The organism is Halorubrum sp. C191 (assembly GCF_002727095.1).
Taxonomy (GTDB): Archaea; Halobacteriota; Halobacteria; order Halobacteriales; family Haloferacaceae; genus Halorubrum; species Halorubrum ezzemoulense.
The window spans coordinates 1-42,433 of the sequence record NZ_NHNZ01000125.1 but is presented as its reverse complement, the minus strand read 5'-3'; the positions used below and the strand labels follow the sequence as shown (position 1 = coordinate 42,433).

39 protein-coding genes and 3 pseudogenes are annotated in these 42,433 nt (G+C 56.2%); 16 read left to right on the top strand and 26 right to left on the bottom strand.

What is annotated here, in order from left to right:
* Positions 1-120, bottom strand: a pseudogene (locus Z052_RS12680) (IS1595 family transposase); the annotation flags it as partial.
* A 125-nt stretch (positions 121-245) separates the two neighbouring features.
* On the opposite strand from Z052_RS12680, the gene Z052_RS12675 reads away from it, so the two are divergent.
* The gene (locus tag Z052_RS12675; RefSeq protein ID WP_099289094.1) at positions 246-1,346 is read left to right on the top strand and encodes a glycosyltransferase; all 1,101 of its coding nucleotides are present in this window, start codon (positions 246-248) and stop codon (positions 1,344-1,346) included.
* Here the strand turns inward: Z052_RS12675 and Z052_RS12670 are convergent.
* The 3 genes from Z052_RS12670 to Z052_RS12660 form a co-directional block, all read right to left on the bottom strand.
* The gene (locus Z052_RS12670) at positions 1,340-2,803 is read right to left on the bottom strand and encodes a sulfatase-like hydrolase/transferase (protein WP_099289096.1); all 1,464 of its coding nucleotides are present in this window, start codon (positions 2,801-2,803) and stop codon (positions 1,340-1,342) included. The genes Z052_RS12675 and Z052_RS12670 overlap by 7 nt on opposite strands.
* A 94-nt stretch (positions 2,804-2,897) precedes the next feature.
* Entirely contained in the window at positions 2,898-4,064 is a 1,167-nt protein-coding gene (locus tag Z052_RS19790) for a hypothetical protein (protein ID WP_144050024.1), read from the bottom strand.
* Between the two features lie 61 nt (positions 4,065-4,125).
* Positions 4,126-5,238 carry a glycosyltransferase gene (locus tag Z052_RS12660; RefSeq protein ID WP_099289092.1) on the bottom strand — a complete coding sequence of 371 codons (1,113 nt, stop codon included), beginning with the start codon at positions 5,236-5,238 and terminating at the stop codon, positions 4,126-4,128.
* Positions 5,239-5,305: 67 nt separating this feature from the next.
* On the opposite strand from Z052_RS12660, the gene Z052_RS12655 reads away from it, so the two are divergent.
* Entirely contained in the window at positions 5,306-6,226 is a 921-nt protein-coding gene (locus Z052_RS12655; RefSeq protein WP_099289091.1) for a hypothetical protein, read from the top strand.
* Positions 6,227-6,296: 70 nt separating this feature from the next.
* On the opposite strand, the gene Z052_RS12650 is transcribed toward Z052_RS12655, so the two are convergent.
* The 6 genes and pseudogenes from Z052_RS12650 to Z052_RS12625 all read right to left on the bottom strand — a co-directional run bounded on the left by Z052_RS12650 (position 6,297) and on the right by Z052_RS12625 (position 13,246).
* Complete coding sequence (locus Z052_RS12650) at positions 6,297-7,370, bottom strand: glycosyltransferase family 4 protein (RefSeq protein ID WP_158228689.1); 1,074 nt, start codon at positions 7,368-7,370, stop codon at positions 6,297-6,299.
* A 206-nt stretch (positions 7,371-7,576) separates the two neighbouring features.
* Complete coding sequence (locus tag Z052_RS12645; RefSeq protein WP_099289089.1) at positions 7,577-8,305, bottom strand: FkbM family methyltransferase; 729 nt, start codon at positions 8,303-8,305, stop codon at positions 7,577-7,579.
* A gap of 135 nt (positions 8,306-8,440) precedes the next feature.
* Positions 8,441-9,832, bottom strand: coding sequence for a sulfatase (locus tag Z052_RS12640; RefSeq protein ID WP_099289088.1), 1,392 nt, complete (start codon positions 9,830-9,832; stop codon positions 8,441-8,443).
* Between the two features lie 104 nt (positions 9,833-9,936).
* Complete coding sequence (locus Z052_RS12635; RefSeq protein WP_099289087.1) at positions 9,937-11,742, bottom strand: ABC transporter ATP-binding protein; 1,806 nt, start codon at positions 11,740-11,742, stop codon at positions 9,937-9,939.
* 229 nt (positions 11,743-11,971) lie between these two features.
* Positions 11,972-12,859, bottom strand: a pseudogene (locus Z052_RS12630) (cell division control protein Cdc6); the annotation flags it as partial.
* Between the two features lie 48 nt (positions 12,860-12,907).
* Positions 12,908-13,246 (bottom strand): hypothetical protein, encoded by a 339-nt coding sequence (locus Z052_RS12625; protein ID WP_199058276.1) that lies wholly within the window; start codon positions 13,244-13,246, stop codon positions 12,908-12,910.
* 93 nt (positions 13,247-13,339) lie between these two features.
* Here Z052_RS12625 and Z052_RS12620 point away from each other — a divergent pair, with 93 nt between their 5' ends.
* The 3 genes from Z052_RS12620 (at position 13,340) to Z052_RS12610 (ending at position 16,085) form a co-directional block, all read left to right on the top strand.
* Positions 13,340-13,654, top strand: coding sequence for a hypothetical protein (locus Z052_RS12620; RefSeq protein ID WP_099289086.1), 315 nt, complete (start codon positions 13,340-13,342; stop codon positions 13,652-13,654).
* 598 nt (positions 13,655-14,252) lie between these two features.
* Positions 14,253-15,551: an RNA-guided endonuclease TnpB family protein gene (locus Z052_RS12615; RefSeq protein WP_099289085.1), complete on the top strand. Its 1,299-nt coding sequence runs from the start codon at positions 14,253-14,255 to the stop codon at positions 15,549-15,551.
* 249 nt (positions 15,552-15,800) lie between these two features.
* Positions 15,801-16,085, top strand: coding sequence for a hypothetical protein (locus Z052_RS12610; RefSeq protein WP_241897943.1), 285 nt, complete (start codon positions 15,801-15,803; stop codon positions 16,083-16,085).
* 595 nt (positions 16,086-16,680) lie between these two features.
* On the opposite strand, the gene Z052_RS12600 is transcribed toward Z052_RS12610, so the two are convergent.
* The gene (locus Z052_RS12600) at positions 16,681-16,824 is read right to left on the bottom strand and encodes a hypothetical protein (protein WP_241897942.1); all 144 of its coding nucleotides are present in this window, start codon (positions 16,822-16,824) and stop codon (positions 16,681-16,683) included.
* 109 nt (positions 16,825-16,933) lie between these two features.
* Between Z052_RS12600 and Z052_RS12595 the strand changes: the two genes are divergently transcribed.
* On the top strand, positions 16,934-17,284 hold the full coding sequence (locus Z052_RS12595; protein WP_241897941.1) for a winged helix-turn-helix domain-containing protein: 351 nt from the start codon (positions 16,934-16,936) through the stop codon (positions 17,282-17,284).
* Between the two features lies 1 nt (position 17,285).
* On the top strand, positions 17,286-17,606 hold the full coding sequence (locus Z052_RS12590; protein ID WP_099289084.1) for a hypothetical protein: 321 nt from the start codon (positions 17,286-17,288) through the stop codon (positions 17,604-17,606).
* Between the two features lie 31 nt (positions 17,607-17,637).
* On the opposite strand, the gene Z052_RS12585 is transcribed toward Z052_RS12590, so the two are convergent.
* From Z052_RS12585 to Z052_RS21310, 4 genes are all read right to left on the bottom strand, one after another.
* Positions 17,638-18,252, bottom strand: a complete 615-nt coding sequence (locus tag Z052_RS12585) for a hypothetical protein (protein ID WP_099289083.1) — start codon at positions 18,250-18,252, stop codon at positions 17,638-17,640.
* The gene (locus Z052_RS12580) at positions 18,242-18,568 is read right to left on the bottom strand and encodes a hypothetical protein (protein WP_094521382.1); all 327 of its coding nucleotides are present in this window, start codon (positions 18,566-18,568) and stop codon (positions 18,242-18,244) included. Before Z052_RS12580 ends, Z052_RS12585 begins: the two co-directional genes overlap by 11 nt.
* A 145-nt stretch (positions 18,569-18,713) precedes the next feature.
* Positions 18,714-19,442 carry an HNH endonuclease signature motif containing protein gene (locus Z052_RS20240; RefSeq protein ID WP_158228688.1) on the bottom strand — a complete coding sequence of 243 codons (729 nt, stop codon included), beginning with the start codon at positions 19,440-19,442 and terminating at the stop codon, positions 18,714-18,716.
* A gap of 345 nt (positions 19,443-19,787) precedes the next feature.
* Positions 19,788-20,018 (bottom strand): Fic family protein, encoded by a 231-nt coding sequence (locus Z052_RS21310; RefSeq protein ID WP_241897940.1) that lies wholly within the window; start codon positions 20,016-20,018, stop codon positions 19,788-19,790.
* A 246-nt stretch (positions 20,019-20,264) separates the two neighbouring features.
* Here Z052_RS21310 and Z052_RS12565 point away from each other — a divergent pair, with 246 nt between their 5' ends.
* Positions 20,265-21,149 (top strand): IS1595 family transposase, encoded by an 885-nt coding sequence (locus tag Z052_RS12565; RefSeq protein WP_099289082.1) that lies wholly within the window; start codon positions 20,265-20,267, stop codon positions 21,147-21,149.
* 112 nt (positions 21,150-21,261) lie between these two features.
* Here the strand turns inward: Z052_RS12565 and Z052_RS12560 are convergent, their stop codons facing one another.
* From Z052_RS12560 to Z052_RS12540, 4 genes are all read right to left on the bottom strand, one after another.
* Positions 21,262-22,461 carry an orc1/cdc6 family replication initiation protein gene (locus Z052_RS12560; RefSeq protein ID WP_099289081.1) on the bottom strand — a complete coding sequence of 400 codons (1,200 nt, stop codon included), beginning with the start codon at positions 22,459-22,461 and terminating at the stop codon, positions 21,262-21,264.
* A gap of 746 nt (positions 22,462-23,207) precedes the next feature.
* A complete protein-coding gene (locus Z052_RS12550; RefSeq protein ID WP_099289080.1) occupies positions 23,208-25,400 on the bottom strand; it encodes a hypothetical protein in 2,193 nt (730 codons plus the stop codon).
* A 242-nt stretch (positions 25,401-25,642) separates the two neighbouring features.
* The gene (locus tag Z052_RS12545; RefSeq protein WP_129452324.1) at positions 25,643-26,308 is read right to left on the bottom strand and encodes a hypothetical protein; all 666 of its coding nucleotides are present in this window, start codon (positions 26,306-26,308) and stop codon (positions 25,643-25,645) included.
* A gap of 3,279 nt (positions 26,309-29,587) precedes the next feature.
* Complete coding sequence (locus tag Z052_RS12540; RefSeq protein WP_158228687.1) at positions 29,588-30,142, bottom strand: helix-turn-helix domain-containing protein; 555 nt, start codon at positions 30,140-30,142, stop codon at positions 29,588-29,590.
* Between the two features lie 604 nt (positions 30,143-30,746).
* On the opposite strand from Z052_RS12540, the gene Z052_RS20555 reads away from it, so the two are divergent.
* Both Z052_RS20555 and Z052_RS12530 read left to right on the top strand, forming a co-directional pair.
* A complete protein-coding gene (locus Z052_RS20555) occupies positions 30,747-30,959 on the top strand; it encodes a hypothetical protein (RefSeq protein WP_176450632.1) in 213 nt (70 codons plus the stop codon).
* Positions 30,960-31,207: 248 nt separating this feature from the next.
* On the top strand, positions 31,208-31,915 hold the full coding sequence (locus Z052_RS12530) for a helix-turn-helix domain-containing protein (protein WP_099289077.1): 708 nt from the start codon (positions 31,208-31,210) through the stop codon (positions 31,913-31,915).
* 158 nt (positions 31,916-32,073) lie between these two features.
* On the opposite strand, the gene Z052_RS12525 is transcribed toward Z052_RS12530, so the two are convergent.
* The gene (locus tag Z052_RS12525) at positions 32,074-33,300 is read right to left on the bottom strand and encodes an RNA-guided endonuclease TnpB family protein (RefSeq protein WP_099289076.1); all 1,227 of its coding nucleotides are present in this window, start codon (positions 33,298-33,300) and stop codon (positions 32,074-32,076) included.
* A gap of 102 nt (positions 33,301-33,402) precedes the next feature.
* On the opposite strand from Z052_RS12525, the pseudogene Z052_RS12520 reads away from it, so the two are divergent.
* A pseudogene (locus Z052_RS12520) lies at positions 33,403-33,798 on the top strand (hypothetical protein); the annotation flags it as partial.
* 179 nt (positions 33,799-33,977) lie between these two features.
* Here Z052_RS12520 and Z052_RS21400 read toward each other — a convergent pair.
* Both Z052_RS21400 and Z052_RS12510 read right to left on the bottom strand, forming a co-directional pair.
* Entirely contained in the window at positions 33,978-34,424 is a 447-nt protein-coding gene (locus Z052_RS21400) for a hypothetical protein (protein WP_094519818.1), read from the bottom strand.
* On the bottom strand, positions 34,421-34,990 hold the full coding sequence (locus Z052_RS12510) for a hypothetical protein (protein ID WP_099289075.1): 570 nt from the start codon (positions 34,988-34,990) through the stop codon (positions 34,421-34,423). The genes Z052_RS21400 and Z052_RS12510 overlap by 4 nt, the downstream gene beginning before the upstream one ends.
* A 397-nt stretch (positions 34,991-35,387) precedes the next feature.
* Between Z052_RS12510 and Z052_RS12500 the strand changes: the two genes are divergently transcribed.
* On the top strand, positions 35,388-35,684 hold the full coding sequence (locus Z052_RS12500; RefSeq protein ID WP_094520510.1) for a UPF0175 family protein: 297 nt from the start codon (positions 35,388-35,390) through the stop codon (positions 35,682-35,684).
* 153 nt (positions 35,685-35,837) lie between these two features.
* Entirely contained in the window at positions 35,838-37,244 is a 1,407-nt protein-coding gene (locus Z052_RS12495) for an ATP-binding protein (protein WP_099289074.1), read from the top strand.
* Here Z052_RS12495 and Z052_RS12490 read toward each other — a convergent pair.
* Complete coding sequence (locus tag Z052_RS12490; protein ID WP_241897937.1) at positions 37,207-37,452, bottom strand: NTP transferase domain-containing protein; 246 nt, start codon at positions 37,450-37,452, stop codon at positions 37,207-37,209. The genes Z052_RS12495 and Z052_RS12490 overlap by 38 nt on opposite strands.
* A gap of 158 nt (positions 37,453-37,610) precedes the next feature.
* On the opposite strand from Z052_RS12490, the gene Z052_RS12485 reads away from it, so the two are divergent.
* Entirely contained in the window at positions 37,611-38,051 is a 441-nt protein-coding gene (locus Z052_RS12485; protein ID WP_099289073.1) for a nucleotidyltransferase family protein, read from the top strand.
* Complete coding sequence (locus Z052_RS12480) at positions 38,052-38,453, top strand: transcriptional regulator (RefSeq protein ID WP_099289072.1); 402 nt, start codon at positions 38,052-38,054, stop codon at positions 38,451-38,453.
* 53 nt (positions 38,454-38,506) lie between these two features.
* Here the strand turns inward: Z052_RS12480 and Z052_RS12475 are convergent, their stop codons facing one another.
* Positions 38,507-39,889 carry an ATP-binding protein gene (locus Z052_RS12475; RefSeq protein ID WP_099289071.1) on the bottom strand — a complete coding sequence of 461 codons (1,383 nt, stop codon included), beginning with the start codon at positions 39,887-39,889 and terminating at the stop codon, positions 38,507-38,509.
* Between the two features lie 292 nt (positions 39,890-40,181).
* Here Z052_RS12475 and Z052_RS12470 point away from each other — a divergent pair, with 292 nt between their 5' ends.
* On the top strand, positions 40,182-40,706 hold the full coding sequence (locus Z052_RS12470) for a hypothetical protein (protein WP_099289070.1): 525 nt from the start codon (positions 40,182-40,184) through the stop codon (positions 40,704-40,706).
* Positions 40,707-40,731: 25 nt separating this feature from the next.
* Here the strand turns inward: Z052_RS12470 and Z052_RS12465 are convergent, their stop codons facing one another.
* Entirely contained in the window at positions 40,732-41,718 is a 987-nt protein-coding gene (locus Z052_RS12465) for a GDP-mannose 4,6-dehydratase (RefSeq protein WP_099289069.1), read from the bottom strand.
* 300 nt (positions 41,719-42,018) lie between these two features.
* Positions 42,019-42,192, bottom strand: a complete 174-nt coding sequence (locus tag Z052_RS12460) for a hypothetical protein (protein WP_241897936.1) — start codon at positions 42,190-42,192, stop codon at positions 42,019-42,021.
* Between the last annotated feature and the right edge of the window lie 241 nt (positions 42,193-42,433).

Sequence of the window (42,433 nt, the reverse complement as noted above, 5' to 3'; positions counted from 1 at the left end):
CTAGAACTGCTTGAGTCGCCGCTCGATGCGGGCATCGAGCGGCTCGGTGTTGATCTCTATGACTCCTAGCTCGATCAGCTGCCGAAACATCCCGCCGAACGCTGACTCAGTGGAAGACATATCGCCAGATTAGAACTGTCTGAGTGTAATTATACGGGCTTTCCGCGTTTCTACATAAGAGCGACAAGACGCGTGACTAACCCGAACCGGTACGTTTGTACGCGGGCGTCGGGTACGACAGTGTAATGCGAATTCTCCGTGTCGCGCCGTGGATCTATCCCGACACGAAGGGCGGCGGGGATTATCACGTGCACGCGATGTCGCGAGACCAGGCCGCGATGGGCCACGATGTAACGGTGCTCACGACGCGGGAGGACGAGTCACTGCCGCGAGTCGAGGAGACGCACGGATACACCATTTTGCGCGTCTCCCCGGGCGTGACGCTGCTCGGCAACGACGTCTCGCCCGCGGTGGCGCGGTACCTCTGGCACGCAGATAGCGAGGACTTCGACGTCATCCACGCGCACTCGCACTGCTACTTCGTGACGAATCTCGCGGCGTTGAAACGGCGGCTCGGCGACATTCCGCTGGCGATCACGAACCACGGCCTGTACAGTCAGAACGCGCCGGAGCGCCTGTTCTCGCTGTATCTGAAGACGCTCGGGCGGTGGACGTTCAATCAGGCGGACGTGGTGTTCTGTTACACTGATGTGGACAAACAGCGCGTGCGAGACCTAGGCGTGAGTTCCTCGATCGAGGTCGTTCCCAACGGCATCGACACAGAGCGATTCACGCCGGAGGGCCCAGAGAGCGATCTAATCGACGCGGAGGGGCCGGTCGTGTTGTTTGTCGGGCGGTTCGCGGAGGGGAAGCGGCCGTGGCTCGCAGTCGAGGCGTTCGCGGAGGTGCTCGCGGAGTATCCGGACGCGGAGCTGTACTTGTGTGGGGATGGGTCGCTCCGTGAGGATCTGGAGACGCAGGTGGCCGAGTTGGGGATCGAAGAGGCGGTGACGTTCCTCGGGCACATGCCCTACGACGAGATGCCGAAGGTGTACCGGAGCGGGGACGTGTTGGTGTTGCCGAGTCGAGCAGAGGGGGTGCCGCGGACGGTGTTGGAGGCGATGGCGAGCGGGACTGCCATTGTCACCAGCCAGCTTGAACAGATCGAGGACATCGTGAATTCCGCCGGTCGGACCGTTGAGGACATGTCGGCCGAATCCCTTTCCAACTCGCTTTTGGACTTACTCGGAGCGGGCGGCGAGAGCGAGGAACAAGCGGTTGCGAACCACCAGTGGCGATCGACGGTCGAAGACACAACGGCACACTTGGGATCGATCAGTCACTGAAGGTAGCCGAGATCCTCCAGCCGATCCTTCGTCGCATCGCTCATGTCCGCACCTCCTGTCGCGTCAGCGTGTTCGAAGGAGTCGAGCCACGCGTCGAGTTCGCTTTCGAGTTCCGAGACCTTCTTCGGACGCTCCGACGCAAGATTCTTGAGTTCGCCGGGGTCCTCGGCGACGTGGTAGAGTTCGATAGAACCGTCGGAACCGCGGATGAGCTTCCAGTTGTGGCTCCGGATCGCTCGAAGGGATCGGTCGTATTCATACACCTTCTCGGGCAGATCGCCGACACGTTTCTCAAGTGCTTCCATAGAGGGCTGCGGTGCCAGATACTCAGCGAATGCGTAGTCACGTTTTTCATCTCTATCGGGATGGAACGATCTCCCCTGAAACTGTTCGCGTGCTTCGGGAGCATCAATATCGAGTACGTCGAGAATAGTTGCTGGGATATCGATGAGTTGAACGAGATCGTCGATTTTACGATTATCGAAAGGGCCCCCGTTGACGAAAAGTGGGACGTGGATGAGTGTGTCATAGAGCGCGTATTGGTGGTCCATCAGGCCATGATCACCGATGTTCTCCCCATGATCGCCCGTGACGATGAATAACGTATCTTCCCACTCGTCTTCAGCTTTGAGCATCTCGATGACGGACTCGATTTGTTCATGTATATAGGATATCTCCGCACGGTAGAGGGCTTGGAGTATCTCCCAATCTCGGTTGGACATATTGACTTCTCCAGCAATATATCCCCATGCATCCTGTGAGACCGCCATCGCCTGGTCGTAGTCGACTCCCTCAGGCAGATACTGGTTTGTGTGTCTTTCTATTGGGCGATATTCGAGATGCGGTTCGAGGTAGTTGACGAAAAGAAAGAACGGCTGCGATTCATCTCTCTCGGTGAGCCAATTATTGATCCATTCGTTTGTCTGGGCAGCGCCGTCATCTTCGTTCTTTCGTAGAAACTGACCGTAGATCGCGTTCGCGAGGTTTGTAACCGGATTGCCGTCAAATAGTGCGCGTGTTACTTTTGTGAACTTTTTAAACCCTTCCTCCTGTCTGGCTATCTTACCAAGGTCGTTGTCGGACTGGATGTACTGCCAGGCCTTATAAAACGTCTCGAACCCTTGATTGAACCCAAACTCCTCGCTGATCCAAGTGTTATTGGAGGCTGCGACTGTCTCGTACCCGTTGTCTGCGAGTACCTCGGGAAGCGTAATCTGGGTATCGTCGAGGTGTTTGTGTCCGGCATGTGCCCCGTGATACGACGGTGTCGTACCAGTAAATAGTGATGCGTGAGAGGGAAGCGTCCAAGGGGCTGATGCGAATATCTGCGTATAGTGACTGCTTGTTGAGCTGAGTGTTTCCCCATCGAAAGTTTTGGCTGGCTCGTCAAAAATCTCAAAGCTTTCGCTGGCTCTCGCCGTGTCCATAACGAGTAGGACGACGTTTGAAGCAGTCATATCTCCCGCAAACAAGTGCCCAGTCTGTAGTTCGTCGGCTGTCGTAGCCGCTTGGACCATTGGAATGAGTTGAGAATGTGTATATGAGAGCACATTATTGTGTGTTTGAAGGACTCTGAACTCTCTGTTCTGTCTCGTCTTCTGTGCCAAGGATAAATCTCATTTTCTCCGTGATTCCTACGCCTCCTAATATGAATATCACCCAGATGAGCATCTGTCGGTGACGCACTGCCGTGCCCACGTTTGCGGTTCCGAGACCGTACAGCACCGCTGTAAGAACGACACCGACGGAGAGGACTACCCCAACGGTGAGATTATGCTTACTGATTGTCCGAGCACCCCAGATGCCGAACGCGGCAAATACGAGGTTTCCGAGCGCCTCAATGAATACAATCATGTCTGAAATTTGTTCAACCATCCACGGAAACGGAGTGAATAGAAAGTAGACAGCTCCGATCCAGCTAAACGCGGTCGCTGAGACGACAGTCTCAGCAAACGTGTGTTCCAGATAGACTGTTCGACCTTCTGCTCTGTTTCTGCGTGTCTCAGCCAAGGATCTGATGATTTCTGTAATTCGTGGATATGCGAGGACTGTCCCTATCATAGCTGGCAGCAAAGCAACATACGGTATCCACCAGCGAATGAACACCTGGTGATAATTAAGCACAACTGCCAAAATAAGTAGTGCCCCAATTACGGGCAGGTTGTCTGGTCGAAGTACGACAGAAAGCCAAAGGAAGATACCAGCAATACCGTAATTCACAAGTATAGGCAGGCGACGAGACGGAACTGCGAGAAAGCGAGCCCCAGCAGTCAGTCCCAATAGTACCGCTACCTCTCGGAGGACTGTAGTCTGTACGAAAATCACGCTTGGGTAGAATATTAGCGGCACAACGGCAACAACAGCGGCCTGTTGTGACCCATATTTCCGGGCAATGATATAGGTATTATACACCGCAAGCGCTCCAAGAAGTGCCATCCCGAGGCGCGCGTAGACCCGACTTGGTCCCGGAAGTAACCAAAATGGAGCGAGGAACGTTCCCCACGTATCGTACGTATTGGTTAAGCTCGGCGGGGGAGTGTATGCGCCGTTTTGTAGTCCGTCTGCAATATATGCTGCTGCACGCGAGAAGCCGTTGGCATCGGCTTGTGAATAGGTGTTCAAATTTGTCGCAGTGGTCACAGCGACGCCAAACACCCGCATCGCTAGGGCAGCAGCAAAAACCAACACCGTTGGTCGGCAGTCATCCAACGAGGCCATTCAATCAAATGGTCTAACAGGGAGGCAAAGATTCTGTCGGAATTGCAGCTTCGCTGAGGTTCTACTCATCAAGTAGCTCCCGATATAGGGTGAGATGCGTTTGGACTGTCTGATCGATACTGAACTGTTCATGAACGCGACGTAGGCTCGTTTCACCCCACTGTTGTCGTGATTCCGACGCTCGCACATCTAGCATCGCACGAGCTAACTTTTCGGGGCGTTCAGGCGGCACTAGGAGACCATTCTCACCCTCTCCGACCACTTCGTTGACCCCTGGAATGTCAGTCGCAACGACTGGGAGTCCCGCGGCCATCGCCTCCAGATGTGCGATCGGCATCCCCTCGAACACTGATGACGAGACGAAAACATCTGCAAGTGCGTAATACTCGTGGACTGTTGGAACTTTTCCGGTTACTGTGACTAGATCCGTCAGTTCGCGATCAAAAACCTCCTGTTTCAATTGTTGTTCAAGCTCTCCCCAGCCGATGATGAAGAGGTGAACATCCTTGTGTGCGACTTCGTCCATCGCGGTAATGAGATCTATCTGTGATTTAGCGTCGACGTATCGAGAAATATTGAGATAGACGAAATCAGCACTGACATCCCATCGATCCCGGACCATCTCTGGATCTGCTTGATCCACCTTTCGATTGAACGACTCGACGTCGATACCGTTGTAGATTGTACACCACTGGCGATCCTGTCCGCTTTCGTATCTGGCACTATCTCCGGTAAAGGCCCGTTCAACACCCTCGGAGACCGCGACCGTCTTTGCATCGATGGGCCGGGTGATCCGTTCAAATGTCCTCGTAATCGGGTGATAGTTCTCCGGGACGTTGTGCTGGGTACTGACGATGGTTCCACATCCACCGAGGCTGCCTAAGAGGCGCCCGAGGGTTTGGGAATAGGGTAGATGTGCGTGAAGAACATCGAAATCGTTTCTTCGAAAGAACCGAGCCATTCTCAAGATTGCTCGCGGGTCAAATTTGAATGACGCGTCGAAGTCGACAACGGTCGCACCGGCGTCTTCGAACTCCTTGACGAGACTTCTATCGCCTTCGATAACGCAGACAGTGTACGTGACCTGAGGGTCATTAGTCTGTTTAACGATGTCAAGCAGGAGCGTTGGCGCTCCACCGGGAGCAACTTGATTGATGAGGAAACAGACATTCATGTACGGTAGTCTTGCCCAAGTGAATCATTTGGAAGGATATAAACCCCAAAGATACTTCGCGTTAGCCATGTACTCACTCTCACAATTACAACGAGGATTGAAAAGCCCGAATCTGTTTTTTCGCGAACTAAACCGGCTGTATCATCGGCGTTTCAACCGCCGGTCTTTCAATACCAATGGTGTGGACATCTTCGCAGAAGACTGGGACAATTTTGTCGTCCTTGACGCCTGTCGATACGATATGTTCGCGGAGCAGCACACGCTTGAGGGAAGGCTTGAACGCCGAATATCACGAGCCTCTAGCACTCAGGAGTGGTTACATGCGAACTTCAAAAATCAGGACCTTCGAGACACGGTCTACGTCACCGCGAATCCACAGTATTACCGCCATCAAGACGACCTCGAAACGACATTTCACGCCGTCAAAAATGTCTGGAAAGAAGAAGGTTGGGACACGAAATTAAAAACCGTATTGCCCGAGGTCACGACAAAACATGCAATAGATGCCGCAAAACAGTACCCCAACAAGCGATTGCTTGTCCACTATATTCAGCCCCACTATCCGTTCCTGACCGAGGACGGCCAACCGTTCGACAATGACCAAGCCTTTCTTAAACCAGACGAACCGGGTAGTTGGAATCAGGTGATGTCAGGAGAACTCAACACGGACCGTGAAATAATCTGGTCGAAGTATCGCGAAACCCTCGACAGAACGCTTCCATCGGTCAAAGAACTCCTCGATGCGATTGAGGGGAAATCCATCGTGAGTGCTGACCACGGTAACATGGTCGGTGAGCGTGCCCGCCCGTTTCCCATTCGTGAATGGGGTCATCCACGAGGAATCTATACGCCGGAGCTGGTGGCAGTCCCATGGTTCGTAGTACAAGGTGACCGACGAGAAATTATTGCGGACGAACCTGTAGACACGCAAGACAGCATGGCAGACGAAGTTGTTGAGGAGCGGCTTGAAGATCTCGGATACAGGTAACTCACCCGTTAATGATATCTCCCCAGTTGGTTCTGGACGATCTCCTTACTAGTTAACAACAAATCGGATACTATTGCGAGTTAATCTCACGATAGAGGCTGGCAAGTTGCTCTATCGTAACCTTCGCATTGTATCGATGCACGTTATCTAGTGCTGATTCCGTGAGCTGGACTATGTTTTGCGCCGCCTGTTCAATAGCGTTGGCTATCGCTTCTGGCTCTCGAGTAGGAAAATACACGACGGAATCTGACTCTGCGTATTCGTTCATTCCGGGCACGTCAGTAAGTACAACTGGTGTTCCACAGGCTAACGCTTCGATCTGAATATTTGGACCCGCTGTTTCGTCTATTGTCGGTATCACGACTACATCAGCAGAATTGTACTCTTGCGGGAGCAATTCTCTGGGAACGAACCCTTGTATATCCACTCGATCTTCAAGATCTAGTGATCGAATCAGGTCTAGTTGCGGATTACCACCTCCGATTACTTTTGCCTCCACATTGTCAACCTTCTCCAGTGCTCTCAAAAATACATTATAACCTTTGTATTCTGTCTTAGGGCCTACGTATAATAGCTTGAGAGTCTCTTTCTCCCTTGATTTACGCTCAATTTCGCTTAAGATTGTCTGAGTACCTTGATTCGGTGAGAATATTGAATGGACCCCTGGTTTTAGTACTGTGATATTTTCCTTGGATAGTCCTGTACACTCCAACATATCTGCGTGGTAGTGACTGAACGCAACAAACTGATGATCAGACGTAGCCTTTAGATATTGTTTCCGTATCTGATATTTTAACTTGTGTTTGAGCTCTTGTTTCGTATCCTTTAGCCATAATTTGTCAACTCGATTAGGAAACCAGCCACCAATGTTCGGTCCAAAAATCACGCGTCCATCAAAATCGATTCTCTTTAGCAACAATAATGAGGCAAAATTTATCTGAATAAAATGAAGAACATCTGGATCTTGATTGCCGATATCTTCTGCCATTCGCTTAAAATTCGCAATAAATTCAAGCTTGCTTTTTCTCGTTGACCAGAGGTCATCTCCATCACCGAAGAGTTCCTTTGGAGTAGAGTAGAGTGTTTTGTCAGGTGATGACTGCGTAAATGTATGGACATTAAATTCGAATGGCGTTGAATCCATCTCACGGAGAGTGTGTATCCAATCATGGAAGCGACCTAGTCGGCCTTCACAATTCCTGTTATAAAAACTTGTAATGAATGCAATATCCATGTTTATTTATTTGTCTTGAGTTTGTAGCTATGACTTCTTAATATTTTTATAAAAACATAGATAATGTGCTGGATGTGCGTATAACCAATATGGGCTAATTGGCCTACTACACAATTTTATTTTCCCCTTAATAAATACGTTCCGTTTTCGTCATTTCGATCTACTGGTACCCAAACTGATTCTTTATTTCTGTGATTTGAGGTATCCAGCTCATATTCCATCTGCTCGAGGAGTTCGATTATCTCATTTGACGAACGTCCAAATCCATCTAATTTGTTAGGATGTATCTCTATGTATAATAATGGCTTTTTATCACTCAATGTTTCTTTCATCCCATCCAATATGTCTGCTTCTGCTCCCTCTACGTCTATTTTTATCACGTCTGGTGGATCATTACTATGTGTATAATCATCTATAGATAGTGATCCATCATTTCCTTTCCCGACCCAATCGTGGATTAAATGCGCCCTCTCACTGTATTGCTGGTCAAGTATTCGATAGTGGAAGTACTCTGCTTCGAACCCGTGTATTTGATTGGTTTCTAATCCCTCCCTCAGAGCAAGCTCTATAAAAAAGCCAAACTGACTTCCTATATCATAAAATACAGAATCCTCTGTGAGATTATCTGTAAGGTCTGAGGCTAATATCGGTTCATGGCCTTCAGAATACCACTCGCGGGCATACTCTGGTACGACAAGTGAAATATTCCCCCCAGCTGTTTCAACTTTTATCTCAGAAAACGATTCAAGTCGTAATTTCAAATCATCATATATTCTATCTATCTCTGTGCCTCGAAAAAAATTTGTTATTTTATTTGGTAATAATTTAGGAAGCCTTGTCAGCATACTCAATATTAGCTGTCGAGTGATAATTAATACTTTGGAAAAATTGTGCCATAACACAGCACAATGGTGCAGGTATTAAATAAGAAGTCTCCGGCCTACACTTCATGATTATGAATATCTCAATAGATTTGTCTATCAAATATACCCTAGTCGCTCTAATCGCTTTTTAGTCTTTGTATCTAGATCTGTAGTTTCTCTTTCTTCGGATACAGCCTGTCCTTTACCGGAGAAGAATTCTGTGCCCCGTTCTCGAAACCACTCAATTGTCTCTAGATGCTCTTCAGAGATGTCCGTTACACCATCAGGTGCTGCCACAAGTCGCTCGTGGTTCGGTGCTGTCTCGTATTTGAATTCATCCGTCCGAAATACAGTAACGTCACCACTTGGAACCCCACTCGTATCGAAGTCCGGGTTCATCTTTCGGAGCGTTTCTATCGTCTTCTGTGCTCGTTCACCGGCCCGCTGAACGATACTAACGTCTCGGCTGTCATCTCGCAGGTCGATCCCCTGTAAAGAATCGGTCTCTGCTCCCAGTTCAGCCAACAGTGTCGACATGACATCGATATGCTGTACTCGTTCTGGCTCGTGTTCAACCACCTCTGTAGGCCCTGCGACGAGTAGGGGGACGTGGGAGACGGCACTATGCGTCGACAAGCGATGAGCGAGCATGTTGTCTTCGCCGAATAATTCCCCGTGATCACCGGTAATGACAACTATTGTGTCTCGGTCCATCGACTGGATGTCCTCGTATAACTCCTGTATCTGAGACTCGACGTACCTCACGCTGGCACGGTGTAGCTCACGGAGCAGCTGGAGATCATCTGTAGGAATATCACATCCGTGCGCGGAGTGTTCGAGGAAGTTCTGGTTGTGATCGAGCGCAACAGCGAACGCTTCGCTTGGCGTGTACCCGTTTCGAGACGCGACCGAGTCAAAGTACGGTTTTGGCGGTGTGTAGGGGTGGTGAGGATCGTTAAAGTGAGAGTACAGGAACAGCGGTTCGTCCGCTTTTTCGCTCGCTGCCAGGTGACGCTTGGCCACGTCGGCCATCATGTACGACGTTGAGTGCTTCGTTGTGTTTGTCGTGAAGCCACCGCCATGAGTTCTGAGATTCAGAACGTATTTCGCAAGCGTCCTGAATGGGACCTCGCTCAACAACGAGTCTCGTGAGAACTGGATCATTTGGTCGAATCCGCGATCGAGGCCACTCGTCTCATCAACGTGTGCCCCATTCATTAAGCAGATCGTTCGATACCCTACCTCCTTCAGTAACTCTGGTACTGTTGGAATCTCGTCAGGAAGAACATCTGAAATATTCTCTCCGACGCGGTGGTGGGATGGATACGTTCCGGTGAGGATGGAGGCGGACGATGCCCGAGTCCAGATTCCGTGGGCATGAGAGCTAGAGAAACTTCGCACATCATCTTGTTCTATCAGTTCCTGTAAGGGTCCGTTTTTACCCCCACCTACTGATGTTGCATCGAAACGGGCACTCTCAATAGTGATCCAAACGATATTTGGCAGCATTATATTTGGCTCTTCCTCAAGTAGCGTTTATTTCGCTTTTATTTATTCGTGTTGACTGCTATACCCTGCTCGAACACTGATACTTGATTTTGAATCCAGATAAACTAACGCTTTGATTGGATTCCGTATAGCTCTGCGTACTTCCCGTCTTCCTCAATGAGTTTGCTGTGTTCTCCGGTCTCTGTAACTCGTCCGTCCTCAATCGTGTAGATCCGACCGGCGTTCTTCACTGTAGAGAGCCGATGAGCAATCGTCACAATCGCGTAGTTCCGTTCCATCTCCTCGATCGACTGTTGGACTTGCTTCTCCAAGTTAGAGTCAAGATCACTTGTCGCCTCGTCGAGGATCAATATATCAGCGTCCTCCAGCAGTGCTCTCGCGAGCGCGACGCGTTGTTGCTGGCCACCTGACAATCGAACCCCATCGTCACCGAGAAGTGAGTCGTATCCCTCCGGTAGCTCGTCGATAAACTCGTCGACCTTCGCGATCGAACACACTCTATCGAGTTCCGCCTTCGAAACATCCCGGTTCCCAAGCGTCAGGTTGTACCGCAGTGTATCGTTGAAAATAAACGGGTCCTGTCTGACCATCGAGAGCCGGTCACGCCACTCTGCGATGTCCATTTCGTCGATCGGGATCCCGTTTGCTCTGATCTCGCCTTCATCGACCGGATACAGCCGAGCGAGAAGCGAGACGATCGTCGATTTCCCCGCACCCGACTGCCCGACGAAGCCGACGAACTCGCCCTTCTCGATGCTGAAGTCGATTCCCCGGAGGACCTCTTCTTCGTTGTCGTACGAGAAGTGGACATCGTCGAACTCGACCTCGCCAATTTCTGCAGGAACTTCTCGACTCGAACCGGTCGGCTCCTCGTAGGATTCCAACTCTTCGATGAAATCTTGGGTTCGAACCAGATGCGGCAAGTCGTTCTCGACTTGGTAGTACAGCGTATTCACGTTACTTGCCCGCGGGCCGAGTCGGAACATCGCGAAGAGGAAGACACCCAATTCGCCGACTGAGAGGGAGGCAAACGTCAACGCCAGATAGATCAACACGAACACTGAGACCGCAACGATGAGATTGTAGAAGTTGTCTATTGCGGCCTCGTTTCGACGGAGTGTAATTCGCGAATCCGTGTACTTTTTGACGGCCTCCGAGAAATCTTCAAATAGTTCGTCAGCGAGTCCAAATATCCGGACATCTCGAATTCCCTGAGTCCCAGCCTGTACGGCTTCTTGACGCATTTCGTTCGCCTCAGCAACTTCATCACCCACGTCGTATCCCGAATCGAGAACACGCCGGAAAAAGACCGAGAACCCACCGAGGACGACACCAGTAATAATCGTTAGTGCTGGGGCGATGATCAACGCGACGAGAAAGTACGCACCGGCCAAAAAAGCCTGCTGAGAGAACTTGATCCCGCGCGAAATCACCCGCCCGGCATAATACGTCTGCGTAACGATCGCGTTCAAAATATCATCAGATCCTTCCTTATCGAAATACTTCACGCGCGCGTTCAGCGCGTTCCGAAACGCCCGCGTCTGGAGGTCCCGAATATAGTAGGTCCGTAACGCCTCCCGAAACCACCCAACCGAGAAACTCGTCGTGTACCGCGCGACCATCACGCTAGACACGCCGACCACGACGTAGCCCAGCGTGAACGGAATCCCGAGCATCTGATAGGCGGTCACGAACACCGCGAGCAGCCCGTCCGCCTCCGCGGCGGGATCCTGAAGCTGGACGAGTTCGACGATCGGGAGAATGAAGCTCAGCCCCACGCCTTCCAGCACCGCGGCGACGATCCCGAGCACGACCACTGCCGTCGTGTACTTCGGATTGTACTGCGCGACGTCTTGGAGGGCGTCGAGCTTCTCGCGTCTGGAGACCGGTTCGAGATCTGACGATGACATAGCGGTGAGTTACACCGATTTCCGTCGGCGACCCGAATAATGTCGTCGGTCTCGTTCCGTGCGCCGTGTCCGCTCCGCGTTCACGACAGTCGTTCGCTACACTCGTCCGGATCTTCTTCAGCTCCTTCCGATCACAACTTCTATCAGAGGGAGAGTTCATTTCGTGTGCTTTCCCGCTCTTGTCCCACCGGGAGTCACATTTAGAGGGAGTGCATTTCGTGTGCTTTCACTACGCGTGCTCGGCGACCTCCGTCCGCGTCTCCAAGACGATCGCCGGATCGAGATCCAACTCATACTCGTAGTACTGCCCGCCGCTCAGTCCCTTGTTCTGCTCGTGGCGCCGAAGGAACCCCAGCATGTAAAGGTCCGAAAGGTGGTCTTGGATACGCTTCAGCGTCGACAGCGGCGAGGCGGCGTGCGACTCCGCCACCCGCTCATACGTTCGCTGGATCTCCTTCGATCGCGCCGGGACCTCCCCGCCCGTCTGGAGGGTCGCGATCGCTTCCAAAATATACTGCGCGTGTTCGATCTGGTCTCGGATCACCGTCGCAACCCGACCGCGCTGGACTCGTTCCCGTGCGGTCTCGATGTGTGCGTCCGTGACCGGCGCCTCGCCGTGCTGCTCGGCCAGCTCCGCGCCGACGCGGAGCAGATCGAGCGCCTGCCGCGCGTTCCCCACCTCCTGCGCGGCCAACGCTGCCGCCTTCGCGATCGCCGACGTGTCACACGCCTCGTCGACGACGGCGCGGTCCGCCCGGTGTTCCAGAATCGTTCGCAGTTCCGCGGCGTCGGACGGACTGACGGAGATCTCGGTCTCCATGGGCGTATCCTTCACCTTCGGCGAGAGTGTCTGTCGGAACGTGTCGTCGGTACTGATCCCGAGCACCCCGACCGTCGCGTCCGTGATGTGACCGTTTGCTCTCGCGCGTGGTAGTTCGTCCAGCAGCGTGTTCGCGTCCTCCAGATGGTCGATCTCGTCGAACACGACGCGGTGTGTCCCACCGATGCGATCGAACCGTCGGTACAGTTCGTCGAACGTGTCTCCGGTCCCGAGTCCCCGCTCCGGGAACTGGCTGGCGCGCTCCGGAAGCAGCCCGTTGACGAGGCTGCGAACCACGGCTCCGAACACCGACGGGAGTAGCGAAGAACTCCTCGTGGGCAGCGACTACTTACCGACGCTGTTGAGCGCGCTGTTCAACTCGAAGAGCTCACGGACGACATCGCTGTCCGCGACTCGATACCGGCGTGGTGACGTGTTCGGAACGTCCTCAATGAGTTCGACCTCACACAAGAGGTCGGTGTAGTTGCCAACGGTCTGGCGCGTGACGCCGGCGTGTTCTGCGAGTTCGGTTTTGTTGAACTCACGATTCGGCGGGAGATCGAGCAACGCGTCGACGAGAATCGGGATCGCATCGTGCTGCGTGAGATACAGCCACCCGCTCGGGTGCTCCTTCCGGAGTTCCTTCTTGGCCCCGCGGTCATCCGCCTGTTCCAGACTGCTCATACGGAAAGCCATCATCTGTGTGTGTATAAACGTTTCCACTAGCGTTAACATCTATTAACAGCCTTTATATAAGCGTGGATTTATTTCTCCGCCATGGAGAAGCCGTCGGTGAAATGTGCCCTCCTGGCGACGATGATCGCGAAACACAAGTGGGGCACACCGATCACGGAGGAGGCGCTCCTCAATCTCTCAGCGATCGACGGGGACTACCCGACCGCGCGAGATGTCTACGCCGATCTTCGCAGCGAACCCTACATCACCTACCGCGGAAACCGCGGTATCGAACTTAATAAGAGTCGCTTCGACAAACTCGCCGATGTCCTCTACCACGAGTGTGGCTGGGAGGCATGGGAGATCGATAGTCGCCTAAAGCACTACGAGGGTATCGAAGAGCACGATTGGAAGTGATTTCATATACTGAAAACGGACCGTGGTCCCGTCGCGTTCATCGCCACCCCCACCCCACCGTGTCAAGTGCTCTTTTCGAGACAGGGTGTGACACTTCCCCCTGAGACCCCACTATGTCGAGTGTTCGAGCAGAACCACTTGGGACCATCCGAACAACGCTGACCGACCTCACTGCCTCACGTCATCCGCGTCGCCACGCCTGTCGGGAGCGCAATGGAATCGAAATCCCCGAACGACATTGCCGACGACACCGACGTTGAACTCGTACTGACAACGTCGGGCCCTTCGGGTGGATAGTACGAGGGACACACCGTATGCCGAATGAAATCGAGTGATGAAACCGTATCAAACTGTCGTCACACACGTCGGACCGAGTGACACCTGCCGAAACAGTACAACGCAGTCAGCGTGACCCAGTTCAGTTAGAACGATACCTCCAACCAGACTTCAGGCTCACAGAGGAGTAAGGAGGAAGCCTACGGATTCAGCCGTTGGAGGAATCCGACACTCCCCGTAACATACCACGAGCGATAGCAATCTGACTCCCAACTACCAGCCGTAGAATTTATAAATAAACAGACTAAAATGTGAAATACAGATGGGGGATGTGATCCGCACCGTCAAAGTCAAGCTTGACGTACCCGAGGAGCGGTGCGACGACCTCCATCAGACGAAAGACCAGTTTCTCCACTGTGCGAACACGACCGCAGCCTGGGCGTGGAGACACCCAGACGAACACTGTGTCACCTCGAAACAGAAAGCCGAAACCGCTCTGTACGACCGACTCCGGGATGAAACCGAGCTAACTGCGAACCTCGTTCAGAAGGGGATTCGACGCGCTATCGAGGCCAGCAAAAGCGGTGTTGCCCGACTCAAAAAGGGCGAACCCACGAGTCAACCACACTTCGACGCGTGGAGCGTCGTTTACGACAAGCGCAGCGCGACGTTCCACCGCGACCACGTCTCTCTTTCAACAGTGAACGGGCGCGTCGAGTGCGAGTACGTACTTCCTGACGATCCTGAGGAGACACCGATCGGCGAGTACCTACTGAACGAGGACTACGAGTTCCGGATGTCCACGCTTCAGTACGACCGCTCGAGCGAGGCGTTCTACCTCCACGCGCGTATGCGCCGTACCACAGACGAACACGAGCAGTCCACGGCTGTTTCTAACGCCGAGCACAGAACAGTCCTTGGCGTTGATCTGAACGTGGACGGCTCGCTCGCTGTGACTTCTACGGGTGCGTTCATCGGGAACGCCGACGAGATGAACCATCGAAGCCGCGAATTCGAGAAAACGCGCGGGTCGATGCAACAGGCGGGTACGCGGTCGGCGCACCTGTCGATCCAGTCGATGGACGACCGAGAACACCGCTGGATGCAGAACGAACTCCACCGCGCTTCGAACCGGATTCTCGACGAAGCTCGCGACCACGAATGTACGCACATCGCGTTCGAGAATCTGACCGGTATCCGCGATCGGATGGCTCGTGCGAAGCGGTTCCACGCGTGGGCGTTCCGCCGATTATACGAGTACGTCGAGTACAAAGCCGAGACGCTCGATATCGAAGTTGAGCAGGTGAGTCCGGCGTACACGAGCCAGCGGTGTTCGAAGTGCGGCTTTACACACGAGAGGAATCGGAAATCGAAACACCAGTTCGTGTGTCAAAAATGCGACTACGAGCTGAACGCGGATTATAACGCGAGCAAAAACATCGCTCGAAAACTATTGAAACGTCTCCGCTCGGGGCAGAAGTCTTCGAGTGGAGGCGCACCCTGTCAGTGTGCGCTGAAGTCAGGGACGCTGAACCTGAACGGCGAATTTATCGCCTCCGTCGACTCGACGGCAGAAGGGGAGTCCACTGACAAGCCCACGACTTCAGTCGTGAGTCACTGACTCGGTACGAGGTGTGTCTCTCGGTGACGCCAGCGACGACCAACCCGCGTGACCAACACCAAACGGACAGTCAACGATCATCCAGGGACGATGTGTACGACTACCGAAGGAATCCACTGTCGAGACCAGTGATCTCACTCGGTATCGAGTATGCCCGTACCCGTGCCAACTATCTCGTGGTAACGCTCGATACGGTGGAGTGGGGGATCCGACTGCTGCCCCGACCAAGAAAGCACTCGACACAGTGGGGTGTCGAGCGCTCAGCCCACCGACTCGCCCGCTTGCTTCCTCTTCAGAGTCGGCGGCGAGGTGGCGAAGAAGCGCGGCGACGACGGCGGCGACGACTCGCACATCGTCGAGGCCCAAGACCCCGTCCAGCGCGGCCGATTACGCAACCGAATCCGAGACCAGACCCAGCATGCCCACCTGCTGCTCGAAACGCTCGCGTCCCTCGAAGAACTGGGCACGACGCCGGCCCGGTCGAAGACAATCAAGAGAAACTCCACCGGATCGTTCCCAAGGCAGACGAAGTGATACGAACCCTGTCGGTGGTCGTCTCCAGAAACACTCGACACGGTGGGGTGGGAGATCTGACGGCTGCCCCAACGAGGAAAGCACTCGACACGGTGGGGTACCGAGCGCTCAGCCTACCGACTCTCCCGTTTTCTCCCTGCTTACAGTCAGCAGCGAGGGAGGAAGAAGCGCAGCGACGACGGCGTTGACGACTCGAACATCGTCGAGGCCCAGGACCTCGTCCAGCACGGTCGGTTACGCAACCGGATTTGCGACCAGACCCAGCACGCCCAACTGCTGCTCGAAACGTTCGCGTACCTCGAAGAACGAGGCGCGACGCCGGCCCGTTCGAAGACGATCAAGACGCGGTACGAGCGCGCGGCGGACTCACACACCGTGAAACTCGGAAGCTTCCGGCATACCCCGATGCGGCGACTACGCTCGCAGATACGCGTCGAGACCTCCTGCTCGAACGCGAGCGCCACCTGTCTCGAACAGTTGACGCAGTGGGGTGTGATGAGAGACCTGTTGTTGGTCGTCTCCGAGAACACTCGACACGGTGGGGTGTAGGGGTCGAATACTGCCCAGTGAAAAAAGCACTCGACATGGTGGAGTATCAGGAACCCGTCCCGCTCTCCTCACGCACCAACTCGCTCGCCCGCTCCACGTCCTCCGATGTGTTCACATTCACGCGCTCCCCGAGCCGCACGGTCTCGACCTCGTACCCAGCCCGCACCAACAACCCCACGGCCTCGCTCAACTGGTACTCACCCTCGGCTGACGGCCGAAGGAGCGCACACGCGTGAAAGATATCAACACGTAAGTAGTGTCCAACAGATTTAACACCCAACACAAGCGTAACAGAAGGCATGTCGAATCAGTCGCAAACCGAACAAACGGAGATGGCAACGGTGCGTGACGAGTATCCATCGGGGCTACGTGTGCTCATGCAAAACGAGAGTGTCGGATACATGATTGATGCGCTGATGGATATGCCCGGCACTACGTTCAGCAAATCCCGGCTAGCGGAGCACGCTGGCGTCAGTCGACAATCTGTTCATACGCACATCACGCTGCTCGTTAATCTTGGAATCGTGAAGGAAGTGGATAACTCCGAGCCAGTTGAGTACACGCTCAACGATGGCGACGAAATCATTCGACTGCTTCATCGTCTTGAAGGAGTAGTAAACAGACGGCTCAACCCGAAAGTCGACGATTGAGATGGAGGGGTTGGGTCCGACAGCTCGGATTGTCTGGAAGTTGGCCCGGAACCACACGTGGGGACAGCCTATCCCCGAAGAAGACGTGATCGCTCTCGCAACGAAAGACGAAGACGGTGACGAGATGAGAGCTGCCCTCGACGCGGCACTGGAGCTGTCGTTCCTCAGTGTCGGCCCACATGCCGTATACATTCCAAACGGCCAAACAAAACACGAGGAAGCCGCAGACTGGCTCCGAGAGAGCACGGGACTGCGGTTTGTAGACGTCTTAATGACGGCTAGTGGCTGTGCCAACCAGCCGTTACTCACATTTTTCAATTGACATTCTTCTCACGTGAACGCAGAGGAGGCTGTCAATTGGGTGCAAGAGAGTCATCATATTCGTCATCAAGGATTTTGGTACAATCAACGGGAATACTGGTCCACGCGTTCTTCACCACCTCGTACCCAGTCCATCCTTCCGTCCGAATCATCTCCACAGTTGCTTCGCAGAATTCAGGCTTTGAGATGAGATCGTTGTCTAGCAAGATATAGAGGAGATACGGTGGTCCCACAACGTCAATGTCGTACCCGTTGTCCTCGATGAGACGCCGAAGTGAACGTCTCGCCGCTGAGTCAAGAATCGAGACAATCTGATACGGAGATGCATGTTCAGAAAGTTCTTGCTTGAGCGATTGCTCGCCTGCGTCTGGCCCATGCGGGCGAGGAACGATAGTTACGCACGACCACGGCGACGAGTCTTCGTCTAGATGCTCAAGAACACGTTGGCTTCCGTGCTTCACGTAGTATTCACGGCTGCCTTCTTCAGGGTACTTGTTTGAGTTGACGTGGTTCTGAAGTTCGTGCTTACAGACATTTGTCGTTGTGAGGTGGATGGTGTCTTTCAGGAGTTCCCACTGAGTCGTGTTCGCAACCGCGATCAAGGAACTCGTATCTGCCAGTATCGGATAGCGAGCCTCACTTGCCATTGCGTCCCGTCAGAAATTCAGATGTGTCTCGTTCCATAGCTGCCTCGAACGACTTGTTTTCTTCTTCCATTCTATCGAGTTTTTCACCAAGAAGAACACGAGCCACATCCTCACCAATCTCGTCACGACTATATCGTTCGTAGACCGCGATCTTGTCCTGTTCATCTAATGACTGCCGGAGCATTTCGGCCAAGCCGACGCGAGCGAGTTCGCTCACGTTGACGCCACCGATGTGAATCTCATCAAGGAGTTCCGCGGCCTCTTTTTCGGCTCCAGCACGAAACTGGATCACTTTATCATAGCTTGATCCGCTCATACACTACCGTTCGATGTAGAGGGAGATATATGTTATGACGTGTAACTATTTGTTACTACAAAAGGCGCAAAATATCAGATCAAGTATATATTTCTCAAAGAAAGAATGTGTATCTGGAATTCTGTCGAACTATTATCTCACTGAATTACTCCCCGTCGAAGCCACTCCCACCCATACGCTCGACATCAGTGACCGGTTCACGACCAACTGGCCGCCAGCAACAGCCGGTCCACTCGTCGTCAATCCGCCACCAGCCGGGTCCGTCGTCGCGTTCGACGAACCGGATCCGACGACGTGACGACCTCAGGGGAACGAACGTGATGCTGATCGATTCTGTATCAGGAGCAGACTCCGGACCACCATCCGTCTCAGTCGCAGTGTTCGGTTCGTCGTCACGAGATGACGAGTCTACGACATCTCCCTGATCGCTCGCAGCGTCCGATGTAGCCTCCATAGGCTCGTCGCCGTCGGCAGCCGGTGAGGGCTCGTGCTGGCGATACTTTTCGCTTTCTGGCGTGCCGTCGTCGTCGCCGAACAGCCGTTCTGCCTCCTCACTGGGGATACGCGGCCCCTCGTAGTACTCTTTGTAGTGCGCATTCCAAGCGTTACGGTGTTCGATCGGGAGTTGCCGGTGCCACTGCCGGTAGGGCGGCTCGTCGACCTTGTGGATATGGACGTGACAGCTCTGACACAGCGGGATCACGTTGGCGACGCGATCGTCGGTGTCATCTCCGTTAATATGGTGGAGCGAGAGCTTGTCTTGCCGCCGCTCGCCGCTGGTAGTGTTGAGCCACCCATCGGGTGATCGGCCACAGACAAGACACGCGCCACCCCAAGCGTTGCGGACTGCCTGTCGGAACTCGTCGTCGCTCATTGTTTCTGTGCCTCCTTGGGGTTCGACGGTGACTGAGAACCTGCTCGTCGGTGGCCGACTGTCGGCCACTGTTCGGGTTCTCGCGGCCGAAGCGCTGCGTGACTCGATACAACTGGAACTCGTACACGTGTGACGGGACCCCACGTCGATAGTGCCGTCGTCGACGCAGGCGGAGCCACACGTATCGCTCTCGATGGTCGCTTCATTTCAGTACGAGAGAGCGCTGGGCATCACTCTCACCCACCTCCCTCGCACCCAATTCGAGGGATACAAACGGAGCCAGTAGCGGACCGTACCCTATTCGGCTCGGCGCGAATCAACCAACAGTGCTGGTCATTTTGTTGGTTAATATGCCGGCTGCGAGGACGGTGGTCGCATCGAAGCGAACTGCGTCATTGCCATCGCACGCGATCTAACACCTGTCAAGGAAGTAGAAGAGGTCGCCACGTTGAGCGCCGTCCGTTTGTTCGCATCGACGAAGGGGTGATTAGCGACGAGGAGCCGGACGAGATGATACGGCTTCTTGTGGATAGTTTCCGGTGCGGAGCCGAAGCTGCCCGCTTCGGTGTCGTCCACTGCGAATTCGATGTCACCACGGTTTCGAACACTGGCGGGCGATCATGGTACTCTGCGACGATATACTCGTGGATGAGTTCCGTCACGATCGAACCCACACCCCTCGTTTCGTCTGTTCTTCTCCGGGTGAACACCTTTGGATCATTTTACGACGCACGCTCTTCCGTAGGAGATTGTTGATACTGGCGAGCTGTCGCTGTCGTGTCGAAGAGGACAAGGACACCGCGTCAGCGGTGTCCGACACGGATGATTCCGCTAGATGTGTTTGGGTCGGAATCGGTCGCAGCGGACCTGTTACAGCAGGTTCGCTGGCGTGACGGCGTTTCCTGTCCTCGCTGCCGTTCTGACCGAACGGTCAGAAACGGCAGCTACGGGCAGTTTCAGCGGTATCTCTGTAAGGATTGCGACCGCACGTTCAACGATAAGACTGGCACGATCTTCGCTCACTCGAAGATCGCACTCCGCAAATGGTTGTTCTCGATCTACGCGTTTTTGCGGTTTAACACCAGTCTCAGGCAACTACAGTGCGAAATCGATGTCACCTACAAAACGATCCACAGGCGTGTCGAGCGCTTCACCGAAGCGCTCGACGCGCCGTCACTCGATCTCCGTGGCCCGGTTGAAATTGACGAGTTCTACGTCTCTGCCGGCTTGAAAGGCCGCGAGCGCGACCGCTGGTCGCGCTCTCGTGGCCTCTCACGACGCGGACGCGGAACGTATGATCAAGACAAACCGCCCGTGTTCGTCCTCGTGGATCGTGGCACCGAGCAACGGTACGTTGTGCCGGCGAAATCCGCAGACGAATCGACGATCCGGCTCCTGCTGGCTGACCGCCAGCAGGAGCCTCTCACTGTCTATACCGACGGATTTCGTGCGTACGATCCGCTTACTGAAGACGAGCAACTCGACCGCGAATACGTCGTTCACGGAGACGGTGAGTACGCCGACGAAGAGGTCCACGTGAACTCCTGCGAGAGCCACGCGTCGCTGGCGCGACGGTGGCTCTCGCCGCATCGAGGCATCTCAAAAGATCGCCTCACACAGTATCTCCGAGCGTTCCAACTCAGACAAGAACTCTACCGCAAACCCGGACGAAAAGCGCTCAAACACGCCGTCAAAGCCACTCTCTGAAATCAACAATGTGCTACACAAGAGCGTACGACGCATCGTCACGATCGATAACGTCAGAGATCGACTGGACACACCCCTCGTTTCGTCTGTTCTACTTCACAAGAAGAGAAAATCAAGCCGACTCGGCTTCGATCGTATCTCGCGTCTCGAGGACGATAGTGGGATCGAGTGCTAACTCGTACTGATAGTGAGCACCACCGGCGCGTCCCTCGTTGTGCTCAGTCCGCTCGAGGAACCCGAGCATGGTGAGATCAGCGAGGTGATTCTGGATACTCTTGAGCGTCGTGAGCGGGTCCTGACGCCTACTCTCGGCTACATGAACGTATGTCCGCTGTACTTCCTTCGATTTTGCGGGAGTCGACCCGCTGACTTCGAGTTTCGCGAGTGCTTCGAGGATCAGTTGACCATGCATGGTCTGATCACGCAGTTTATTCTCGACGCGACCGCGCTGAACGCGATCGACTGCGAGCTCAATGTGTTCGTCCGTAATCTTGGTAGCACCGTTCTCCTCGGCGACATCACCGCCCTCTCGGAGCAGGTCGATAGCCTGTCGTGCGCTTCCAGTATCTTTTGCTGCGTTGGCTGCGGCGAGTTTGATTGCTGACTCGTCCCATGCGTCCTCGATCAACGCTTTTTCGGCCCGTGTCGTGAGAATCGACCGAAGCTCGTCGGCGTCATACGGTGAGAACGCGATCTCCTTTTCCATCAGCGTGTCTTTCACTTTTGGGCTTAGTGAGGAACGAAACGCGTAGTTGTTGCTGATCCCAATAACACCCACCCGCGAGGAAGTCAGATGATCGTTTGCGCGTGCTCTCGGAAGTTCATACAAGAGTGTGTTTGGATCTGAGAGATGGTCAATCTCGTCGAGAACGAACAGATACGTCCCACCGTTCGAATCCATCTCCTCGTAGAGCGTTTCTAGTGCGTGCGCTGTTGAATGGCCGGTCTCTGGAAACGGTTCACAGCCATCTCCACGGATACTGTTGATTAGTGCTCGAACCGTTCGATAGACAGTATCGTCGTTACAGTTCCGGAAGTGGACGTGGAGTTTTTCCGCGTCATCTCGTCGCTTCACTTCTGCTTCGAGCGCAGTCGTAATATACTCCGTGACGGCAGTCTTTCCGACTCCTGTTTTTCCGTATATGAACACATTGGAGGGATTCCTGCCGAACAAGACGTCTTTGAGTGCGGACCGGAAGGCATCAATCTCGTCTTCGCGTTCGACGATCTCGTTCGGCTGGTACTCTTCCGAGAGAATCGCTTTGTCCTCGAAGAGAGTATCCGTGATATCCGAAAAGAGATCTTCGTTCATCGCGTGTCTCTGGCAACTACCTATTTGTATATAAATGTGTATATTCGTCTGTTTCGTCTGCTTCGTTATAAAAAAGCAATTTCCCAAATTGAAAGAACAGATGTCGAAAGCATATCGATAACAGACGAAACAAGGGGTGTGTCTCATCTATCCACAGGTGAGCAGGCGGAGTGCTTCGGAGTCTGACCCGTAGTGGGTCATCCCACATACTACCTCACAGAACAGACGAAATGAGGGGTGTGTCTTCACCAACCTTGGTACCAGAGACTCGATGAACAGACGAAATGAGGGGTATGTCCCTAATAGCCTTATTAAAAGAGACGAGATCAAGGCTGCTCAGACGTCGGCACCGGGTCAGTAAGATCAACACATAAGACACCGTGATCAGGCCACCACTCCGCAACGTACTGCGTCGTAGCCGTATGGTGGTAGTTATGATGCTGGAGAAACCGTCGACACGTCACTTCACCGGTGTAGCTAGTATGATCAATCTTGTAGGCGGACGCAATATCCTCCTCTGATGGGTCCACAGTATCGACGGCAACCGGGCGCACGAAAATCAGATCCACAGTCGGATGTGTTCCGAGCCGAACGTACTCTCTACTGGTAAAATGAGGGTGATACACGTCTGTGTTTAACCGGATCTCATCGTCCTGAGAGATGGCAACCGTCTCGCCCGCCGAACCGGTAGGCGTAGTGTGATTGTTCATTGGAAGGAGCAGTACATAGCTCGTTTATTATCAGTACTAGCGATCCGTCTCCGGGTTGTCTTCCGCTTTCGCTTCAACGTCGCTCCGATCATCAAGCCCGTGAATCAACGGCTCCCGGAGCACGTCTTCAGCAGCAATGTTCCAGTGACCAGGGAAGTGTGGCGTCGTGTCGAGCCCAGGCAGGTCTGGGGAGACAAGCCCGCGGGGATAGCGGAACGAGACACCGGGATAGCACGGATCCATACCAAACTTCGTTGAGGTCCGCTCACGCTTGTGGTAGTCTTTTAAATACTTTCCGTAGATATTTTTCCCCGGATGGTCGTGGGTGCTGAGCCGTCCGATCCAGTCGCAGATAAACGGCCGGCAGTCCCGCTCGAGGATCGCGTCGTCGGTTTCGTGTTCGACGAGGAACGTCTCAAACGCCTGTTGATGACTCCGTTCGTTTCGGCTTGAGGCTTGCTCGACATCCCACTCGGCCGTCATCTCTTGCTGGACGAGCTCTCCGGTGTCCGGATCATAACAGTAGAGTGCCTCCACGAATCGGACATAGCTTAGATCAACCGGCCGATGGCACTGACGGACTTTGGTGTGTTCGATGTCTCTCTCATCGTCGTATGTCTGGACGGGCTTGCCGTACTTGTTTTCGACAACCCACTGGCCGTCGTTCTTGTAGTATCGCGGGAGATTGAACTCAAAGGCCTCAAACGGCGCTATTGCGTCCCCGCGAGCGAGTATTTCACCGTCATGAACGAGTAGATATTCCGCGTCCCGGGTCAACCACCACTGAGACTCAGAGACCCCTTCCGGCAACAGCATTGTTTTGCCGTCGACAGTAATCGTCTCCGAGCAGTTGTGAAGCTGTGTTTTCGTTGGATCACGCTGTTTCATCGGAACCATGAGCTTGTCCAGCGCCCACGAGCTGAGCGTGTCGAGTGACTCGGTACGCCCGTCGTCGTCCGTCTGTGGTACCATTACGGTGATTGTTTTATACCCCCAGACTGCCTGCCGGATGAGATTCGTATAGAAGCTTCCCGGCTTCGACCGTGTTCGGTACTCGACTTCGACGGCGAAGATTTCGCCATCGTCACGCCGGATCCAGATATCTGGACGCGATCCCGTGTCTTGGGTGACGATTTCCACGTCGTACCCGTTGTTGTCGAAGGCGACAGCGACGCGTTTAATCCGCTCCCAGTGTTCATCAGTGCCGTCGTTGGCCGTCGTCCGGTCAGGATCGAATTCGCCGTCTTCGATCGGCTCTGTAACGCCAATTGTGACCTCATCCGGGAGCAGTTTCTCGGGGTCAACACCGACAGCATCAATATCAAGCCCCGTCGCCTGTGGGGCTTTCTGCCAGGGATCAACGCCCGGATTGACCGTGCCCAGCCCGACGTAGTGTTCAAGATCGATCTTTCGAGCAAGAAGACTCGTCCACGCACAGCGATCCTCAAGGATATCAGACGCTCCGTACTGCGCCCGCCGCATCTGTGTGAACTCTCTTTTCCCGGTGATACGGTCTTGTCCCGAACTAAAATCCGGAAGCTCAGTCTCTCGACTGGGCACCACCGACCCATCGTACAGCGAGACATTGTACCCGTCGTCAATGACGGCGAGACTCGACGAGACCCCAAGGTCCGCAAACGAATCCGCAGGATCACATTTTCGACCGTACCGAAGACAGTCGGCGTACTCACTTTCAGTGCTGATCTTATATGCTGGATTAAACAGGAAGACCCGGACCGTGACCTGATATTCGTAGCTTTCGGGGAGCCCGCTGGACCGACGGTACAGCGCGTAATAGAGGAACGGTTCGCCGGCGAGGTCCTCGAAGAGGGCGTTCGCGTCCGCCCCGGACACGCTCCCACGACGCGCAGGCTTCAGATTTTCCTCCTCCATCACGAGTCGCGTTCCAAGCGCCGGCGACGGTCCGAACAGTTCCAAAGGCAGTGCCCCGATACGGATATCGAGTGACTCCGGGAGTTCGCTGGTCAGTTTCTGATACGTTGTATGGAGCGGTTCCGGGAGCGCATCAGCGCTCTCTGGCTGGTTTGTAACTGTTACTTGGGTCGTTGACTCTCGAGATGGGGTATCTGCCCGAAACGCGTACATCATCCCATCGGTGACGGCCCAGGCGAACTGTTCGGCTTGGTCGATTGTAACCTCTCTGTCATCGAACAGATCGGAAATCGCCGTCGCACCCCGTTCCGGCCCAGTCTCGAACGTCTCGGCCATTGAGGCGTCAACTTTCACGAATACAACATTTGTCCGGTCTTTGTCGGAGCCTTCAGTGAGTGTTGGTTGAACGCCGATACTGTGGTGATAGTCGGACGAGTCGTGCTCTGAGTCCGACTCAGCCGACGCTGATTCGCTTTCCTCGTTTAGTGTCGATTGGGTTGTTGCCATAGGTGAATTCTGAATACTGTGATCTCGTTTTGCGGTGTCTTCGCGTCCGAAAGAGCCGACCGTCGGCAGCGTTACTCGCCTACTGTCGACGGGGGGACAGCCCACGCGCGTCCACAGATCTGGCGGTGGGACCCGCCAGCCTCAAGCACGCGTTTGACTGTAATGTTCGGTTCAGTACTCAGTACGGAATCGAGCTGATTCTTATACGATGGAGGGCAGCCTTCTGCCTCAAGATGGCGCGTAACCACGGTATAAAACTCCTCGTAGCCGATTCCCGCGCCCGGCGAGTCGACCGTGTACTGCGTGAGTATCCGGTTGACGAGCGCAGCTATCTCCTGATTCGCTTCGGTGTCAGCACCGTCGCCGCGTTCGGACGGCCCCGCGACCGTCGTGACGCCGTCATCAGATCCGTCCGGGAGCGCATACACGGTACTCTCCGTGAGCGGTGCTGTCGGCTCGACGGTAAGCGGCTGTTTCACCGGCGTCCATGTCGTTGTCTCCGAGGCCGCCTGGTAGTCTGTCGTCGGTGTCACGGCGGGTCGATCCGTTGGACTCCGCTCCTGTTCGACGTCGGTCCAGCTCCCATGCTTGAGGGTGAGACTCTCATCTTCGAGGACGGCGGTTGCGAGAACGTCCCCAGCAGACCGCAGCTCGTAGCGACGATCGCGGTCCGCGTCGGCGGTAGTCCCGCAGACCCACCACGCTGGCGCAGCAGTTTCGCTCGCGGTGACGACCACCGCGTCGTCGTGTTCGAGTACTGCCGTTCCAGTATGGAACTGAAGACTGTCGCCAGTCGCTTCGGCAGCGGGATCTCGGAGCCAGTGGGTGACGAGAGCACCGAGCCGCTTATTTCGGGCCACGATCACGTGACGAGCATCACGCTGGGTAGCCGCAGACGCCGCGCGAACTGCTCGTTGAGGCGCCTGTGAAGACGTGACAATCGTTACATCCGTCGGTTCGCCGTTAATCCGGCAGCGTAGTTGTACGCCCGGGCGGCCGCTCTCACGCGCGTGCGTGACATCGTCGATGGCTGGGGTTTCCAATAACGCCTCCGCCATCATCATCGACATTGGTTGGTGTTTGCTCATCGTTGTCTCGGGGGTCGATCCCCTACGACCACCATCAATAGGGAATGTAAAAATCGCTGTTAGAGTCAGGGGGGTTACTGATACTTATAAATAGCTCACGTAGGCAGCCACCAATCTCTGTAGAAAACACCGAGAACTTGCGGATGTCTCGTTTTGTTGTAGCGGTTTGGTCGTCGCGGTGTGAGTTTGTTGTAGCGGTTTGATCGTTGTAGTGTCGGGAGGTCATCGGTGAGGTTTCGTTGTAGTGTCGGGGGGTCATCGGTGAGGTTTCGTTGTAGTGTCGGGGGGTCGTCGGTGAGGTTTCGTTGTAGTGTCGGAGGGCCATTGGTGAAGTTTCGTTGTAGTGTCGGGGAGTCATCAGTGAGGTTTCGTTGGAGTGTCGGAGGGCCATTGGTGAAGTTTCGTTGGAGTGTCGGGGGGTCATCAGTGAGGTTTCGTTGGAGTGTCGGGGAGTCGTCGGTGAGGTTTTGTTGAGGCGTCGTTGGGGGAGTGTGGTGTCTCACTTGGACTGGAGAACGCACTGCGCATGGTTTCGAAACGTGCGGGGTACTTGCGGTGGACTACTCGTGGTGTTCGCTGGACGATCTTCTGATACGGAGTCGTGAATTCATCGACGTTGTTCTCGGGCCCAAGCGCGTCCGTCGCTGATCCTCAGAGTGGCTGGAACCGGATGCTGGCAGCAGCCGTTCGGATCGCTTGCGTGTGTGTCGCGTTCTTTCTCCGTGCTGGTTGGGTGTTTCAAGATGCGATAGTCGCTGCGATTCGTTGAGAGAGTGCGTTGACAGTCGCCTGTTCGTACGGACGCACTGGGCTGTCCGTGAGTTACCTTTGGAGCTGTCCAGACCGATCGTTCAGGTGGGCTCGCTCCTGGCTTGCTCTTGGATCGCGTCTGGCCGCAGTATGGGACTGGTCATGTCTCCGCGTGGGCTCTCGTTGTGCGCTGTTGTCTGTGAGGGTAGTGTCCGAACGGTCCAGCGTTAGTCTGTGAGCGATTCAAACTGTGGTCTCTGGTAGTTGGGGAGCCTCCGGTGCGTGCTGCTAGCGTGGTGACGTGAGCTGTACTGGACTCGTCAATAGCGAACGCGTGATCTCTGTCAGGTTGCTGCTAGTGTGCCGGGAGTTTGCGTCGAGAGTACGGGAGGTCTGCGTGAAGATCGCTGGAGGATCGTTGGAGGATCGACGAAGAATTGTTGGAGGATCGCTGGAGGATCGTTGGAGGATGGACGGAGAATCGTTGGAGGATCGACGGAGGATTGACCGAGGATGGACGGAGAATCGTTGGAGGATCGACGGAGGATTGACCGAGGATGGACGGAGAATCGTTGGAGGATCGCCGGAGGATCGACAGAGGATCGCCGGAGGATCGACAGAGGATCGCCGGAGGATCGATGAAGAATCCGTTGAGGATCGCTGGGATATTGGGAGAGCAGTCGTGGGAATGGATTGGTTCGACGACGCCGATGAGTTCGGATCGATACTGGTTGCCAGGATGCTCTCGATACCAATACAACGCATACTGAAACAGCTGCGCCCGATTCTTGACCTGAGACCTCGTCGACAACAGCCTGTGATACGACCCAGCCCCCGGACTGAGACACCACCGATCCCAGCTGGACGGCACGCTGGAGGGCACCGACTGAGCTGTAAGGATGGAACCACCAAAATCGCATGACGAGAGCAACTTCAGGGCACCAAACACCGACTGATATAATACTAATATGAACCCATCACTGCGGGGTGACCAAGAGCCGACGGCAGCCATCTCAGGAGGGACCCAAGACAGCAACCAACCCAACCGCTCGCAACACACTCCAAGCCACGTCGGTGCCAACCCACCAACTAAATTCGAGTTGGGTACGCTCTGTTGTAGCAGCCCCAACAGATCCCGACTACTGAATCGCTGTCAGTAGCCAACTCCAGTCGAAACGATCCCCGAAGCAAGAATCGGTAATACGGTCGCAGTCGATCGACGACGCACCAACCGGGCCGGGATGTGTCCCGGGCCAACCAGCCCAGCCGCGACGACGCACTGTCGACCGTCAGTTGCGATGTCCCGGGTCAACGCTAATCGAGTCGCGATCGGAACCCCCACGATGACGAATCACGCCTGCCACGACAGCCAGCACTGATCCCAGACTGAGAGCACTCCCGCCGAAACGCACCCCACCACTCGACGCCGAATCAACTCCACCGCCGAACCGATCACCCTCTCCACAAACCGATCCCAACAGCGAGTCGGAAAATTGGAATCGGATCTCCGGATCTTGTATGCCACTACATGACACACCCAACGAGGTGTAACTGACCCACCCGACTCGTCGCCGGAGTGGTCGCGAAGAACTCTCGACCCAAGGGTTTGTGACTCCGCCTCATGGTTCAGCAGCTGACTGCGACTGATACACCGACGAGTCACAGTGGAACCCGATCCAAAATCGATCTGCGAAACTGACCAGCAATGGAAATCCCTACCCAAACGGATCGCGGTTCGAGTCGTTACGTGACTACTCGCTGCTTGGGTGGAATCGATTCGGATCGGCCCGCCCCGATCGTGAGAGAAGATACCGTCCGATTGGCTCTCGCGTCAGCATCGCAGATCGAAGCGTCCCCGTCGCAGATCAACGCGGCCGTGAGTAAGACACCGTACCAGTACTGGACACCAATCTCTGTTGGCGGACATACCGGTGGTGGATCCACCACCCAATGCGAACCAGTAACAGGATCTGTAAGTACCCTCCCAATGTCGACGCACCAAACGGAGAGTCTGATAGATCAGTACAAGTATATCAGAATAATTATATTCCAATCGATTGAAGTGGATTTGAAAGAAAACTATTGGGAACAACAGACCGTATTCGTGGATCTTGCTGTGCTCCTTCGAACGATCCATCCCAACACTGGAATGAGCCATGAGACGCCTCCAAACGCCGATTACTCCGCGATGGCCCAGCCTGCTTCGGTCCGGCTTGACTGCTCGTTGTAAGGATGTCGACCGGTATTTTCAACTGGGGCTTTGTCATCCCATTCAACCATCTCAAGAATCGCCTGTTGATCGACGCGCTCGCGGGCCGGTGGTTGATACGTTAGCCCGATAGATTCGAGTTTTCGGGGTAGATAGTCGGCCGCGTACTCGACGTCAAACTCGGTTTTGAGGATGGCTTCGACTGTGGCTGTCGAGACTGGTTGTCGCTGGGCAATCTCGTCAAGAAACGCTGTCTCTGCTGCCGGTGATAGTTTTGGTGGTCGTCCGCCGCCATAGTCCGGGAGTAAGCCGTCAACGCCGCCCTCGTTCCACTTTTTCCGCCACCGATACCCCGTTGATGTTGAGCGTCCCTCTCGAGCAATTGCGTCCGACACGGAGTCTCCCTGATACAGATTCTTAATAAATCCGAGTCGCCGAGCGTGTTTGCCGCTCTCGGCCGCTTTCAGCTCCTGATCCAGTGCTGTCTCGGAGAGGTGTCGTTGGACGGATCCTGAGTCGCTCATTACCATCAATATTCCCAGTTGTTTTCTAAAGTATGTTGGTTGAGGACTGTTTCTGTGCCTGACCAGTCTACTGGGTCAGCGTTGGGTTCCAATTGGTCGTCGAAAGGTATTGGCGCTCCGTGCGAGCGCTATAGAGCGGTGGGGCCCTAGCGGTGGCCGCCACCTGTCGGTTCGCCTAAAATGGTCGGGAAACTACTATGCCCCTCTTGGGTCCCTCCTGAATCAGTACTCACATTCTCTCGGCAGGGGTGATACGTATGCTTATTAGTATTATATCAGTCGGTCTCTCATGCCCCAAAGTCGCCGCCTTCTTGCGGTTTTCAGCATCATAGCCCCACAGTCATATTGATGCCCCACACCGTGCTTCGCAGCGGTCCGACATGGAGATCGCACCGGCCTACATCAGAGGTGGTCTGTGAGTTCCCGCCGGGGGCGGTCTGTGAGTTCCCGCCGGGGGCGGTCTGTGAGTTTTGTCGACCGCCCCCAGTGAATTTTCGCGCGCTCGGTTTGTGAATGAGGCGCTGAGTGCGATCGAACTAGCATCGACCGGGAACGAGACGCTCGAGTGTTCGTCGATCGACTTGCGAAGGGAAACAGCTAGCTGGTGGACGTAGGTGATCGGAACGTCGTCAAAGACACCGCCGAACCGGTCGACGGTCTGGACCGCCTCGTAGCCGACGATCACGACCAGCCCGTCGGCCCCAGCCTTGACCGCCGTCTCAAAGACGTGCGCGAGCAGGAGGCGCCCCGCAACGTCGACGAGTCCCTTCCGCCGTCAGCTCGCCGAGGCGACTGCCACGCCCGGCAACGGGGATAACCGCGTCCATACGCGAGACTCTACACGCCGGTTACCTAACCCCATCGCCGGGACTACCGGGTCCAGAAGCTACGTTGGCGGGCTTCGATCTCCGAACGCACCGTCGAGAGGACGTCACGCCAGTCGCTCGGGTGTGTCGTACCGTCGCCGAAAATTGGGGCCTCTGGTTCCGGGTGGACGTGGTCACGGGCGGTGTGACAGTCGTTTGCGGCGATAGTCTGAAGTACACAGACTACGAACTAACAAATATGACCGCTGATCACGACGGCGTTCGTTCGGACGGCGGGATCGACGCGCTGGACCCGCCACCGAGAGATGTGATGGATGAAGAGACGCTCAAGCCAGAGACGCTGGCCCGGAACGCTCCGCGACTCGAGACAGTCGTTCAGCTGCTCAACAACCCAGCGCTGGCCCGCGTCTACGTCTACGTCTGTTACTGGGGGCCGGTTGCCCCGCCGGAGATCATGGAGGCACTCGATATCTCGAAATCGACGACCTACGGGTACGTCGATCGGCTGGTCGACCTCGGCCTCGTCGACCGTGATGACTCGACGCGCCCCCAGCAACTGACTGCCGATCCGATCGTCATCGTCGAGCAGTACGCCCCGATCGTCATCACACCAACCGTCCTCCACGCCCTCGCGCTCCAAGAGGTCGACGAGGATGTCGCGTACTTCATCGACCGCTACGGTATCGGGAAGCTCATCGCTGCGCTACGGGGTGCTGGACTCCATTTCGCAGGCAAGACAACCCAGCGGATGGTCGCCGCTGATATCGACGTTCGCGAAACGGAAGCAATGATGATCATCTACGCACTCAAACCGGCACTGGTTGTTGGCCGAGACCACGATCCGTTCTTCGAGTATCTGTTCCCGGATGTGGATGACGACATGGATCTCCCCGACCTTGACGAAATATCTGATGCCCCGACCCGCTCGTCGGATCTCGATAGGTGAGTCGGTCGAATGGACGCCGACACACCATTCTCTGCTGACCAGGACATCCTTGTCGACGCGAATATTATCTACGCAATCGGCAGTCCTTCGAATCCTCAGTATCAGCGCTTCCGGAGTGCAGTGCAAAATGCTGGCGTTGTCTGTGAATCGCCTCGGGGTCAAGCCCCGAGGCTTCCTGTTTCCACGACGCGCTTTGCAGACACCGTAGTGGTGTCCGTAGAGAGCGCAGTCTCCACAGGCGTGTCTTCGGGCCATTCCAGCCCTAGCTCAGAAAAACCACGTTGCAGAATATTCATCGCCGCATTCGCGTCACGGTCACACTCGAACCCACAACTCGGACAGGAATGTTCCCTGACCCAGATTGGCTTCGCAGTCTCAACACCACACGACGCACACTCTTTGGTCGTCCCTTCGGGTTCAACCTGCTTGACGTGACAGCCGTACAGGTCGGCCTTGTATTCGAGGAGCCTAATGAACTGTCGCCACGCCGCATCCTGCTTGTTGCGGGCGTTGTGCGACTGTTCGAGCATCCCCTTCACGTTCAAGTCCTCGACGAACACGGCGTCGTATTCACGGACGAGCCACGTCGTGATCTTGTGCTGGTAGTCCAGCACTTTCCGACGAATGTGACGCTTCACCTTCGCTACTTCCCGACGTTGCTTCTCGTAGTTGTTCGACCCCTTCTCCTTGCGAGACAACTTGTGTTGCTCGCACTGGTGTCGTTCGTACTCGTCTTCAAGATCAAGCCAGTCCACGGTCTTGCCATCCGAAGTGTGGATGTAGTTGAGAATACCGAGGTCGATTCCAACGCTGTTACTCGCGTCAAGTGAGTCCACGTCGGGCTTCTCGGGCAGGCCAGCGTCGTCGGTTTCGAGGCCGAAGGAGACGAACCACTCGCCGGTTGTCTCTTTTTTGATCGTGACTTCTTTGATGTCCGCTTCATTCGGGATGTCGCGGTGATAGCGGATTTTGATGTCACCGATCTTGGAGAGCCAGAGTGTCGCGTGTCGGCCACTCGTGTTTTTGAGTTCGAAGCCGGACTGCGAGTACGTCATACTCTGGGCCTCCCGAGGTGACTTCCACTTGAGTTTCCCAACTTTCCGTCCGTTCTCCTTTTGCTCGGTGAGTCCTCCGAGGTTCTGGTAGAACCGTGTGACTGTTCGTTGCAGAGCCTTCGAGTTGACTTCTGAGAAGATGGGGAACTCGTCTTTCCAGTCGGGGAGTCGGTAGTGGTGTTTGTACGCGGATCCGATGGTGTCGGCGTCCACGTTCTCATACTCGTACAGAGTGTAGTTGTACGCTTGGCGATGAACGTCGATGTGGTATTCCAGTTCAGCCGCTATCGCTTGTGTCGGATATGCAGGGTAGCGGTGACTGTACTCCATCGCTGTCTCTTGATTAGCGATGTGTCCGCTTAATGGTTTGTGTCACAGAGTGTCGGATTCAACCCCGGGATCAAGCCCCGGGGCATTCCCCTTGCATTCCGTAAACTCCCTAGGCGCGTGATCGGTGAACTTGGAGGACCAGAAACGGACCGCGTCCGAACGGCACTCGACGAGGGTTGGGCAACGATCATTGATGCCCCCTCACCGACGGATGGTGATGCTGTCGCCGCGAGTGATATCGCCAAACGAACTATTGCGAACGAAACCGATCAGCCCGAACACGAGGTCGAAAAAACGGATGCGATTCTGGCCGGGTTAGCAATCCAGTGCGTCAGAGACCGTTCAACGGCGGGTGTTATCGTCCTCACAGACGACAAGCCTGCTAAGAAGGGCATCGAGAACGCCGTCCGGGCGCAAGGATACACAGACACGATCGCGGTTCACGGATTGGAAGACATCATCGGTGACGATTCGGGCGACTTGATGCGGCTGATCTAGGTCAGGAGATGGCCGTTGTGCGGAAATCCCTCGGCCACTTAAGAACCCGCGACCACAGCTGCGCGCCTCGTTCCTGCGGTGCTTGGCGCGGTCAGGGGACGATCGAGGCGGCCTCGTCCTAGCTGACCGCGTCCATACGCGAGACGCCACACGCCGATCGCCGAACCCCATCGACGGGACTACCCGGTCCAGAAGCCACGTTGGCGGGCTTCGATCTCCGAAAGCACCGTCGAGAAGACGTCACGCCAGTCGGTCGGGTGTGTCATATCGTCGCCGGGTGTCGGTGCGTCCGGTCCCGGATGGATGTGGTCACGGGCGTTGTGCCCGGACGGATGCCTATCCCACCGATGATTGAACGCCCCCGTCCCGTGCGCTTCGTGATAGTGAAGCGAGAAATCCCCGTTTTCGAACCAGACAATCTCTAGACGGGCACTCCGAACCCGCCCTGGGTATAATCGTTGATCGTACTGACAGACCAGCCGTTCGGGCGCAAAGCCAGGCTGGTCATTGACTTCGGTGAACCGATTGTCCGTCGCGAGACGCTCGCGGATGACTTCTAGCCGGTCGAAATCGATCGGTCCACCAGAAATCGAACCCCCTGTCTCGTCCCCGCGACCGGCAGTCATGCCGCGGATTCGAGATCCGAGGCGTCGCCGGACGTGGGAGTGAGTGCTCGTTCGAGGAGAGACACACGGCGCAGAGCGGTTTCCCATGACGAGAGTTGCTCCCAGACCGCCTCGATGGACTGGTCGGTGTCCGCAGCGTACTGTGTGATCGAGACGCCCGTCGGGGACTCGGCGTCGAATTCAACTGCGAGTGCGTCCGCCCGCTCTGATTCCGACCGCAACAGGTCGAGTAACTCCTCAGTTGTGTACCGGCGTCGAAGCGTTTGGACGCGTCGCCAGTTCAGGTACTCTTGATTCCGTTCGTAGGTAGCTGGCGAATCTGTGACCTTCATGACGATGCCCATCCGTTCGAACCAGTCCAAGTATTCACGTGCGGCGTCGACCCCGTGTCCCGCACGCTCGGCAACTTCACCTGCTGTCGCCGGATCGTTGAGTCCGAGCACGGCATCGAAAAAGTCGTCCCGTGTTCGATCACCACGAACGACCTCCTCCGGCGGGGTCAACGCATCGAAGTTCGGCACCCGTTCGTCGGTGCCGGCTTGAATATCCGAACCCGGATCTTCCATACGGTACTGTGCGGTCCAACACGTAATAAAACTTTCTTGGGCGGATTATCCCGGTTTAAATACAGGCGACACCGGCCAACTCGTCGACCACAGTGTCGATCGACGTCTCGAAAACGTGCGCGAGGAGGGGTCGCTCTCCTCGACGAGTCCCCTCGGTCGGTCCGCTGTCAGCTCGCCGCGTCGACTGCCGCACCCGGCGGCGGGCATGACCGTATCCATAAGCGGACCGGCACTCACGAGCCATCTCAAGTCGTCGGTCTCTCAAATCGAGGGGGACAGGCAACTCGCACAACTCGGAATCGGCGTCACCAAACATGTCCACGAGGGTCGTCCCGGAACGCGGCAGTCGATCCGAGGTGGCAGAGTATTTATCCATGGCTCCGACCTAGAAGGTTATATGTCCGGGCTCGCGGAGGATCTCGACGCCATCGCAGCCGCCGGCGGCTACGACGACACCGACGCCGTGGTCGAGGAGGCCGTCCGTGAGCTGTTGCGTCGGCGTCCGGAGCTTCGATTGTCGCTCGCGGTCGAAAAGTATCGAACCGGCACCGTGAGCCTCAACCGGGCGGCCGAGCTCGCCGGCGTCTCCGCGGAGGCGTTCAAAGCGGAACTCGCGGATCGTGGGATCAACCGCGACGCCGGCTTTCTGGACGACTCCTCTCGGGAGGACCGGCTAGAGACGTTTCGCGAGTAGGCCGGCAGATGGCGCTCGTTGACAGCAACATCTTGAGCAGGCCCTGATCGCATATTCCCAGTTGCAGTAGCCAAGACTACTGTAGTCTCAACTACGATAGTCTAAACTACGTTATCTGTGCGTTTTATATACTGGGGAGCCGACGGTGAGCGCATGCCCACGTTCGTCAACCGAGAACGGGAACTCGACAGGCTCCACGAGTTATATGAAAGTGATTCTGCGGAGTTGAGCGTCGTCTACGGACGTCGACGGATGGGGAAGACAGCACTCGTCGTCAAATCCATCGAAGATCGTGATGACGCGGTGTATCATCAGGCTGCACACGGGACGACAGAGCAGCAACTCGACTCCTTCATCGCTGATGCTGCAACGGTGTTTCCGGGGATCAACCGGATTCGGAAAGACTGGGAGAACGTTCTCACGCATCTTGCCGAACAGGATGCGATCGTGATTCTCGACGAGTTCCCGTATCTCGTCGACGAAAACGACGCGCTCCCCTCTCTCATTCAGCGGCTCTGGGATCACAACGTTGCCGATACGGGCACGACCTTCGTGTTGACTGGCTCGGCGATCGGGATGATACACGAGATCGCGATCGACGGGAGCTCACCACTGTATGGCCGGATCTCGAAACGACCGAACGGGAAACTCGAGATCGGCCCGTTACCGTTCGGTGCCGCGATGACCTTTTTCCCGAACTACGCGCCGGCTGAGCAGGTGATCGCGTACGGTGTCTTCGGAGGGACGCCGGAATACCTCCGGGCTGTAGACGACACGCAGTCACTCAAAGGGAACATTACGGAAACCTTGCTGCTCCGTGATGGTGGCCTCCACGAGGAGCCCGAGGATGTCCTGTACCGGGAATTGGACGAGGTGGATCGGTACTTTGCCGTACTGAAAGCGATGGCGGAGGGGAACCACAAGCGAAACGAGATCATTCAGGCTGCCGGCATCAACGCCAATAGTGCGAGTTACTACCTCTCCCGCCTGCGAGAGCTCCAGATAATCGAGCAGGAGTACCCAGTCACCGTTGATCCTTCCCGGAGTCGGAACAGCCGATATCGGATCCGGGACCAACTGTTCGCGTTCTGGTTCCGGTTCGTCCACGGTCGTTCGTCCCGGTACGAAGTGTTCGGGGCGGATGCGTACGACGAACTCGTCGAACCACACCTCCCGGACTTCGTCAGCTCGTCGTTCGAACGTCTCTGTCAGCGGGCACTCCTCTACGAGTACGGGGATGTGTACACGTTCACGGAATCTCCGGGTCACTGGTGGGACACCGACGGACGCGAGATCGATATCGTGGCCCCGACGAACGGCGACACGTTACTGGTCGGGGAAGCGAAGTTCCAGCAGCAACCGATGGGGTACGATGTTCTCGCACAGCTCGAACAGGAGGTACCCGAGATTGAGTGGGCGCCGACCGACGGCGACGTGAACTACGAGTACGCACTGTTCAGCCGAAGCGGGTTCGCGTCGTCACTGGAGGAAGCAGCCAAGGAGAGAGACGACCTCGGTCTGTTTACTGTTGATGACGTCGTTGAGGTGCTATCCGAGTGATGTTTTCATCTCGAAGGCGTCGCCGAACCGCTCGACGATCTGGGCCGCCTCGTACCACGACCAGCGGGCCGACCCCGGCGTCGACTGCCGTCTCGAAGACGCGCGTGAGGAGGGGTCGGCCCGCCACGTCGACGAGTCCCTTCGGTCGGTCCGCCGTCAGCTCGCCGAGTCGACTCCCTCGGCCTGCGGCGGGGATGACCACGTCCATGTCACGAGACGCCACCGCTGGTCACCTGACTTCATCGACGGGACTATCGCTTCCTGTGACTTCTCATGGCTCGCGGCTCGACGGCCGATCGATTCCGAGCCGCCGGGCGACCGTGATATTCACAAACGGTTTTGTCGCCCGGCACGTAGGAACGCGACATGGTGGAGTCGAATCACGACGGGTCGGCGACCGACGGCGTGGACGTGGCGGCGCTCCGCCGATATCTCGCGACGACAGATGTCCGCTTCGCGGTTCTGTTCGGCTCCCGAGTCCGGGGAGAGACACACGACTCGTCCGACGTCGACGTCGTCCTTCGATTCCCCGAGGAGCTATCCCCGAAAGAACGCTTCCGTCGACGGAACCGTATCGATACGGATCTCCAAGGGTATGCGGACGACTTCGTCGACGTAAGCGACATCGAAGACCTTCCCCTTCCGATCGCACGCGCAGCCCTCCGGGAAGGAGTTCGGCTGGTCGGTGACGAACGAGAGCTCACCGCCTACCGTGAGCAGATAGACGCCGAATACGAGCGAACTGCCGCCGATCGGGAACGGGACCGGCGCGAGTTCATCGATCGGCTTGCGAGAGGAGACATCTAGATGGTGGACGAGGAGGTCGTCGCGACGACGTTCGAGACGTGGACCGCGCTCCAGAAGGTGACAGATCAGACCCGCGCGAACCTAATCGCCGACATTGTCGGCCACCCACAGGGGGCCCCGAGCGTCCGGGAGCTCGAGTACATGAACCCCGCGCTCGGCGAGGACGCGATCCGTCGCCACCTTGGAGTGTTACAAGATGTCGGCGTCGTCGCGGAACTGGTCGTTGAGCCGGGGAATCGGGTGCGCGGGTACCCGTACAAGTTCTACCAGCTCACCCCGCAGGCGCGAGCGCTGTTCGATCGGAATGACCTGTTCCCCGCGGACGCCTGGCAGCGGCAGTACGCTCGCGTGGAGAAGACCGGTGAGATCGCTGAACTCGAAGCGATGCCGCGGCCCGAGTGACTCCTTCTGGAATCGTCTCTCTGAGGAAACTCGGATCGCAGAGTACCGTCCGCTCACCGCTGGGATTCGAACAGCGTCGCGAGTTCTGAGATCCCATACAACGACGCGTCGGAACGATCGTCGACCACGGCCTGTAACTCGTCCGTGAAGCCGCCCCGCGAAAAGAGCGCGTACCGCACCTCTCGGTCGGTTCCTTGCCACCGGACCTCCGATTCGAGCGCCGTGAGTTTGTCAAATACCCCGGGACCCACTGGTTCCGTGGTCCACTTACACTCCCCGAGAAGCAAGGTCTCAGTCTCTCGATTGACTCCAGCAATGTCGATCTCCTCGCCGCCGTACCACCAGCGGCCGACGCGTGAACAAGAGACGGGAAACCCCGGCGTCCGGACCGCCTGCTGGCACACCGTTTCGAAGGTCCGACTCGTGTGCGTTGGGAGCGTCTCGGCGATCGCCGATCGAACCGGTGCCGTCCGCCCCTGTTCAAGCGTTCCCCGATTAGGTGCCACGTACCGAAACCAGAACCGGAGAAAATCGTCCGTCAACCGATACAGTCCCCGGCCATCGGGGTCTGTGACTGGATGCTCCCGCTCGAGGATCGCCAACTGCGTGAGATTCTGGAGATACCGGGAGAGGCTGCTCGCGTCGCGGCCGATCTCGTTGGCGATCTCGGTAACGCGTGTCGCGCCACCGGCGATGGCTTCGAGGATCGCCATATACGTCGCGGGCTCACGGAGCTCTTGGCGTAACAGAAACTCCGGCTCCTCGTACAGGAACTCACCTTTCGAGAGGATGGATTGCTCGATGTTCTCGAGGAGGCTCAGTCCTGGATCGAACTGTTCGAGATACGCGGGAACGCCTCCAAGCACACTATACAGCTGGATCTGCGTCTCCAGATCGTCTTCCGGGAAGAACGCGCGAACGTCCGCGAACGAGAGCGGGGCGAGTTTCCACTGTCCGGTTCGGCGCCCGTACAGCGGGCTCTCGTAGCTCAACACGCCCTCCTCCATCATCGAAATCGATGACCCCAACAACACGAGCGAGACGTCCGTTCCTGCGAGTACGTCGTCGACAACGGTCTGAAACACCGACGGGATCGTGTCGTCCTCGTCGACGAGATACGAGAACTCGTCTAACGCTACCACGCACGGCTCGTCGACGCGCGCCGTGAGATACTGAAACGCCTCGACAAACCCGTCGACATCCGGAGTGATATCGTCCAACGCAGCAGCGCACTGTGCCGCGAATCGCCGAGCGTTGTGCGTTGCGCCCCGCTCGTCACAGAGATAGTAGACTGACGTGTCTTCGAGTGCGTCGAGCGCCGTCGTCACCAGCGTCGTCTTCCCTACCCGCCGTCGCCCGTATACGACGAGGAGCTGTCGCTCGGCTCGTGAGAGATGCGACGTGAGCCATTCGAGTTCAGTTTCTCTGTTTATCATTATGCGTGCGATAATATTATCGTGTTCATAATAGTTGTTCGGGTCCGTTGTGGCGATCGTTCTCCGGGTTTCAGTACAAGAAGGCCGCCCACAGTTTCAGCGCCGGCGTTGTTCGAACTCCTGACGTTCACCACGTTGCTGTTGGCAGCGTCCGGTTCGTATCCGCCATATTGGCTACATACGTGACGTCACGTGTCTGCTGGTCGTCCCTGTCCATCACCGGCGGACCGTCGAGACAGCCGTATCGAGTTGGGAGAGTGTTTTGTCTGTCGGCGTTCAATAACACCCTAGCATGGGCCTGTACGACGACGTGCTGGTCGCAGACGGCGTCAGGTTGCCGAAGTTTCCCGCCGACGCCAGTCCGTCCGATATCGGGTGGCAGACGAAAGAGATCGGTCGGCCAGCCATACAAGCGTACAAGCTGACCGCAGACGGACGACTCCTGCGACGCGAGCGGGAGTTCCGTGAGAAAACGCCTGCGGAAAAGCAGGCGGTGGCCGCCGATCACGGCTTTGAATCATGGGACGAGTACGTCTCATTTTGTGATGACGCCGACCCGGATGACCGCATCCAACGTGGAATCGGTCTTGGAGCGCCGGACTCTCGGACCGTCGACGAGGAGTTCTGGCTCGATCACAATATGCACGGCAGTTTCGAGTTTCACGGGCGGAACGACGACATCGAAGACGGATTTCACTGGTCGTACGAAGCACGGTTCACACGCGGGGAACTCGACGCTATCGTCTTTCTCGGCGAACGAGGCGGCGGTTCCCCCGACGAATACAGGCCCGAGGCGCCCGTCTGCGTCGAGTTTTAACGGCCCGGACGAAAGCGGAATTCAACTACGACTCCCGCACTAACGGTTCGTACCACTCGCGGTTCGCCTGATACCACTCGATGAACTCCCCAACCCCCTCCGCGATCGTCCGTGAGGGCTCGTAGCCGATCACCTCACCAGCCTTCTCGACGGAGGCGTGCGTGTGCTCGGCGTCGGCCTCACGGGCGGACTCGTACTCGATCTCCAGTTCGGGCGCTAACTGGTCTCGCACCGTCTCGGCCAGTTCCTGAATCGAGATGTTGTCCGAACTCCCGATGTTCAACACGTCGCCGTCAGCGGCGTCCGACTCTAACAGCGTCCGATTCGCGTCTACCACGTCGGCTACGTACGTGAAGTCGCGCGTCTGCTGGCCGTCGCCGTAGATCACCGGCGGCTCGCCGTTCACGCATCGCGAGACGAAGTTCGAGATGGCCATGTTGGGTCGCATCCGCGGGCCGTACACCGTAAAGTAGCGCAGACAGACGGTCGGCAACCCGTGGAGCTCTGTGTAGACACGCGCCATATGCTCTTGGGTCAGCTTCGTCACGCCATACGGGCTCACCGGCTCGGTCGGGTGGTCCTCCTCGTAGGGGAGCGACTCCGGTTTCCCGTACACCGACGACGAACTCGCGAGGATCACGCGCTCGACGGCGGCCTCTTTCGCGGCCTCCAACAGCGTCACCGTCCCGCCCACGTTGATGTCGGTCACCTTCCGCGGCTCTGCGACGCTCGTCCGGACGCCCGCCTGGGCCGCCTGGTGGACGACGGTATCGGCGTCGGCGACGACCTCCCGGACCGTCTCCGCGTCGCGCACGTCTCCTTCGCGGAACGTGTACGACCCGTCGTGCTCGCTCGCGACCTCGCGGTGGATGTCGAGGGTGTGCTCTTTGAGCCGCACGTCGTAGAACGGTTCGAGGTTGTCGAGGACAGTCACGTCGTGGCCGTCGCGGAGGAACGCCTCCGCGAGGTGGCCGCCGATGAAGCCGGCCCCGCCGGTGACGAGAATACGCATATCGAGGTGGTCGCTTCCCTGCGTGAAATGTGTCCTGATCCCATCGCGAAGAGGGAATGGGTTGGAGATCACGTCGTCTATTGACTCACGGGATCACTTCCACCCACTTCCAAGCGTCAGCATGGTTGCCGTCGTCGTTCGGCCGTCCGTATCGGATCTCACACGCGTCATCGGGAATTCCGTGCTTCCGTAGGCCGACAACAGGGTGGGCGAGCTGTGGGAGTCGACGGCCCCTGACGGAGGCGGGCGCGCAGCCGGGGCCGCCCACGACACCGGTCACAGTGAGGTCGTGTCCGCCGCTCAGATCCACCCATCTGGTACGACCTCGACTATCGCCGTTCGATCGGCGTACGCGTCGTCGATCCGGCGGATAGCAGTCAGCACGTCGCCAACGGGCGGTTGGTCGACCTGGTCGAAGTAGAGACATCCGCACTGGTCGGATTGTTCGAAGAAGTCGTCATCTGCGGTCAACACCACGTACCCGTTTTCACGAGCGTGCGCCGCGATATCGAGTCCGTCGCACGGGGATCGAGGGCGTCCCGAACGGTCACCGCTCGGAGATCAGCATTTTCGAGGTGGAGCCCCCGACCTCAAGGAGCGAACGGAGTGAGCGAGTAGGTCGGGGAGGAAACCGACATGGGACGACACAACCACCACACCTCGACCGACTGACTCCCGACCATATAAGTACCGTCGGGTACTCTCTGAAACTATG

Bases quoted from the DNA above. Each gene is read 5' to 3' on its own strand.
- Z052_RS12675 (WP_099289094.1), top strand. From the start codon at position 246: ATGCGAATTCTCCGTGTCGCGCCGTGGATCTATCCCGACACGAAGGGC.
- Z052_RS12670 (WP_099289096.1), bottom strand. From the start codon at position 2,803: ATGACTGCTTCAAACGTCGTCCTACTCGTTATGGACACGGCGAGAGCC.
- Z052_RS19790 (WP_144050024.1), bottom strand. From the start codon at position 4,064: ATGGCCTCGTTGGATGACTGCCGACCAACGGTGTTGGTTTTTGCTGCT.
- Z052_RS12660 (WP_099289092.1), bottom strand. From the start codon at position 5,238: ATGAATGTCTGTTTCCTCATCAATCAAGTTGCTCCCGGTGGAGCGCCA.
- Z052_RS12655 (WP_099289091.1), top strand. From the start codon at position 5,306: ATGTACTCACTCTCACAATTACAACGAGGATTGAAAAGCCCGAATCTG.
- Z052_RS12650 (WP_158228689.1), bottom strand. From the start codon at position 7,370: ATGGATTCAACGCCATTCGAATTTAATGTCCATACATTTACGCAGTCA.
- Z052_RS12645 (WP_099289089.1), bottom strand. From the start codon at position 8,305: ATGCTGACAAGGCTTCCTAAATTATTACCAAATAAAATAACAAATTTT.
- Z052_RS12640 (WP_099289088.1), bottom strand. From the start codon at position 9,832: ATGCTGCCAAATATCGTTTGGATCACTATTGAGAGTGCCCGTTTCGAT.
- Z052_RS12635 (WP_099289087.1), bottom strand. From the start codon at position 11,742: ATGTCATCGTCAGATCTCGAACCGGTCTCCAGACGCGAGAAGCTCGAC.
- Z052_RS12625 (WP_199058276.1), bottom strand. From the start codon at position 13,246: ATGAGCAGTCTGGAACAGGCGGATGACCGCGGGGCCAAGAAGGAACTC.
- Z052_RS12620 (WP_099289086.1), top strand. From the start codon at position 13,340: ATGGAGAAGCCGTCGGTGAAATGTGCCCTCCTGGCGACGATGATCGCG.
- Z052_RS12615 (WP_099289085.1), top strand. From the start codon at position 14,253: ATGGGGGATGTGATCCGCACCGTCAAAGTCAAGCTTGACGTACCCGAG.
- Z052_RS12595 (WP_241897941.1), top strand. From the start codon at position 16,934: ATGTCGAATCAGTCGCAAACCGAACAAACGGAGATGGCAACGGTGCGT.
- Z052_RS12590 (WP_099289084.1), top strand. From the start codon at position 17,286: ATGGAGGGGTTGGGTCCGACAGCTCGGATTGTCTGGAAGTTGGCCCGG.
- Z052_RS12585 (WP_099289083.1), bottom strand. From the start codon at position 18,252: ATGGCAAGTGAGGCTCGCTATCCGATACTGGCAGATACGAGTTCCTTG.
- Z052_RS12580 (WP_094521382.1), bottom strand. From the start codon at position 18,568: ATGAGCGGATCAAGCTATGATAAAGTGATCCAGTTTCGTGCTGGAGCC.
- Z052_RS20240 (WP_158228688.1), bottom strand. From the start codon at position 19,442: ATGAGCGACGACGAGTTCCGACAGGCAGTCCGCAACGCTTGGGGTGGC.
- Z052_RS12565 (WP_099289082.1), top strand. From the start codon at position 20,265: ATGATTCCGCTAGATGTGTTTGGGTCGGAATCGGTCGCAGCGGACCTG.
- Z052_RS12560 (WP_099289081.1), bottom strand. From the start codon at position 22,461: ATGAACGAAGATCTCTTTTCGGATATCACGGATACTCTCTTCGAGGAC.
- Z052_RS12550 (WP_099289080.1), bottom strand. From the start codon at position 25,400: ATGGCCGAGACGTTCGAGACTGGGCCGGAACGGGGTGCGACGGCGATT.
- Z052_RS12540 (WP_158228687.1), bottom strand. From the start codon at position 30,142: ATGAGCGACTCAGGATCCGTCCAACGACACCTCTCCGAGACAGCACTG.
- Z052_RS12530 (WP_099289077.1), top strand. From the start codon at position 31,208: ATGACCGCTGATCACGACGGCGTTCGTTCGGACGGCGGGATCGACGCG.
- Z052_RS12525 (WP_099289076.1), bottom strand. From the start codon at position 33,300: ATGGAGTACAGTCACCGCTACCCTGCATATCCGACACAAGCGATAGCG.
- Z052_RS21400 (WP_094519818.1), bottom strand. From the start codon at position 34,424: ATGACTGCCGGTCGCGGGGACGAGACAGGGGGTTCGATTTCTGGTGGA.
- Z052_RS12510 (WP_099289075.1), bottom strand. From the start codon at position 34,990: ATGGAAGATCCGGGTTCGGATATTCAAGCCGGCACCGACGAACGGGTG.
- Z052_RS12500 (WP_094520510.1), top strand. From the start codon at position 35,388: ATGTCCGGGCTCGCGGAGGATCTCGACGCCATCGCAGCCGCCGGCGGC.
- Z052_RS12495 (WP_099289074.1), top strand. From the start codon at position 35,838: ATGCCCACGTTCGTCAACCGAGAACGGGAACTCGACAGGCTCCACGAG.
- Z052_RS12490 (WP_241897937.1), bottom strand. From the start codon at position 37,452: ATGGACGTGGTCATCCCCGCCGCAGGCCGAGGGAGTCGACTCGGCGAG.
- Z052_RS12485 (WP_099289073.1), top strand. From the start codon at position 37,611: ATGGTGGAGTCGAATCACGACGGGTCGGCGACCGACGGCGTGGACGTG.
- Z052_RS12480 (WP_099289072.1), top strand. From the start codon at position 38,052: ATGGTGGACGAGGAGGTCGTCGCGACGACGTTCGAGACGTGGACCGCG.
- Z052_RS12475 (WP_099289071.1), bottom strand. From the start codon at position 39,889: ATGATAAACAGAGAAACTGAACTCGAATGGCTCACGTCGCATCTCTCA.
- Z052_RS12470 (WP_099289070.1), top strand. From the start codon at position 40,182: ATGGGCCTGTACGACGACGTGCTGGTCGCAGACGGCGTCAGGTTGCCG.
- Z052_RS12465 (WP_099289069.1), bottom strand. From the start codon at position 41,718: ATGCGTATTCTCGTCACCGGCGGGGCCGGCTTCATCGGCGGCCACCTC.